Below are 57,671 nucleotides of genomic sequence, written 5' to 3' on the forward strand. Positions count from 1 at the left end.
CCACTTGCTGATCCTACGAAGTCACCTTTTGTTACTTGTAATACTTGCTCTTTCATATCATTTATCCTCCCTTTTCATAAGTTATCTATATGTAATTTCTAAGAAATGTTTATTTCATAGTTTTTATGTTAACGTTACATTAAATTCGATAACGTAACGTTTGTAACATTAATGTAACATAACTATTGTTACGTTGCAATATAATAACGTGAAATTTATTACACTTTTTTTACGTTTTTTTATAACACTCCCCAAAAACCCTTATTTAATGCACTTTTCACTAAGCTCACACTTGTAACATTTTTGTAATATTAAAGTCATAAAGTGAAATGTAGTCATCCTTCTCTCTATTTTTGTTACAAACAGTTTATTTAGTGACACTAAATCTATCTAATCTTTACTTACTTTTAATATGAGATAAAATACCGTCTTTCCAAGATAAGTTTATATGTTTCCTCTATATAACTATGTATAATAAAAACAAAGAGGTGGTCATTTTGAAATTAATCGCATTAGATATGGATGGTACACTACTATCATCTAATCTTGAAATCTCCAAAGAAAACCTACAAGCAATCCAAACTGCACAAGAAGCTGGTCATATTGTAATGATTTGTTCTGGTCGTGCGAAAGAGGATGCTTTAAAGCTATTGGAAGAATATAAATTATCTCTTCCAGTCGGAGCAAGCAATGGGGCTATTGTTTATGTGGATGGAAAAGTAATTAACTCTCGTTGTATACAAAACGACAAAGTGTACAAACTTGCAAAATTACTAGAATCTGAAGGTTTCCCATATAAGCTATATACGAATAAAGGAGTTTATTCTCCATATACATGGCAAGATCAAGTGATGCAAGCGTTCGAAGAAAATAAGCATGCGCTCGATGTTACATTAGAGGAGCTTGAACGAATTACAGAAAAGCAAAAGAAATCAAACCTAATTACTGATTTCAAAAAAATAGAAGATGTTGTAAATAACCAAGAACTAGAAATATCTAAATTCTTCATTTCAACATTTAATGCAGCGCATCGCGCACAGCTATTAAGCGTGTTACAAGAAGACGCTGATATTATGGTTACAGCATCAGCTCCTACTAACTTAGAAATTATGGATAAGAATGGACATAAAGGAAACGGGCTACAGCAGATGGCAGCTCATTTTAATATCCCTATTGAAGATACAGTTGCTATTGGTGATAATTTTAATGATGTACCAATGCTAGAAGTAGCAGGCTTATCTGTTGCAATGGGCAACGCTGAAGAAGATGTAAAAAAACTATGTGATGTTGTAACACTAACAAACAATGAACATGGTGTTGCTCACGCAATCGAGCAATTTGTATTGAAACAAACTTCATCTAGTAAATAAAAAAGGACTCTTTCAATTTGAAAGAGTCCTTTTTTTATACATGATGACAAGAAACAAAATGATTATCACCAACATTACGAAATTCTGGTATTGTTTTTTTACAAACATCTGTTGCAAACGGGCAACGTGTATGAAAACGACAACCCGAAGGTGGACTTGCTGGACTTGGAATATCCCCTTCTAGTATAATTCGCTCTCGCTTCACTGTTGGATCTGGTATTGGAACAGCTGATAACAATGCTTTTGTATACGGATGTAGCGGATTGGTAAATAACTCATCACGCGGCGCCGTCTCCACAATTGTACCTAAATACATAATTCCGATTTTCGTACATAAATGTTCTACTACACTCAAATCATGTGAAATGAATAAATAAGATAATCCCTTTTTCTCCTGTAACTCACTAAATAAATTAATAATTTGTGCTTGGATAGATACATCTAGTGCCGCCACAGGTTCATCAGCTACAATGAATTCTGGATTTAATACCATAGCCCTTGCTATTACGATACGCTGACGTTGTCCACCAGAAAACTCATGGGGATACCGGTCAATATGATAAGGAGCTAAGCCACATAACTCCAATACTTCAATTACCTTTTCACGAACATTTTCTTTCGTCGCTAATCCGTGGGCCAACATCGGCTCTCCAAGCGCTTCACCAATTCTCATTCTCGGATTTAATGAGCTAAATGGATCTTGGAAAACGAGCTGCATATTAGGGCGATGTTTTCTCAATTCATCCTTGGATAAAGAATGAACATCTTTCCCTTTAAACTTCACTTCCCCCTCCGTTTTTTGAACGAGACGTAAAATTGTTTTTCCTATCGTTGTTTTTCCGCTCCCTGATTCGCCAACGAGACCAAACACTTCACCTTTATTAATAGTAAAACTTACTCCATCAACTGCTTTTACATGCCCGATCGTTCTACTAAATATGCCACCTTTAATTGGAAAATATGTCTTTAGGTTTTTCACCTCTAATAATGGTTCACTCATTGTTCCGCACGCTCCTCATATAACCAGCAAGCTACTTTATGATTTTCATCATTTACATTTAGATTTGGGGCTTCTTTTTCACATATTTCCATACAATGCTCACAACGCCCACTAAAGTAGCAAAACTCACCTAAACCAACTAAATTCGGAACTTGCCCTGGAATAGAATATAGTTTATCTATTCGTTTTCCCATTACTGGTTTTGATTTCAACAATCCTTTCGTATAAGGGTGTTTTGGATTTTGGAATATCTCTAGTACTGGAGCTTCTTCAATAACTTTCCCGCCATACATAACGACAACGTAATCAGCCATTTCTGCTACGACACCTAAATCATGTGTAATTAATAAGATTGACGTTTTAAATTCTTCTTTCACTTGTCTTAGTAAATCCAATATTTGAGCTTGAATCGTAACATCAAGAGCTGTTGTTGGTTCATCTGCAATTAATAACTTAGGATTACAACTAAGCGCAACAGCAATCATAATACGTTGTAACATCCCGCCGCTCAGTTCATGCGGATAAGAATGAACAATTTCATTAGCACGGGCTATGCCAACTTTACGAATTAACTCAATTGCTTTCTTATACGCTTCATTTTTACTAAGTAATTCATGCTCCCTTAGCGTTTCTACAATTTGCTCACCTACAGTGAAGACCGGATTTAGCGATGTCATCGGTTCTTGGAAAATCATCGCAATATCATTGCCTCGTAAACTACGAAGTTCTTTCTCTTTCATTCCTAAAAGACTTTTTCCTTCATATAAAATGTCTCCACCTACTACACTGCCAGATTCAGCAATAAGCCCCATAATAGATAAAGCCGTTACACTCTTCCCGCAACCTGATTCTCCTACTACACAAACCGTTTCACCTTCTCGAACAGCAAAGCTAACATGGTTTACAGCCTTCACTGTCCCTTCCTCCGTTTGAAAGTGTGTTTGTAAGTCTTTTAGCTCTACTACCGCTCTACTCATACCTTCTCACCTACCGTCTCATCTTTGGATCTAACGCATCACGAAGTGCATCACCAAGTAAATTAATTGATACAACTGTTATAAAGATTGCAAAACCAGGCGGAATCCATAACCACGGACGCTTTTGGAAATCAATTAATGAGTTAGCTGCGCTAATCATGTTCCCCCATGATGGCGTAGGTGGGACGACGCCGAGACCTAAGTAACTTAGTGCGGATTCACTTAAAATAGATCCAGCCACACCTAGAGTTGCTACAACAATAAGTAACGGAAAGACGTTAGGAATTAGATGATGAATGATTTTCCGAGAATCTTTTAATCCTAATACATCTGCCGCTTGCATAAAGGCTTGCTCCCGCAATGTTAAAATTTGTCCCCTCACAAGACGGGCAAGTCCTGGCCATCCTACTAAACTTAAAATAATCATTACAACATATAAACGGTACTCCGATGGTAATTTCCATTCTGATAAAATTGCTCCCATTATAATAAGTAGTGGTAATCCTGGAATGGACATTAACACATCTGCAACACGCATAATTAAATGATCTACAACTCCTCGATAAAAACCAGCAATTGCTCCTAATAGAGCTCCTAGTATAACGGATAGTAGCATCGACGCTAAACCGATTGTTAATGAAATACGCCCTGCTTGCATAAGTCTAGTTAAAATATCCCGTCCCAACTGGTCTGTCCCAAGCCAATGTGACAGGCTGGGTGGTTTATTAATTTGTGTTACTTGTACTTTCCCATCAGCATACGGTGAAAAGATTGGACCGATAAAACTAAATAAAAACATAAATATTAAAACGTATAAGCCACACAGTGCCATCTTATTTTTCTTGATTTTTTTATACGCTTGGCGCCATGGTGATGATTCATTTCTCTTTTTCCGTTCTTTCTTTTTCTCTATTATAGGTGTAATAGTCTCCATATCTTTCCCCCCTTACTTCAATCGAATTCTTGGATCAACAAACGCATAGACAATATCAGCTAAGAAATTAGCCATAATTGTTAAACAAGAAAGAAACATTGTAAAGGCCATTAATACCGTATAATCACGAAAGTTTAATGCTTCTAATTGAATACTCCCAATCCCTGGCCAATTAAAAATCTGTTCAATAATAATGGCTCCTGAAAATAAACCCGGTAATTCAAAAGCGAGTAATGTAATTGCTGGCAAAATTGCATTTTTCAATGCATGTTTATAAATAACGGTTCTTTCTTTTAAACCTTTTGCACGAGCAGTACGAATATAATCTTGCCTAATAACATCCAACATGCCCGTTCTAAAATAGCGTGTTAACGATCCTACACCAAGAAGCGTTAAAATAAATACAGGTAGAATCATATGACGTAATACTTCTAATATGTATGCTATCCCTGTTGAGTTACTCCCAATATCAATCATGCCACCAATAGGTAATAACTTTAAATCAACTGCTAATAATTTAATTAAAAATAGTCCGATAAAGAATGATGGAAATGACATTGCTGCAAAGACACCGATTGTTACCAATCTATCAAACCAAGAATGCTGCTTTGTTGCAGAAATAACCCCAATAATAAGAGCAATAATCCAAGTGAAAAATAAAGCTGCAGCAGCAACAATAAATGTATTCCAAATGAATTTATTAAGTAATGAAGTTACCGGTTCTTGGTACTGTAAAGAAAATCCAAAATCACCATGCAAAGCATTCACTAGCCAATGAAAATACCTTTCAATAATCGGTTTATTTAAACCGTACAACTCTCTTAATTCTTGAGCTCTCTCTGGTGTTAATTTTGGATTTGAATCGATATAATCACCCGGTAAGAGTGCAAATAAGAAAAAGATAATAATAGACGTACCAAACAATGTAGGAATCATTTGTAGAAACCTACGAATGATATATGTTTTCACCTTTTGTCTCCCCAATCCTATTTACTTAAAAATAGAAGAACATTTTTTCAAAACAGCTACCATTCCATTGCTGTGTGAAAAAACGTCTTCTATTATTTAGGTCAACCCTTATTGTTCAATAGATAACACTGGTAAGTTGGAACTGATGCTATCGTACTTTTCTGGATCAATTCCTTTTATACGTGCATTATGAGCATAAAGTAGTTTACGATAGTTTAATAAAATAACTGGTGGATCATCACTTAACTCTTTATACAGCTCTTTATAAATCGCTTTACGTTTTTCAATATCTGTCGTTCCTATACCTTTTACAATCAAATCATCTACTTTCGGATTATTATAACCCGTATCACTTTTTGGATTAGTTGATAAGTACTCACTTACAACTTCACTTGGATCACTAATTCCTGGTGTTGAAACTGCCGCTAAATCGTAGTCACCTTTTCCTACTTTTGAAAGCATCGTATTAAAGTCCATCAACTCTGGATTTAATTCAACACCAATTTCTTTGTAACTTTCTTTTGCAATTGGAATAAAGATATCATTTGTTTTACCTGTATTTGATGCGTAGTATGTTAATTTTAATTTTTGACCATCTTTTTCACGAACCCCGTCAGAACCTACTTTCCAACCAGCCTCATCCAATAATTTTTTAGCCTTTTCTACGTCGTGCGGATATTTATTAATACCTTCTTCTGTATATGCCCATGAAACTGGAGCAATTGGTACGTTAGCGACAGAGCCATAGCCTTGTAAAGCTGTATCCACATACTTCTTACGGTCTAATCCATAAGTAAGTGCTTGGCGTACCTTTTTATCTTTCAAATACGACTTCTTATTATTTACATAGATATAAGCAATATCACTTGATGATTCAAGATTAATATTTGCAAACTCCAATCCTTTTAATTGGTCTATATTTTCAGGGTTCGCTCTAAATCCACTATAGTCCAGTTCACCTGTTTGGAATAATTGGAATCCAGTATCACCTGATGTGATTTTGTAAATAAAGTTTTTAATTTTTGGTTTACCTGCATAATAATTTTCGTTAGCAACAAAGCGGACTTCTTGACCTGGAACATATTTTTCAAATTTATATGGACCCGCTGCAATTGGTTGCCCATATAATGCTTTTAAATAGTCTAAACTTGTATTTTGTTTATAATCTTTTCCATAATAAGCTTTTGATAGCACTGGGCCACCTAAATTCGTTAGCGCCTGTGAATTAACTTTTTCAGTTGTAATTTTAATTGTCTGTGGATCAACAACTTGGATTCCTTCAATAGAAGTTGCTTTTCCTTCTTTATATTCTTTCCCACCTTTAACAGCATACTGAGCAATATCCAATCCACCTTCATACGCTTTATCATGAAGTAGTGTTAATGTAAATGCTACATCATCCGCTGTTAGAGGCGACCCATCACTAAATTTTAAATTTTTACGTAAATGGAATGTATATGTTAACTGGTCAGCAGAAATATCCCATTTTTCTGCAAGATCCGGAACAGGTTTACTTTGTTTGTCTGTTGTTACTAATGAAGCAAAAATAACCGACGTTACATTTCCATCCCAACCATTATCTTGGAAATACGGAAGGAAAACTCCCCCTGGCTTAGAAATGGCTGTAATGAAAGTATCTTTTCGTTGATTTGCTTTCTCTGGACTTTTCTTTTTATCTGTAGCTGGAATTGATTCAATCTTAGAATCTTTTAAATCCTGCTTTTTTACTGGTTCTGTAGAAGCCGTATCCTCCTGTCCCCCACAAGCAGATAACACAAGCGAACTACTAAGTAATACTGAAAATACACCAGCCCATTTTTTTGTCTTTTTCTTCATTGTCCCCACCCTAACTGTTTAATAGTTATACCCTTTGAACTTATTAGCTTATGTATGCCTCCCACAGCACATTTATAGCCAATCGGAAAAGTCGGTTTTAATCAGAAAAAAATAGATGTTTTTGAGGGGTAACAATCTTATTCCGACCTTTCCGGTAGACTTTATGGTTATTAGCTTATATCGTTCATTATATTTTGTCAATTCTTTCTAAATAAATATTTTGAGAATTTTCCCAAAATTATCACTCTATCCTTATACTTTAAGAAAACTCAGCTATAATTCGTATTAAAAACTTAAAAATCTACTTCTATTTCTTCAGCATGCAACATAGAATACTAATAACCAATTACCAAAAAGGGGGCGAAAATATGGACAACCTATTCCAATACGTCCTGCACTACGTATTATTAACAATTATGATAGTCGGGGCGCTATTACTATTCCCGTTCTTCCCAAAGTTCGTCCTCTTTTTAGCTTTTTTTATCATGCTCGGGATCGCTATTATAATTTCAACAAGAGAAGATGCCACGCAGAAAGAGAGCAGAGTTCAGCGCGTAAAGCTGTAACTTTGCTCTCTTTTCGTTTTCAATCACTAGTCTCTGTTACACATATTTATCCCGCTATTTGCCGGGCAGTACCCCCCCACTGATTAAAGTTTCACTTTATCTCTCGGGAAATAATTAGCCTTTGTTTTTGTGATTACTCCTATTGAAAAGCCACTAATGGCATTTATTTTTCACCTTATCATTTCATACGCTTCACAAGCTATGCAAATTGAGAAACACGGATTTATCTAAGTTACTGTTTCACGTGAAACACATCGCTTCATTTAATCTTTAAAGCAAAATATCATTATGAAAAAGCCACTTCCTCCAGCAAAACTGAAAGGAAGTGGCTTTCTACTCTTTACTCCACAATATTCTCTAACTCACTATATAACTTCGCTCGTAACAACTCTTTCATCGTTTTTTCCTCATATAATTTTTCAAGTCTTTCAACATCAGCTACATGTTCCATTTCACATTCTATTGCATATATATCTTCTTCTACATGCATTAACTCATTTTCAATCTCTTCAAGATTCCTAGCTTTTTTCTCTTTTACTGGAACCATTTCAACACTCTTTCTCCCTTGGCGTTTTTGCTTTATTACTTGCTTCTCAAGCTTTTCTTCCCATTTTTGACGAGACCATGCATAGTTTCCTGCAAACTCAAATAATTTACATTCATCAATCCAGTACGTCTTTTCAAATAACTTATTTAAAAAATAACGATCATGTGAAACAGCTAGGATTGTTCCATTATATTGCTCAAGGGCTTCCTCTAAAACTTCCCTTGATTCAATATCAAGATGGTTTGTCGGCTCATCTAAAATTAGAAAATTGATGTCTTGATACATAAGTTGCGCAAGTCTTAACCTCATTTTTTCTCCACCGCTCAGTTGCGTTACTTTCTTAAATACTGCTGGACCATAAAATAAAAACTTAGCCAATATATGCCTTGCTTCTCCTTCAGTTACAGCTACATACTCTCTAAACGCTTCTAATACATTACTCTTCACATTTCCATACGTATGCTGTGATAAATAACCAATTTTGACACTACTACCAATTCGAATTTCACCAACGTCTGGATTTATTTCTTCTAATAGTAGTTTTAATAATGTAGTCTTTCCTGTACCATTACGACCAACGATAGCCGCACGCTCTTGAAAACGAACATGTAAATTCGCTTGTTCAAATAAAGGTCGGCCAGCAAAACCTTTACTCACTTCTTTCATTACAACAACATCTTTCCCGCTTCTCTCTTGCCCTTCAAACTGAAGACCCATCTGTTTTCGTTCTAAAATTGGCCTCTTTAATTTCTCTATACGTTCTAACGCACGTTCCATATTTCTCGCTCTTTTATGCAATCCTTCATTCGGAGGGTTCGCTTGATTTGCCCATTCACGTAGACGCTTAATTGCTTCTTTCATTTTCTTTATTTTCTTTTGTTGCTCCTGATAAGCTTGAAACTCTTGAAGTAATCTTTCTTCCTTCTCCTCAACGAACTGAGAATAATTCGTATGGTACACGTGAATCTCTCCATCTTCCAAATCAAAAATTTTCGTTACAACTTCATCAAGGAAATAGCGATCATGTGAAATAACCATAACTGTTCCAGTGTATTCTTTTAAAAATTGCTCTAACCATTCAACTGCAAATAAATCTAAATGATTTGTTGGTTCATCTAATAGAAGTAAATCTGGTTTCTGCAATAGCATATATGCAAGGCTTACTTTCGTCTGTTCTCCTCCACTTAATTCCGTAAATACTCTTGAAAATAAGTCTGTCACTTGTAAGCCATTTGCTACCTTCATTATATTTGCCTCGATTTCATAACCACCGAGAAACGTAAATTTTTCTTGAATGACTCCGTACCTCTCCATTAGCTTTTCCAAAGCAGATTGTTCCTGTTCCACCGCCATATTTTTTTCTAAAGCATGCATTTCTTTTTCTAATTCCTTTTCTACTTTAAAAGCAGAACTCAATACATCATATACAGTCATAGCCTCATCAAACTTCGGAATTTGTGCGACATGACCAATACGTGTACCTTTCTTCATATGAATGGCTCCTGCATCCAAACTCTCCATTCCCGTTAGAAGCCCAAAGATTGTTGTCTTCCCACTACCGTTACGACCAACTAATCCAACACGTTCACCATTCTTTATTTCAAGCGATATATTTTCAAATATAGTGTTTCCACCAAAAGATTTCGTTACATTATTTACACTACAAATAGTCATTTTCCGTACTCCTTTCAATATAAAAAACCATGAGAAAGAAACATTCCCCATGGTTTTCGGCATAGAAAAAGGAAGCCAAATAGCTCCCTTTTCACACGTTTATTAAAAATGGGTGAAGAGATTTCTATCGTTCAATAGTCACTATGCAATTGTTAAAAAAGGGCATACGTATCCCGTTAACAACTACATCATGAAAAATCGCACGACAAAAATAGATAAAATCTAAAAATTTGGCACGTGCAGCTAAAGAACGTTTCATCTCATTCACCCCTTTCGTACGGAATTTAATACTTACTTCTTTATTATACTTTCCAATTTCATGTTTGAATAGTCATTTTTCTGAAAATAATGAAGATAGACTAAACATTTCAATAAGTGACATCAAATCTTACAAAACTGTTATGTTCACGTAATGGAAAGCGATAGTACGAAAAGATGCCTCCCTATACAATAAAGATGTAAACAAGAGAGACAAACAAAAGGAGGAAACAAACATGATGAAAGAAATCGTAAAAGCAATCTTTGAGGTATTAGTGAACGGACAAGCAGTTGTAAAAGAACTAAATGAACTATAAAAAGGAGTGAAGAAATATGATAAACATGGTGAAAATGATTTTACACGCTTTAGTCGATGCAAAAGCAGTTAGCCAAGAATTAAACCAACAATAAAAAGGGGTATATGAATATGAAGAAAGCCATTATTATAATTGCAAGCACAGCAATTACTTTATACACAATAAAAAATAGAAAAAAGAGAAATAATGAAAATGTTCTATATTATCCATACACACTATTAGAGAAAAAATAAAAGACAAGGTACCCTATCGTAATGAGGATATCTTGTCTTTTATTTTTTCTATATTGCCTTTAGAGGATTTCCTTCTCCTTTTCCCGAATGTATTAAGCGGGATTTTTACACATATTTTAAAGGGGCATATATATAAATGGATACACAACAACTATATTTTTTAAACGATATCGGTAAACAAAAACCAGAAAGTATTCGGAATAGAAGCGCTACATGTCCATTTTGCGATAAAGAACATTTAACGGATATTTTAACAACTGATGGTTCTATTATTTGGTTAAAAAATAAATTTCCTACATTACAAGATACATTTCAAACAGTGTTAATTGAAACCGAGAATTGCGAAGATCATATCGCAACATATACAGAAGAACATATGCGGAAATTAATGCAATTTTCTATTCAACATTGGTTACACTTACAGAAGAAAGAAGAGTTCGCGTCTGTGATTTTATACAAAAATCACGGTCCATTTTCAGGTGGAAGTTTGCATCATGCACACATGCAAATTATCGGAATGAAACATGTAGATTATCTTGAAAATATTGAAGAAGAAAATTTCCAAGGGGTAATTGTTCAAAAAAACGAACGCATTGAGCTTAACATTTCAGAGCGTCCCATTATTGGCTTCACTGAATTCAATATAATCATTGATAATATTTCATATATAGATGATATGGCAAATTACATTCAGCAAACTGTACGTTACATACTGACAGATTTCCATAAAGGATGCAGTAGTTATAACTTATTCTTCTATTACTTAAATGGAAAAATTATTTGTAAAGTTGTTCCTAGGTTTGTCGTTTCACCGCTGTATGTAGGATATAAAATACCTCAAGTTTCTACAAAACTAGAAGACGTAAAAATACAACTAGCGGAGTATTTTACAAAATGACACGATTATCAAAAAAATAGAGTAGGTTAAAACCTACTCTTTTATTACACCTTTATTTCGATAGTACACATCTTCTAATCCGATGTTATACTTCATGTTATTATCCGTCCACTCTGGCCCTAAATTCCCTGGCCATCCAGATGTATTCGCTATATATTTCAGTAATGCAAAATCAGTCAAACCTTTTTGCACCCCGCGCTTATATCCTTTCAGTAAATGCGGCATTGCAATTTGTGCATTTGTACGTGGATCTTTTAGCTCATCATCAGTTAAATGTTCTGGTGCAAGCCCGCCGCCGCGGTGCAGTTGAAACAATCCGAATGAAGTTCCATTATCTCCAACACTCCTTGGATTTAATCGACTTTCATGCTCAGCAATTGCAAGAGGTATCCATTCCGGAAGATTTACTTTCTTCGCTTCCTCTATAATGATTTGTTTCACCTGTTTTGCTTCTTCTGAATCAACATAGCTTGTTCCATTCACTAGCTTATCCATTCCTTCAGACTTTCCTTGGAAATATAAATATACTCCAAGAACAACTAAAAATCCTACAAAGAATTTCTTCACTACCTCTACCTCTTTCTCCGCTGAAATTTTTCCCCTTTCAGCCTTCCCTTTACAATTACCTACATTCTATTACTCTTTTATCATAGCAAATAACTATACATATTATCATCATGCTTTAGACCGATTTTGTGAAAAAACAGCTGGTAAATACGTGCAAAAATGTAACTTTCATAGACTATAACGCATTTATTGTATATAATTGTAAATTGAATTCTAAATATAAACTAGGAGAATAATAATATGAAAAAATGGCTGTTACTCTTATTTAGTTTACTACTATTAATTCCTGTCCCTATTTCCGCACAAAAAACTGAACAACCAAAAACCCTTATTTTATATAGTTCAAACGATGATCAAATTACAAGCGATATCCAAATACTTAATACACAAGTAGGGCATTTCACTAATAATATAACAATTAAAAACATAAAACAGTTAGCTGAAATAACTGATAAATCTTCGTATACACATGTTATTTACATGGGTGAAAAACAAGAAGAACTTTCTACTGAAGCAAAGGAATTTCTAGAAGGCTTCCCAGGACCATTACTAGTTTTAGGTCAAAATATAGAACAGTTATCTACTCGTTTTTCATTTATCACACTTAAAAATGAAGATATAAACTCTGATACAATTGAATATCCAACACGTAAACTAAAGAATATATTAGAAGAAGAAAGATCAATTAAACAACTTGATACAAACGGAACAATTCTCGCACATGCTTTAAGAGGAAATAATACTTATCCATTAATTGTACAGCAAAATAATTCTTATTATGTAGCTACTTCTAACCTCTTTGATTGGATATCTTATTATATTGGCGAAAGCCTATTTTCTTATTTTCAGCAAAAACCCGAAACCAATAAAAAATTAGCTTATTTACGTCTTGAGGATGTTCACCCAGCAGCAGATATAAATCAATTGAAAGAAATTGCTGAATTACTAAAAGAGAAGAAGATCCCTTACATGATCACTGTTATTCCTGTATATACAGATCCAGATACAGGTAAAACACTACATTTAAAAGATAAACCCGAACTAGTCGATCTTTTACGCTCTATGCAAGATGATGGCGCAGCGATTATTATGCATGGTTACACTCACCAATTTTATGATAGTGAAACTGGGGAAGGTTTTGAATTTTGGGACGTAAAGACGGATCAACCAATTCGCCAATCGAAACATGAAAAACCGAAGAGAAAAGATGAATTTCCAAATATAGAGTCATATAACCAATATGTAAAAAAAGGGGAAGAGTTTGAGGAAAAATATACGACAGATCATATCGAAAAGGGGATTCAAGAACTTGTAGATGCTAAACTATATCCTGTCGCCTTTGAAGCACCTCATTACACGATGTCTCAAAAAGGGTATGAAATATTATCAAGATACTTTTCAACTTATGTAGGACAACTACAGTTAAGTGATACAACTTGGAAATCCATGCACTCTCCAGCATATAGAAGTACACCATCATTTCTACATGGAATGAAATTAATGCCTGAAACAGTCGGTTTTATTGAAGAAGATAAGCCACAAGCTATTGCTAAAATGAAAGCAAATGCTTTATCTGTTGCTAAATTATCCGATGGGATTATTGGAGCATTCTATCATCCTTACTTAGGTGTGAAACCATTAAAAGAAGTGTTAAAGGATCTAGAGAGTATTCCAAATATAGAATGGATTGATTTACAAAAGGAAAAGAATGAAGTAAAAATGAAAGATATTCATATTACTACGAATAAAGACGGCATTCACGTTAAAAAACCAACAAGTGCAAATGACATAATTGATTATATAAAGCAATATGGCTTCTTCCTTATACTAGGATTCGTTATCATTGTCTTTCTTTTATTATTAAAACGTGCGAAAAAATTAGAATCCTAATACAAAACCACCGAGCGGAACGCTTGGTGGTTTTTTGTCATATATCAAACCGTGGCATTTTACTAAATAAATTCAACTTTTACTTTTTCCGTTACATGATTAAAACTATAATTCCCCTATCCTTTCAAATAAAATTGACTTGTATTTTCATATATTGTTTTTGCGACCTTATCAATGGATATGTTTTTTATAGAACTAATTTCCTTTAATACCTCTCGAATCATTCTTGGGTGCGTTATAACATCCTCTTGAAATTCCCACGGACCATCTGTTTCTACCATCATATATTCAAGCGGATAATACGAAACGATTTTTCTAATCTTCTCCTTATGTAAAACATCCGGTGTAATCGAAATATAATAACCATTTCTCATCATCCGTTTCATTGTTTCATCGCTTCCTTTAAACCAATGGAAGTGTGCACGTGAAACTTTATATTTCTCTAGCAAATCACATACAATGTCAGCATCTTCATAAACTGCGTGTAATACAATCGGCAAATTATACTTACTAGCTAGTTCTATAAATTTTTTCAATACAGCTATGTATGGATCTGCAGCAATTCTTTCATCTTCTTTTCTCAAATAATAGGGCAAACCTACTTCACCAATCGCAACAATTTCCTCTGCGTTCTGTTCAATAAGTTGATAAATCTGTTCACACTCTTCTTTATGAATCTGTTGCTCTGGATGAAACCCTATCGCTGGATATATAAAGGGATACTTCTTCGCTAAAGATAACGTTTCCTTACAAGATTGATAATTCATAGATACCGCAATAAGCCCCTTTATTTCTTTACTATTTTCCACCTCTTTTAGTAATCTGCTCTTCTCTTCATCCTTATATTGATCAACATGTATATGACTATCAATCCATTTCATCTTTATGCCCCCATAAAAAAAACAAGAAAGGACTTCCTTTCTTGTTTTAGCATCTATATTATTTAACAATTAAGTTTGTTATGATATCAAATAATCCAATACACACTACGGCAACAGTAAAGTAGCTACAGAAATCTTTAATTGGTAACTTCACTACTTCTTCTTTACGCATCCCATTTTTCTCCCTTCTTACTAGATCCCTAATTATTTTTCTATCTGTATCTATTATGCAAAAAATATGACAAATTTACTATCGAATTAACTTACGTAAACCTTACAATGTTGTAAGGTTTAAAAAAGATCCCCATCTTTATTCAGATGAGGATTATTAAAAATTAGTTGGTTTTTCATTCTTCATTACAAACAGAAAGTAATACATTGATACTTTCTAGTTACACTATATGAAAATTACTATCTTTTAACTATCGAATTACATTACAGAAGGCTTACATGTTTGTAAGTTATGTGTAATGTAATTCGATAGTTCTCCTTACTTATATTTCGTACAATAAAGTTAGAAAGTAAGCCAAATAAGAAGAACAATCACATAACCAAATTACATTGCTAGTAGCTACTCTTCTTATACCTTTCACCCATGCTACTACAATGTACCCCCTTCCCCTTTATATAACAAAAAAGCCTTAGTCTATATGGACTAAGGCTTTTTTGTTAACCTTAAAAATACCCTTACCCAGTATTTTTATTTTCGACAAAAAATAGCTGGGGGTATATTTCGCTATCTCACCGTTAAAAGTTTACTCTTCGCATTTATAGGAATATTTGCAACCTCAATCTCTTCAATGGACTCACCGTAACGCCCTTTTGCAAAAACCTTTAATGCTTCATCTCTCTTTAACATATGCTTAACCGTTTTCTTTATTTTCTGCTCTCTACCACGTTCATCGAATGCAATAAATTCATATTCATACCACTCATCACCGATATGCTGACCAATTGTATTCACAACCGTATAGTATTCTTTCGTCTTATAAAATGGATTATATTTATCGATAACCGGTCCAAGTTTCGTAGGCAGTAACATTACTACTATCACTATCATCGCTATTATAGTAGTGATCATTTTTTTCTTCATAATAAACATTCCTCCTCTGCAGGATATATATACATCCATTTTAAAAAGGGGGAATAAAATCTACTATTGAATCTCATTACATTACACTTACATTTTTGTAAGAATTAAAAAAGGTGAACGAATTTACTCGTTCACCTTTTAGCTTGCTTTAAAGCCACCGCCAAGTACATCACGTACATCATGTATAACAACGAAAGCATCTTCATCTACCCGGCTAATAACTTGTTTTAACTTAACAAGCTCTTGTTTATTAATAACAACATATAAAACTTCTTTATTTTTACCAGTATATCCGCCGCGCCCTTCTAATACAGTAACACCGCGTGTCATATTTTTCGTAATAGCTTCACGAATTAAATCTGGTTGATTCGAAATAATCGTAACAGCCGTTTTTGTGTCCATTCCTTCTACAATGAAATCAATCACCTTCGCTCCAATGAACACAGCCACAAGTGTATACATCGCCTTTTCTTGCCCTATTATAAATACAGAACCAGCAATTACAACAATATCAATAATTAGTACGCCTTTCCCTACACTCCAACCTAAATATTGATTTGCTAACTGAGCTAAGATTGCTGATCCTCCCGATGTACCTCCGGCTTTGAACATACAGCCTAATCCAATGCCCACAAATAAACCAGCAAATAAAGCTGCTAATAATGTATCACTATTTACATGATACTCAATATGTTCTGTAACGTATAAAAACAAAGATGTTTCTACAATCCCTAAAATTGTATAAATCATTGTTTTCTTATCAAAAAATTTATAACCAACAGCTAGTAAAATTGCATTTATAGCAAAGTTCACAATTCCTGGTGACCAATCAAATAAGTAGTACGTAACAACCGTTAAACCAATAATTCCACCTTCCGATAAACGGTTTGGAATTGCAAAGTAATTAATACCAATTGCGAATAATAATGAACCAATTGTAATTAGTGTTATTTCCTTTATACGTTGATTAACCATAGTTCATACCCTCCCCCCATTTGACATTGTATCACTATCTCCTAGAGGTTTAGAAGTGGTTTTTATTCCGCATTTTCCCTCTTAAAAATTGAAATATTATGTTTAAACAGAGGGTTGATTAATTATTCATATTTGCTCTAACTGCACGGACAAATCGCTCCACATTCCCTTTCTGAATATACTTAGCGCGAATGGTTTCATGACTACAAGTAAATTCAAAATACGGATAAAAATCTATGCTATCTATATGCAAATATGAATACTCTTTAAATGTTGAAGAATAGTACGGAAATTTCCCGTAAAAAAGGAGACGTCTAGTAGTGGCAACAAAAACCCCATGTTGATACGATAATATAAAATTATCCTTCTCAAATATCCCTACCACAAAAGCCAGAATCTTTTCATCATCATCTACATACTTTTTCATACTCGATAAAAGTTCATTCATGCATATTCCTCCAAATTCTATTCACTGCATTAACACTTGAAAAGAATCCATGGATTATTACAGACCGGTTTAACTCCTTTATAAAGTATGAAACGCGTTTCCTGTCAAAGATATTTCAAAAAAAATAATCCGTTATGCGATTATACACATAACGGATTACGATTAAACTGTAGAGCGTTCCACAAGTTCGTATGGAATTTCCAGCTTTTCTTGTTCAGAACTCTCGTCATTCACTTTTCTATGCAACATTTCAAAAGCAGTTTTCCCTATCTCCTTTAAATTTTGATCAATAGTTGTCAATTGTAACACTTGCGAGATAGGTTGATTATCAAAGCCAATAATCGCTAAATCCTCAGGAACTTGAATCCCTAATTTTTCAACCTCTGTCATAACCCCAATCGCAACTTCATCACCTGCTACTATTAATGCTTCAGGAAGATCCTGCATCTCTTTTAACTTATGAGCCACTTTTACACCATCTTCTAGTGTAAAACATTCTGTAAAAATCCATTCTTCATTAACCTCTTCGTCTATAGATTGCAATTGCTGTTTATAAACATCAAAACGTTTTTGGCTACTTGGCCCTAATTTCCTTCCCGTGCAATAACCAATTTTTTTATAACCTTTCTCAATCAAATAATCCATTCCTAATTGAAAGGCCGCTGAATGATTCGTATATACACTTGAGATGTTTGAAATATCATTGTCTTCACAAGCAATTATTGCGCCGTAAGAAGCATACGGTTCTATCGTTTCCCAATCATTTGCACGTGAACAAATAATAAGACCATCCAATTGTTTTGTTTTTAACATATGTAAACTTTTCATTTCTTCTTTTTTATTATAATTCGTTTGGCAAAGTAGCACCCTGTAATTATGCGCTAACGCAGTCTCCATCATTCCGCTCACCATCGCATCAAAACACGGATGATTAATATACGGTAAAATCACACCAACAATATTCGTTTTTCCTTTTGATAAATGAACAGCATTTGCGTTTTGCGAGTAATTCAATTTCTCAACTATCTCTATAACCGCTTTCCTTTTTTCTTCACTTACATATGGGTGATCATTCAACACTCTCGAAACAGTCGTAACTGAAACTCCCGCCATCTTTGCAATATCTTTAATATTAGCCATACACTCACCTCTACCTTTAACTTAATGAATCTCATGAACATATGTCAAATCTTCTTATCATTACACCTTCATTCGTTTCTCTTACAAAAGTGTAATTTTTCTGTAAGCTAATTCGATAGTTACTTTCCGCAACATTTCATACAATGGAGTCAGAAACAGGGTAACAACTATTCGAAAAGGAGCGGATTAATATGCTGAACAAAATGAAAACGAACAATTTCTTAAATACAATGGGCATGGTATTTTCCGCTCTTATCGACGCAAAAGCTGTTGCTTCTACATTAAACAAGTAAGGAGAATATATTATGAATAACATCACTTTTAACAAATTAGATTTTTTAGGACTAGCTAGTGGCTCGCTTCTTCTTACTGCTTTTATTTACGCCGCTACGCTTGTATAACTTTGTGTCCCCTTTCCCCTTTATTATAAATAGTAATAGAAAAGACGACCGTCTATGCCCGGTCGTCTTTTCTTATTTTTGATTTGATTGCAAAGCTTCTTTTAACTCCTCAAACTTCTCATTTAATTGATCTGTCATCATTTTCATAGCGGTTTTTCGATCTATTTGTTTCCCAGCCTCAATTTGAATTGGATCTCCAAAAATCAATTGTGCCTTTTTCCCCTTTATTAATTCTTTTACACTTGATGGACCAACATAAGCTGCTGGTACTAACGGAACATTAGAACGCATCGCAATTGTCACAGCACCCGCTTTTAATGAAACATCTTCCGCTGATCTTGTTCCACTCGGAAAAATCCCTACTACCTTTCCTTCTTTTAATAAACGTGATGGAATTTTAAGTGTACTTGGTCCTGGATTCGCACGATCTACAGGGAATGCATTTACATTTTTAAAGAACCAATTTTTGAATTTCCCTTCAAATAATTCTTTTTTGGCCATGTAATGAATTTGAGTTGGATACATCCCTGTAGCTAACATTAATACATCCATAAAACTTGTATGTGTACATGCAACAACATACGGTCCACCTTCTGGTAGCTTTTCTCTTCCTTGCACTTCTACTTTCCCAGCTGTTTTAAATATATATTTCAACAAAAATGTAATTGGTTTATACATTTATTTCGTTCCTTTCTAAACATCCGAAGTATAATCATATTCTTATAATAATTATAACACTAAGTTTTAGGAGTTGGTAATAAAATTAAGGATGAATTGTTAAATTTCAATTCTTACAAAAGTGTAATTTTCTTGTAAGCTAATTCGATAGTTACTTCTTACTATATTTCATACAATTAAGTCAGAAACAGGGCAACAATTATTCGAAAAGGAGTGGATCAATATGATGAACAAAATGAAAACGAACAATTTCTTAAATACAATGGGCATGGTATTATCGGCTCTTTTCGATGCAAAAGCTGTTGCTTCTACATTAAACAAGTAAGGAGAATGTATTATGAATAACATTGCTTTTAACAAATTAGATTTTTTAGGATTAGCTAGCGGCTCTCTTCTTCTTACTGCTTTCATTTACGCTGCTACGCTTGTATAACTTTGTGTCCCCTTTCCCCTTTATATAGAAAAAGACGACCGTCTATGCCCGGTCGTCTTTTTAATTTTTTCTTTCTTTCAATTCTTTTAAAAGCTGTATCAGCTCAGCTTGTTGTTTTATCTTTTTACGACCATTTCGATTAATTGCTGCAAGCTCACAGGCAACTCCGACGGCGAAGAAAAACAATAAACTTTCTAACATGTGAAATCCTCCATTTGCCTATTAAACAGCTTGACGTAATTGCTCTTCTTGTAAAACTCTCTTATTTATATTTTCTTCTTTTCTCTGACAAACGTTATTGCGAATAAGCGCTGCAATAACAAGTACAGTCCCTATAATATCAAACATTGTGATCTGATACCCTTGCATCATCATAATAACTAAAGTCGTAATTGGTACAAAATTAATAAATAAAATCCCATTAATGGATGATAAAATTTTCACACCATAGTTCCAAGCAAGTAGCGCTACAATACCTGGCAATGTCATCATAAATAACAAATCGTACTTCACAATAGAAATCGTTCCCATACTAGGAACTGAAACATATCCAAGCGACGTAATAATTACCGTTATAATTCCTGTAACAGTCGTACCGAATACACACGTCAACGTAGAATAACGTAATGTTGACCAATCACTACACGTTTGACCACCCATCGTATAAATAACCCAGCCTACAACACCAATAAATATAAATGCTAATGAGAACATATTATCTTTCAATGTTACAAAGAAACTCATGTCACCTTTTGTAATAACAAACACAGCTCCTACAAAAGCAATAACCATACTCGTTATCATATACTTCTTCGGTTTTATATGCTTATATCCCCATAAAATACAAATAGAAATCATCGGCATAAGTGATTCCATAATGGAAGCTACCATTACACCCGACTTACCCATTAACATTTGCCCTAAAAATATGAGGACATTATATACTGTAAATGCCATCGTTCCAAAAAAGACGAGTAACTTTCCTCTTCCCTCTAAACGAAATGCCTGTTTTCCTTCTTTCATTAACAACAATACAATTAGCATTATCGCCACTGCTCCATAACGAATAAGCGAAAAATAAAATGGATCTATGTATTCTAGCGCATGATCAGCAACTGGAAACATCGCTCCCCATGACATACTCGCAATTAAACACGCTAAAGCCCCTATTATCATTTGACCTCTTCTCACCGCAATCCCCCGTTTCTTTCTATTTGCACAAAGAGAATTGTAAAAGAAAAAATATATCACGTAAAATGATTCAAAATGATGTTAACTATCATTTATAATGATAGTTAGCATCAAGGGGGATTACAAAATGGAATTACGAGACTTACAAATCTTTAAAAGCGTTGCCGACCAGGGTAGTGTAAGTAGCGCAGCAAAGGAATTAAATTATGTACAATCAAATGTAACTGCACGTATTAAACAACTAGAAAACGAATTAAAAACCCCACTCTTCTACCGCCATAAACGAGGAATGACTTTAACAGCTGAAGGAAGAAAAATGCTCGTTTATGTTAGTAAAATTTTGCAAGATGTCGACGAACTAAAACAAGTATTTTTAGATAGCGAAACACCCTCCGGTATATTAAAAATCGGTACAGTCGAAACAGTAAGTACACTGCCTACCATTTTATCTTCTTACTATAAAAGCTATCCGAATGTCGATTTATCATTACAAGCGGGTCTAACAGAAGAATTAATTAGAGAAGTACTTGATCATCAATTAGATGGTGCCTTTATATCAGGTCCTATTAAACATCCACTAATCGAACAATACGATGTTAGTACAGAAAAATTAATGCTTGTAACACAAAATAAAGCTTTTCATATAGAAGAATTTACAACAACGCCTCTACTCGTTTTTAACCAAGGATGCGGATACCGTTCCAAACTAGAACGATGGCTGAAAGACGAAGGTTTGCTACCAAAAAGAATTATGGAATTCAATATATTAGAGACAATATTAAACAGCGTTGCACTCGGCCTCGGAATTACACTCGTACCACAGTCTGCTGTCCATCATCTTTCTAAAGCAGGTAAGGTGCATTGTCATGCAATTCCTGAAAAATACGGCAGTATTTCAACGGTTTTCATACGCCGCAAAGATAGCTATATGACGAATTCAATGCGTAGTTTTTTAAAAACAATTGAAGAACATCATCATATCAATATGCTGTGAAAGACATTCTTACATGAATGTCTTTTTTTCTTACAAAAGTGTAAGTCTTTCGTAAGCTAATTCGATAGTTGCAAGTGGACATATTTCCTATAATTAAGACATAAGCAGGGCAACTACAATTCGAAAAGGAGCGGATACGCATGATGAACAATATGAAATCAAATAAATTTTTAAATACAATGGGCATGGTGCTATCCGCACTTGTCGATGCAAAAGCTGTTGCAACTACATTAAACAAATAAGGAGAGATTATAATGAACAACATTACTTTCAACAAATCAGACTTTATCGGACTTGCAAGTGGAGCTACTCTTCTTACGGCTTTCATTTATACACTTGCTCAAGGTCTTGTTTAACACTTTGTTTCCCCGAACCCCTTTATATATAGAAAAAGCTGCTCGTCTTATAGACAAGCAGCTTTTTAGTTTGTTTCATATATTATTTGACCTGTTTTCGTAATATCATATCCGCCAATTGCATTTAATTCATTATGAAATTCTTCCGATTGCAGAATGTCTTTCACGACTTCAATCAGCTCTTCATTTTCTTTATTCTTCAAAATTACTAAATCATACTGTTCTTTCATGATTGGAATAAAGTCCACATTTACAATTTGCGAAAACTTTTCTGAACCTACTCCTACATCAGCTTTTCCATTTGCAACTCGCGTGGCAACACCCAGATGATTCGATTCTTCCCATTCATATCCACTAATATCAGCTTTATTTAATTTTTGGATTCGTAATTGTTCATCCACTAACACTCTAATACCAGAACCCTTTTCTCGATTTACAAACTTTATAGTGGATCCAGATATGTCGGCCCATGTCTTTATTTTCTTCGGATTTCCTTTTTGGACATAAAATCCTACATTTCTGGACAATAAATTAATCATAATACATGGCTGGCCTACTAAAATGCGTTTTACATAAGGAACATTATATGTACCCGTTTCACCATCAAACAAATGCAAACTAACGATACTTCCTTCTCCTTGATACATTTTCACTAAACTTGTTAAGCTACCTTGATACGCCCTTAAAACATTAGAACTTGGCAAACGATTTTCTATACGTTTAGCTAACATATCTAACGTTAGTTCTTGACCACTAATAATACACGTGTTCAAGATACTACTACCATCGTTTTTTACAGGAGTAACTTGTACCTTTCCTGTTTTCATTTGTTTTATATATTGATCTAAATCTGCTGCATCAATGCGCATCTGTCTACCAACTCTATAAGAAGGAAGTTCTCCTTTTTTAATTAAGTCGTATACAGTTAATTTTGATACTTTTAATCGCTTTGCTACTTCTTCCGTTGTGTAGGAATGATGATCCATAGACGATTCCTCACTTTCTTCTTTCATTGTAACAAAGAAAAGAATATTTCTCCTATTTTTTAAAAATAGATATATGTTCAAATTATATTCAATTATAACTAGTTATATTTAGTTATATTTAGTTATAATTAGATGTGTCAAAACGAAAGGGGATTTTTTTATGAATAAATTTACATTACGTTCGATTGGGGCACTTATACTTTCTTTCCTTCTTATATTTAGCGCTGCTTGTACAAGTGGAGAAAAGCATACAAAGTCAGCTGCTAAAGAGGATAAAACAGTTGAACTGACTATCTCAGCTGCTGCAAGCTTACAAGATGCATTAAAAGAAATTGAAAAACAATATAAAGAAAAAGAACCAAATATTAAACTTTCTTTTAACTTCGGTGCTTCTGGAGCACTTCAACAACAAATTGAACAAGGTGCACCTGCTGATTTATTCTTCTCTGCTGCAGAAGATAAATTCCAAATCCTTGTAAAAAAAGGATTCATTAATGAAAAAGAAGGGAAAAATCTTCTTGGAAATGAACTAGTTCTAGTCATCCCTAAAGATAGTTCTCTTACAAAATTTCAAGATTTAAAAGATGAGAAAATCAAAAAAATCGCACTTGGTACACCTGAATCTGTACCTGCTGGCAAATATGCAAAGGCCTCTCTAACACACGAAAACCTTTGGAATGATGTTCAAAATAAAGTCGTATTTACAAAAGATGTTCGCCAAGTGTTAACATATGTAGAAACAGGGAATGTCGATGCTGGTATCGTATACAAAACAGATGCTCTCATTTCAGATAAAGTAAAGATTGGTGAGACAGCAGCAGCTACTTCTCATGAGCCAATCCACTATCCTTTAGGTGTTATAAAAGAATCTAAACATAAGAAAGAGGCGAATTCATTTTATGAGTATTTGCAGTCAAAAGATGCACAATCTATCTTTAAGAAATATGGATTTACAGTCCTGTCGTAATTACTATGAGCATTGATGCTATTATATCGCCTGTCTTTCTATCTTTAAGAGTAGCTGCGTGTGCCACTATTCTCGTTACAATTTTAGGGACGATTGTCGGACGAGCACTAGCTCGCTCCTCATGGCGATATAAAGTACTATTAGAAACCATATTTTTATTACCAATGGTACTTCCACCAACTGTTATCGGCTTCTTTCTCATTATCATCTTTGGAAACAACAGCCCGATTGGAAGGTGGGTTGAATCATTATTTCAGCAGTCTATTATGTTCACATCTACCGCTGCGATCATCGCTTCTACAGTTGTTGCATTTCCACTTATGTACCAATCAGCGAAAACGGGATTTTCTATCGCAAATGTACAAATTGAAGAAAGTGCTCGTGACCTTGGCGCAAGTGAATATCAAGTTTTTCTGCACGTTACACTTCCGCTCGCATTTCCTGCATTACTAAGCGGGATGATTTTGAGCTTTGTCCGCGCGCTCGGTGAGTTTGGTGCTACACTCATGTTTGCCGGGAATATCCCTGGTAAAACACAGACAATCCCGACTGCAATTTACATGGCCATTGACGCAAGTAATATGCAACTCGCCTGGACACTTGTGGTTATCACTATTAGTATGTCACTCCTATTTCTGCTATGTATTCAGCTTATTAACAAAAGAATTACTAACCCTTAAAGCAGCTTTTTTGGAAGCTGCTTCTTTATTTCTTAGGAAATAAAATATACCACCGGGAAATAACTGAATTTTACCTCTTATTTAAATATACATTTTATTTGAATTCACTTTCTAAAATAGGCAATTTCCTGTTATTATATGGAGGTGTTTCAAAAAATGAAGAAATGAAAACGCATTTATATCGTGAATTCTTCATCCTGTTTTAGCGATCGGTAATCTTCTACTCTATTAGTGGGGCATTACCGATCGTTAGAACGATATGTAACTATATTGGTATAGCAAACCGAAGGGAGTCTTGTAATGGACATTTTATTAGCGCTTCTTCCTGCAATTGCATGGGGAAACATCTTATTAGTAAGCGTAAAAATGGGCGGTGGTGCATATAGCCAAACGGTAGGTATGACAATCGGTGCTCTATTCTTCGCAACAATTATGTATGTATTTACTCAACCAGCTTTAACAATGACAGTCTTAATTGTTGGATTTATTTCAGGTTTATTCTGGGCTTTAGGACAAGTAAACCAATTAAAAACAGTTGAAAAACTAGGTGTTTCAACTACCGTAACAATTTCTACTGGTATGCAACTTGTTGCAACTTCTATCTTTGGGGTTATCGCTTTCCGTGAGTGGACTACTACTACAACGATTATTCTGGGAACGATTGCAATCCTATTAATCGTAGTTGGTGTTGTATTCACATCACTAGATGATAAAGAAAATGCTCAGCCACCAGGACAATTGAAAAAAGGACTTCTTACTTTAATTGTTTCTACTTTCGGCTATCTTGTATATGTAATTATTATTCGTTGGTATAATATCGATGGTTGGTCTGCTATTTTACCACAAGCAGTTGGTATGTTTGTTGGTGCGGTTGTACTGACATCTAAACATAAACCATTTAACAAATATGCAATCCGTAATGCTTTATCTGGTTTACTATGGGGAACTGGAAACTTATTCTTACTTCTTTCATTACCACGTGTTGGAGTAGCAACAAGCTTCCCATTATCTCAAACTGGAATCGTTATCTCAACATTCGGTGCGATTGTATTCTTAGGTGAAAAGAAAACAAAACGTCAATTGATCTTTATTGCACTAGGTAGTGTTTTAATTATCGGCGGCGCTGTATTACTTGGTATGACAAAAGCTTAATCTTATATTCTATTAGTAAACCCCTGAAGCATATATGCTTCAGGGGTTTTTTAATTCTAATTATTTTCTAGATATAATTATTTGTATGTTCTTGCCCCTTATAATTGCTCTTCCACTCTAGCAAACCAGCTACACATATAAAGAGATTAATAATAGCTAATATTAGCATGACGTATAAACCAGTAGAAATATAAATTACAATGCTAACTACGTTATATAAAATCCATAAATGCCAGTTTTCTAATATTTTTCGACTTAACATAAATTGAGCCACTAGTCCCAATACGGCATTTAAAGCGTCTAAATATGGACTTGTTGAATCTAAATAACGGACTTGATAATAACCCCAACCAATCCAAGCAACTAAAATAAAACTTATATAAAAAGTCCACCCTTTCAAATCTAAACGAACTGTTGCTTTTACTTCTCCCTCCCCACTTTGTGCAATCCAATAATACCAACCATATACATTAAATATAAATTGAAAAGCGGCTAATACTGCCATTGCATATAAACCTTGTGTAATAAAAATGTATAGAAATACCGCAACAGTAATCATGCCAAATAAAAAGTTGGATACTTTTTCTCTCGCTAATAACCAAACATTAATGATTCCCATAATTGATGCGAAAATTTCAATATAACTCGATTGAATATACAATCCAACTAATACACAAATAATACTAGAAACAAGTAAAAAAAGTGGACTTCTAACCATATTTATCTCTCCCTAGATGTGTAATAAATTCCCTATCACCAGTATAAGGAATAGCCCTTTCCTTTACCATGAATTTCCTCCTTCTCATTATCCATTCCATCTACGGTAAGTCTTTTCTTTTTACAAAATTCTCTTAAAGATGATATCGTTTTTATAACATATCTCTACTAGAAAGGAATAAAGGATATGCCTAACAAACATCGAATTTTATTTATTGGTGCTGGTCGTATGGCAGAAGCTATATTTTCCGGATTACTTAAAACAAGCAAAGAATACATCGAAGAAATTATCATCTCTAACCGAAGCAACGTAGAAAAGTTAGAACAATTACAAAGGCGATATAATGTGTCTATTACAACGGATTGGAAGCAGCATATTACATCTGTCGATACGGTTGTTTTAGCAATGCCACCTTCTGCTCATGAAGAATTATTAGCTGAGCTATCTCCGTTAATATCAAATCAACTTGTCGTAACAGTAGCAGCTGGCATTGGATCATCTTATTTAGAAGCTAGACTCCCAAAAGGCACACCTGTTGCTTGGATTATGCCTAATACAGCTGCTGAAATTGGAAAGTCTATCTCCTTATATACAATAGGACAATCAGTAACCGAGATGCATCAAGAAACCCTGCAACTGCTTTTAAGAGGTATTGGTACTTCGCAACTTTGTACTGAGGAAGAAGTTCATCAGCTTACTGCAGTTACTGGAAGTGCACCAGCCTTCCTTTATTACTTTGCTGAAAGCTTAATTGAAGCAACAAAAAGTTATGGAGTCGATGAAGAAACCGCAAAACATCTTGTCATTCAAATGATTTCTGGCTCTGCTTCTATGCTCGAGCAAACGCAAAATCCAGCTAACCTCCGCGAACAAGTAACAACGCCAGGTGGTTCTACAGCTGAGGGTCTCAAAACTTTATACGAATATAATTTTTCAGAGGCAATTCAAAAAGCAGTAGAAGCAACAAACAAAAAAGCTAGGGGGAAATAATATGATTTTAACAAGTTTAAAAGATTATACAACATTACATAACGGTGTAAAAATGCCTTGGTTTGGTTTAGGTGTTTTTAAAGTAGAAGATGGTTCAGAAGTAATTGATTCTGTAAAAGCAGCAATTAAAAATGGCTACCGCAGCATCGATACTGCAGCAATCTATCAAAATGAAGAAGGCGTTGGACAAGCGATTCGTGAATCCGGTGTTTCACGTGAAGAATTATTTATTACCTCAAAAGTATGGAATAGTGATCAAGGATATGAAACAACACTTCAAGCATTTGAAACTACATTAGAGAAATTAGGTCTAGAATATTTAGATTTATATTTAGTACATTGGCCTGTAAAAGGGAAATATACTGAATCATGGAAAGCATTAGATAAACTTTATAAAGATGGCCGTGTTCGCGCTATCGGTGTGAGTAATTTCCACATTCACCACTTACAAGACGTATTTGAAATTGCTGAAATTAAGCCAATGGTCAACCAAGTGGAATATCACCCACGTTTAGCACAAGAAGAGCTACATGCATTCTGTAAAGAACATAATATCCAGCTTGAAGCTTGGTCACCATTAATGCAAGGACAACTACTAGATAATCCAACGTTACAAGAAATTGCGACAAAATATAATAAATCAACTGCGCAAATTATTTTACGCTGGGATTTGCAAAACGAAGTTGTAACAATCCCTAAATCAATTAAAGAACATCGCATTATTGAAAATACAAACATCTTCGACTTTGAATTAAGTGCTGATGATATGAAAGCAATTCAAGCTTTAAATGAAGATCGTCGCGTTGGTCCAGATCCAGATAACTTTAACTTCTAGTAGAAAAACCACTGCCATATGCAGTGGTTTTTCTGTTTAAGAAAACTGAAAATTTAAACTATATTCCATTTGGTTGACACTTCATTATTCAAGGTGTAAGATTTTGAATTATCAAAGAAACACAAAAATTAATAAAATTTATTCGTTTACTCATTGTATCAAGAGAGGTGGAGGGACTGGCCCTTTGAAACCTCGGCAGCAGGTTCATTTTGAATACTGTGCCACTTCCTGCAAGCTTTATGCTTGAAAGATAGAATGAGGGACTTCGTTTATATACGGGTGCATAACTTGTACGTAAAAATCCCTCTTTCTCAATATGAAAAGAGGGATTTTTTATTTTTCATTTCCCTCATCATCATCCAAACTTAATTATTTAGGAGGAAAATCAAATGAAAAAGAAGTTTGTACCCGGTATTGCATCAGTTGTAGGAGTAAGTATTTTATTAACTGGTTGCGGTAGTTATAAAAACGAAGCAAGCGGAGCAAATGCAAAAGACGAGGCACCTAGTAAACAGGTTTTAAACTTATCTTCACCTACTGAAATACGAACAATGGATACGGCTCGTGCTACAGATACTGATTCTGGTCAAGTAATGAGAAACGTATTTGAAGGTTTGTATAATCTTGGTGAAGGTAACAAACCTGTTCCTGGTGTTGCAAAATCTCATGAAGTAAGTGGCGATAAAACGAAATACACATTCCATTTGCGAGATTCAAAATGGTCAAACGGCACTCCTGTTACAGCGAAAGATTTTGTGTTCGCTTGGCAACGTGCCGTAGATCCAGCAACAGCCTCTGAATATGCATTTCTATTCTTTGATATTAAAAATGCAACAAAAATTAACAACAAAGAACTTCCAGCCGACCAACTTGGTGTAAAAGCAGTTGATGACCATACGTTTGAGGTAGAATTGGAGCGTCCTGTTCCGTATTTTATTAGCTTAACAGCGTTCCCAACATTTCTACCAATTAACGAGGAATTCTTTAAAGCACAAGGTGATAAGTACGCTTTAGAAGATAATACAATCTTGTACAATGGAGCTTTTACACTAAGCGATTGGAAGCACGAACAAAGCTTTAAATTTAAGAAGAACCCTACTTATTGGGATAAAGATACTGTCAAACTAGAAGAAATCAATTTTAACGTCGTAAAAGAAAAATCAACAGAAGTAAATTTATTCGAGTCAAAACAATTAGATCGTATAAAACTAACATCTGACTTCGTTGATAAATATAAAAAAGATGCTAACTTTAAAGAACGTCCAAATGTAGGCGTACAATTTTTACGCATGAATCAACAAAACAAAGTACTTCAAAACGTTTCTGCACGCCAAGCAATCGATCAAACAATTGATAGAAAATCCTTTGTAAATACGTTATTAAATGATGGCTCTACACCAACATTTGGTCTCGTTCCAAAAAACTTTGCAAAAGGACCTGAAGGAAAAGACTTCCGTACTGCAAACGGCGATTTAACAAAAGTTGATACAAAATCTGCACAAGAATTATGGAAAAATGCTAAACAAGAGCTTGGTTCTGAAAAGATAACATTAGAATTATTAACGAGTGATGCTGACCTTGATAAGAAAACTGGTGAATTCTTAAAAGGGCAACTAGAAAAGAATCTAGATGGATTAACAGTAAATATAAAACCGCAACCGCGTAAGCAACAAGTTTCGCTTTTATTAAAAGGTGACTACGAAATCGGAATTGACGGCTGGAGCCCTGACTTTGCGGATCCAATTACATTCCTTGAGCTATTTACAACGAATAACCCTTATAACTTAGATCATTACTCTAATAAGGAATTCGATGAAACAATAGCAAAAGTGAAAACAACTTTAGCTGGTGATGAAAAAGCTCGCTGGGAAGCATTACTAGAATCCGAGAAAATATTATTTAAAGACTCTGTTATCGCTCCTCTTTACCAAAAAGGCGAATCTTATTTAGAACGTTCTTATGTGAAAGGAATTGTGCAAGTAGACTTTGCGGGTCAATTAAACTTCAAGTGGGCAAAAATTGAAAAATAAAGTAAAACCGTAATAAGTGGGGGTTCTTCATCCCCACTTATTATTAGCCCACACCAATTGTTTTTTTAGCAAAATATATTAAAAGTAGGTTCTCTCACACAAAAGAATCTACTTTTTTAATATATTATTCTAAGAAATTAACATTCTATTTTTATTATTGACATATAGTTCTTTCCAGTGTTAATATTCTAAATAATCAAAGAAACAAAATATTTCACCATCAAAATATAATGTCTACTAAGTTGAAACATATAACGATAGATTATAGCTCAACATGTATATACATATAGAACACCTGATTACCTATAAACAAATATTTATAATAGGTTCTATCTCCTTCTATAGCTACTTCAAGACATGGACATTATGACGTTACGAACAACACATTTAGGGAGGAATGAACAATGAAGAAAAAAGTTGTACCTGTTGTTGCATCTGTTTTAGGGGCAAGTCTATTACTAACTGCTTGCGGGGGAAATAAAGATAATGCCGGCGGAGCGAAAGCAAACGATAAAGTACCTGATAAACAAGCGATTAACTTATCATTCGCTTCAGAAATTCCAACAATGGATGTTGCAAAAGCAACGGATGGGGAATCCATGAATGTAATGCGCAATGTTTTTGAAGGCTTATATGCAATGGGAGAAGATAATAAACCGATTCCTGGTGTTGCTGAGTCGGTTGACATTAGTCCCGATAAAACAAAATATACATTCCATCTGCGTGATTCAAAATGGTCAAACGGTACTCCTGTTACAGCAAAGGACTTCGTCTTTGCTTGGCAACGTGCCGTAAATCCTGATACAGCAGCTGAATACGCATTCTTATTCTTCGATGTACAGAATGCGAAACAAATAAACCAAAAACAATTACCAATTGATCAACTAGGGGTCAAAGCTGTTGATGACAAAACGTTAGAAGTACAACTAGACCGTCCTGTTCCTTACTTCTTAAGCTTAACGACATTCTCAACATTCTTGCCAATTAATGAAGAGTACTTAAAGTCTCAGGGCGATAAATACGGTTTAGAAACAAATCATTTAATTTACAACGGTGCTTTCACATTAGATAACTGGAAACACGAACAAAGTTTCCAATTGAAGAAAAACCCTAACTATTGGGATGCTAAAACGGTAAAATTAGAAGAAATCAACTTCAATGTCGTTAAAGATAAGTCTACAGAAGTGAACTTATATGATTCAGGACAAATTGATCGCGTTGCTTTAACTGCAGAGTTTGTTGATAAATATAAGAGCGATCCAAACTTCAAGGAACGCGCTGAAGTCGGCATTCAATTCTTACGACTAAATCAGAAAAATGAAACATTAAAAAATCAACATGCACGCCTTGCTATTAACGGCGCAATGAATAAAAAGGCTTACGTAGAAACAATTTTAAATAACGGTGCTATTCCAGCTGAAGGAATGGTTCCTGCGAAATTTGCAAAGAGTCCAGAAGGCAATGACTTCCGTAAAGAAAATGGAAATCTAGTCAAGGATGATGTGAAAACAGCGAAAGAAAACTGGAAAAAAGCAAAACAAGAACTTGGTACTGACAAAGTAACAATCGAACTATTAACAAGTGACAATGCTTTAGCTAAAAAGACTGGTGAATATTTAAAAGGTGAATTAGAAAAAAACCTAGATGGATTAACAGTGAATTTAAAACCACAACCACGTAAACAACAGTTGAAACTACTATTAAGTGGTGACTATGAAATTGGTATTGACGGCTGGGGCCCTGACTTCGCTGATCCAATTACATTCTTAGATTTATTTACAACAGATAGTGCTTATAACTTCGATAAATACTCTAACAAAGAGTACGATGAGCTAATTCATAAAGTGAAAACAGATTTAGCTGGCGATGAAAAAGCACGCTTTGAAGCAATGAAGCAAGCTGAAAAAATTCTATTACAAGACGGCGCTGTCGCTCCTTTATACCAACAAGGTCGTTCTTACTTACAACGCTCTTTCATTAAAGGACTTGTAACGACTGACTTCGGCGGTGAATTTAACTACAAGTGGACAGAAGTTGCAAAATAACAAAAGTAAAAAGGTATCCTACGAAGGATACCTTTTTACTTTTATACAACTTTAACTACAGAGCTTCTTCTTCCCTTTATCATTCCTTTTATAGCTAAAGTCTTCACTGCTACTAATTGTGTAACCAATACAATAACTAATAATGAAATAATATTTCTCTCTAAACTAACTCCTCCGAATATTATTGTATAATAGCCATTTGCTGCATATGTTACTTGAAATGGTTTGATACGTTTTAGAAAGCATTTCAGTACCTCCCTCACAACTTCAATTTACCATATACATACAAATCATTTTTGATTTAAATTGCGGATGAGCCCTTGTGACTGCAGGATAATAATTTATTTTCAACACATACATAATTACATGTTTTTGGGAAAAACTTGTATAGAACGAATTTACATAAGGAGGAATTTATAATGAGAATTCTACTATCAGTTTTATTAGCTCTTATGCTAGTACCTGCATTAACAGGATGTAAAGCGCCTGCAAAAGAAGACACAACTTCTAATAAAAAGACGACTGAAGAAGCAAAAAATGAGGCTCCTGCAGATTTAAAACTAAACTTTAATGAATTTAGTTTAGATGCAGACTATCAAGATACGAAGAAAGACTACGAAGCTGATTATAAAAATGTAGCCGCTGATAAGAAAATGGAAGCAAAGCTTGAAGACCATAAAACAAATGCAAAGTTTACAGGTGACGAGGCTATTACAAAATTAAGCCCACTTCTACAAGAATTAAAATTTGATAAAGATACTGCTGACCAAGAAGTAATCGATCAAGTAGTGAACGTGTTCAAACTTGATAAAGACTACCAAAAATTCGATTTAGAAGTTGTCTTCTCTGATGGAACGAAAAAAGAATATAAAAGAGAAATAAAATAAAGAAGTAGGCAATTGCCTACTTCTTTATTTTTTAATTTTTGCGTATCTTAGTTCTGGACTAGAACCGATAATGAACTGAACACCAGATACTGATGGTTTTTGTAAATATGAAGCACTTGGGAAAATAATTGGGATTAATGGTGAATCTGTAAACATAATATCTTCCGCTTTATGCAATAAGTCAAAACGCTTATCTTCGTTTTGTTCAACTTTTGCTTCTTTTACTAAAGCGTCAAATTCTTTATTATGCCATTTTGCATAGTTATTCGGACCATCACCTGCATATAAATCTAGTTTAGTAATTGGATCTAATAAAGAGCCGCCCCATCCCATATAAGCTAATTGGAAATCACTTTGCTTGTATGTGTCGATGTAACTCTTCCACTCTTTATTTTCTAATTTAATATCTACGCCAAGATTTTTCTTAAACATTTCTTGCATTGCTTCTGCTACTTTTTTATGTTGTGTATCTGTAGTGAATTTTAATGTTACTTCAGGTAATGTAGACCACCCTTGTTCTTTCATACCTTCTTCTAATAATTTTTTCGCTTCTGATGGATCAAATTTAACGTAATCACCTTTTTCTTTACGGAAATCACGACCACTTTGTGTTTTTGCTCCTTCTGGAACGAATGCATATGCTTCTTGCGCATTATTTTTATACAGTTTTTCAACGATAAATTTACGATCAACCGCTAATGAAAATGCTTTACGTACTTTCGCATTTGTAAACGGCTCTTTTTCTACGTTAAACGAATAAATATAAGATGAGAATCCTGCAACACGCTTATATTCTTTATTTCCTTTTTCTTTTTCAATCATCTCTTGTGGTAAACCACTTAGTAAATCTAATTCTTTTGATTTAAATAATTGATACGCTGTTTTAGAGTCTGGAATAATACGAAACTCAATTTCTTTTAATGTTACCTTTTTATCGTAGTATTCTTTATTTTTTTGTACTGTAATAGCCTGGTTATGCTTCCATTCTTTTAATGTGAATGGTCCGTTCGTAATTAACTCTTTTGGATCTGTTTTTAATTTATTATTATCATCAATTGATTTTTTAGATAATGGAATGAATAATGAACTTGCCAATTTTTGTTTAATAGAAGACACTGGGTGCTCAAGTGTTACCTTTAATGTTTGAGGATCAATGACTTGAATGCCAACTTGTCCTTCTTCACCTTTTCCAGTATTGTATGCCTCTGCCCCTTTAATAAAATACATTTCTGTTGCATTCATAGAACCCGTTTTCGGATTTAATAATCGCTTCCATGCAAATTCAAAATCATTTGCTGTAATAGCAGAACCATCTGACCATTTAATATCTTTCTTTAAATGAATTGTATACTCAGTTCCATCAGCATTTACTTCTTCTTTCTCTGCTAATTCATTTTGATATTTCCCATCACTATCTTGCGTATATAAGCTTGAGAATAAATGTCCAATTACATAACCTGAAGTACTATCTGTCGCAATAGCGGAATCAAGTGTATATGGATCGCTACCAATATTCGTTACTAATCGATCTCCTTCTCCCTTACCAGCACTCGCCTTTTGCGTCTCTTTCTTACCGCAAGCGACAGAAGTAATTGCTAAAACAGTCATAATGACAAACAGTAAAAACTTCTTCATCCTACATTCTCCTTTAACCCGAAATTTTTGGTGTTGATGCTAACAATGTTTTTGTATAAGAATGTTGTGGATTACGGAAGACTTCGTCCGTATTTCCAAATTCAACAAGTTCTCCTTTGTATAAGACAGCTACTTTTTCACATAAATAGTGAACCATCGGTAAATCGTGCGCGATGAATAAATATGTATAACCTTGTTCTTTTTGGATTTTTTGCAGCAGATGTACAATTTGAATTTGCAATGAAACATCTAATGCTGAAATTGGTTCATCAAGAATTAATACTTCTGGCTCACACAATAACGCTCTTGCAATAGCAATTCGTTGACGTTGTCCTCCGCTAAATTCGTGCGGATAGCGATCAATATATCGTCTATCTAATCCCACACGTTCTAGCGCATCACCTGCTACTTTATCCTTTAATCCTTTATCACCTAAACCGAATGAAATATAACCTTCCGTTACGCTATCGTGTACTTTCCAGCGCGGATTTAACGCTGCTGTGGAATCTTGAAAAATAAACTGTACTTTCTGTAAGAAATCACGTTTATGAGCTGCCTTCAACTTGTGAACAACTTGACCGTTATAATCAATTTCACCAGACGTTGGGCTCTCGATCCCAGCTATGAGCTTACCAAGTGTTGTTTTTCCTGAACCACTTTCACCAATAATGCCAAGTGTTGTTCCTTTCGGAATAGAAAGTGATATGTCTTTTAACGCTGTGATTTCTTTACTTTTACTTCCATACGTTTTCGTTACTTGCTTTATAGTAATTAAATCTGTCGTCATGAGGCATTCACCTTCTCTTTTGATTTTGCTTTATTATGCTCTAGAACATGTTGCCAACAATGTGAACTATGCTCCTTAGAATATGTGGTTCTCTCTGGAAAACGATGAATACATTCTTTTATCGCTACTGGACAACGATTTACAAAAGGACAACCAAAGCTATTTAATGTTTCAATGGAAGGTGTCGTTCCTTCTATAGCACGTAATACCTTTTCAGAATCATCCATATTCGGAATTGCTTGTAGTAAGCTTTTTGTGTATGGATGTTTAGGGGAACCTATCACTTCCTCTATCGTTCCTTTTTCAACGACACGTCCCCCGTACATAACAACTACTCGATCAGCTACTTCACGTACAAGTGCCAAATCATGTGTAATTAATAAAATACTCGTATTTTGTTTTTCTTTTCTTTCTTTTAATAGCCCCATAATTTGTTTCTGAATCGTTACATCTAACGCTGTTGTCGGCTCGTCTGCAATTACAAGCTTTGGATGACAAGCAAACGCAATTGCTAAACAAATACGCTGCCTCATACCTCCGCTTAATTGATGTGGGTACTGTTCAAAGCGTTTCTCTGCTTCATGTATCCCTAAACCTGTTAACAAGTTAATCGCAATTTCCTTCGCTTCTCTTTTCGATTTTTTCCCATGTTGCAAAACTACTTCTGTAATTTGTTTGCCTACCTTCATCGTTGGGTTTAAAGATGAAAGCGGATCTTGAAATATAAAGGAAATATCTTTTCCGCGAATTTGATTCCATTCTGACTCTTGTAAATTCGTTAATTCCTTTGCTTGGAAAGCTATATTCCCATCATCGATATGAATTGATTCTTGATTCAAGCCGATAATGGATTGTGCTGTGACACTTTTTCCCGAACCACTTTCTCCTACAAGCGCAACTATTTCACCTTCGCTAATAGAAAAGGAAACATGCTTCACAATTGCTTGTTTACTATTCTCTTTTTCAACGGCTAACGTTACGTTTTCTAAAGATAAGATTTGTGCCATGTTTTTTCTCCTTTCGATTCCGTTTGACGATTTTTGGATCAATCGCATCTTGCAAACCATCACCAATTGCATTAAATGCGAACATAATGAGAGCAATCATGATTGCTGGGAAGAATAGCTGCCACCATTCTCCGCTCAATAATGTCCCAAGTGCATCATTCGTCATCGTCCCCCAGCTTGCTGCCGGTGATTGCACTCCTAGTCCGATAAAGCTTAAAAATGATTCTGAGAAAATAGCTGCTGGAATTGTAAATGATAAATTTACGATAATAATGCCTGTTAAGTTCGGAATTAAATGCCCGTATATAATTTTCATATGTGATGTACCTAATCGCTCCGCTGCAATAACAAACTCTCTTTGTTTTAAAGATAAAACTTGCGCCCTAACGAGACGTGCCATACCAATCCATCCTGTTAATGCAAGGGCGATGATAATGGTAAAAAGACCTGGTTTCATAACAATTAATAATAAAATAACAATCAATAAATACGGGATACCGTATAACACTTCGATTCCTCGTATAATCCACTCATCAATTAATGTCCCAAAGCGATTGCGCCCTCTCACATATCCACTAAATCCTCCAATTAGCACACCAAGTCCTATATCAAGAGCAGCTGCCACTAATCCAACTGTTAATGAAATTTTCCCGCCAGCCCAAGTACGTGCCCATATATCTCTTCCCAAATCATCTGTTCCGAACCAATGCTCACTACTAGGTGGTAAGTTTGTGGCCTCTTTTACTTGTTCACTCGCAGTAAATGGCGTTAAACTTTCACCAACAAGCGAGAAAACAATAATGAGTAATAACGTCACTGATCCTAAAACTGCGATTGGATTCGATATAAACTTACGAAACACTTCTTTCTTTCTGCTAATTTTTTGCTGATCTTTATTTATCGTTAATTCTTTTTTCTCTTCTTTCGTTAATAACTGTTCATTAATCTCATAAGCACCCATTTAAATATCCCCCCTCCTTATGTAATAGAACGAATACGCGGATCAACAATGCGATGAATAATATCTGTAATGAAAATACAAGCAATTAATAATGCACTATAGAAAATCGTTGTTCCCATAATCACCGGATAGTCTCGGTTAAAAATACTATCTACAAAATATTTTCCTAGGCCAGGAATTGAAAAGATTTTTTCAATAACGAAAGTCCCTGTTAAGAGTCCAGCCATTAACGGTCCAACAAATGTAAGTACTGGAACAATCGCATTTCGAAGAGCGTGTCTTATAATAATCTTCTTAATTGGTATACCTTTTGCTCTTGCTAGCTTAATATAATCACTCTGCAGTACTTCGATCATATTAGAACGAACAAACCTTGTAATAACTGCGATTGGCCCTAACGCTAATGCAAAGGATGGCAATACCGTATGTTCGAATGTTCCCCAAGAGGCTACTGGTAAAAACTCAAATTGGATAGCGAATACTTGTATAAATAGTGGCGCTAAAATAAAACTTGGAATAGAAATACCTAAAATTGCGAGCAAACTCACACTATAGTCAATTACTCTCCCATGATAGAGAGCAGCAAATGTCCCTGCCGCAATTCCTACTAACAATGAAATAACAAGTGCTTGTAGACCAATAATTGCTGATGGACCAAAGCCAGTTGTTATAATTTCTGATACACCTTGCCCGGTTGATTGAACAGATTCACCAAAATCAAAATGAACTACACCGTCTAAATAAGCAACATATTGATTCCATAACGGTTCATCAAGGTGATACTTCGCTCTCATGTTTTGGATCACTTCTTCAGGAAAGATTTTTGCATCTGATGAAAATGGATCTCCCGGAATAATATGCATAATTAGAAATGTCACTGTCGTAATAACCCATAGTGTAAACACCATAACCGATAATTTTTTAATTACATACACTTCAATAACCCCCTAAACACATGAATTTACTTTGTTTTATGGATGTACTTTTTCCATTACTTCCTTTTCTCTTTTTAGAATACAAAAAGCCTTGATCTTTAAAAATAAGATCAAGGCTTAACAAACAAAGGCCCATCACTTATCTTTCAAGACTTGCTTGCTGGAATTAGCACGGTGTTCCTATTACAGAACCCGCTGCTGAGGTGTCATAGGGCCAGTCCCTCTACCTCTCTGGATAAGTAAATTGCTATATTATTATTTGGTTCAAATTGTATATTTCGAATTATAATTCTGAAAAATTGAAAAGTCAATCAAATTGGATAAATTTAGAAAAATCAGTTTTTAATTCATTTATCGAAATTACAGTTTTCGGCTTATAATAAAAAGAAATAATGTTAAAGGAGTTATAAGATGGACCCCTTACTTCTTGCTACTATAGGATTACCCTTAACAATCGTTATACTTGTCATCATCGGCTCCTATAAACTCTTTATTAAAAAGAAACGTATTACTTCTTTTTATACTCCTTTCGATAATATTACCGGGCAAACTATTTCCGAATTTCACGAAGAACAGAAAATATTAGTATCTGAGGATGAAGACGGAGATGGCAAGAAGAAAAAATAACCCTGCACAGGCAAGGTTATTTTTTCGTTTCTGCTTGAAAACGTTTATAGTATGTCGATGCTGTTGCAAAATTAATTTCTATATCACGAATCAACGATGAATCTTCTTCTTTAGCTAACTTCTGTAATTTTTTCATCGCTTGTTCTGATTCATTCAAGAAACCAACATATACCTCATGTTCTTGCTCTTTCGACTTCGGAACACGAATTTCTTTACGTATATGATCAATATCTTCTAACATGCTCGTTGTTACCTTTTGCACGTCTTCTTTATATGTAGCATTCGTTATTTCCTTACCGCCCTTTTCTTTTGCCACTTCAAATAACTGGAGTGCTTTATTAATTTCTTTATTCATTTTTATATCGTATTTTTCATGTACTGCAAGGTATTCTTTCATCTCTTCTGTTTGTTCAGTAGATTGCTCTACCTTTTCTTTCGGTTCTTTCGTATCTTTATTTCCATTACATCCTGCTAGAAGGATCATACTTCCCATTACAGCAATACCCAAAACCTTCTTCATCTCTTCTTCTCCTTTTATCTACAGCTATTACTCGTTATAGTTTCTTTTATCTCCACTTGTTATTATACCGAGAACTCCCTACTTTTTACACTTAAGACGACATCGTAATATATATACCAACATGTTTGTCACAGTATCGTCACTTTATACAAATAACTTTTGCAATGCTTTACTACATCACCTTACAAAACTGTAAGCACACATAAAGAACAAACCATGCTAGACTTACATATGCATAACGCAAACATATGTAAGGTTTTAAGGAGAATCATCTATGTACAACACAATGCCTTTTATGGGAGAAGATATTCGTGTCCTTATTCGCGAAAAATCACTTCATATCGAAAATACAGAGAGCCTTCGCCGCGTATTAAAGAAGAAGCATGCTCCATTTAAGTTAGCTCAATATTTAAAACAACAACATACAAATCAATTTCATACCGTGCTAAATATATCGGATAAATCATTAACAATCGAAATCATCGGTCATGTCTACATTGGAAACTTTGCAGATACCTTAAAGGAAATCCCACGTATACCGAAGATTGCTCCTATTATCGTTAAAAAAGCGTATAAAATTACTGACCATACCGATATTATCGACTGTGGGGAAAAAGAAGTCGATAGTAATCGCTGGGTGTGGGATAAACTTGCTGTTTTATATGATACGATCATGAATAATATGTATGAGGTATTTCAAAGAAATGAAAAAAAGAACTAATTCAAACATTCCCTTTGAATCAGTTCTTTTTTGTTAAGCCTCTAAATTTTGTCTTTGTTGCAGTTCAAACTGCTTCTCACTTCTTCTGGCCATAAATAGATAACATAATACTGCTCCTACTTCACAAAGCGCAATAACAACACCCATCGGTAACGCTGTATTACTCCCACCAATACCTACTAGCGGAGCGACAAGCGCTCCTGAAATGAACTGTAATAAGCCTAATAAAGCTGACGCTGTTCCTGCAGCTTGCTTCTGATTTCTCATCGCTAATGAGAACCCAGTTGTTGATACAACCCCGACACTTGATACAACAAGGAATAACGAACATAAAACACCGATTAAACCTATTCCTAGTACGATTGTCAGTAGTAAAGATAGGCCACCAACAGCTGCGATAATAATACCAGCAACAAATAATGTCTTCTCATTCACTTTCCCCGCTAAACGACCCGTTACCTGACTAGCAATAATAATACCGATGCCGTTAATCGCAAAGAATAAACTAAATTGCTGTGGTGATGCTCCGTATATGTTCTGCAACACAAATGGTGAGCCCGAAATGTATGCAAACATTGCCGCTGTTACTAATCCTTGTGACAATGCATATCCCATAAACAGACGGTCCTTTAACAATTTTCCGTACGTCGCCAAAGTCCCTGACAAACCACCCGTTTCTCTTTCTTCAGGAGGTAATGTTTCACGCAATACAAAAGTAGCTGAGATTAACATGAATACGCTAATTGCTCCAAGAACGATGAAAACACCGCGCCACGTTGTAAACTGTAATAATTGCCCCCCAATAATCGGTGCCAAAATAGGTGCTGCTCCGTTTACTAACATAAGCAGTGAGAAAAACTTCGTCATTTCAGAACCTGAGTACATATCACGTACCATTGCACGTGATATAACAATCCCGGCTGATCCTGAAGCTCCTTGTAGGAAGCGCAATAATACTAATGTCCAAATAGATGGCGCAACAGCACAAAGTAAAGAAGAAGCAACATAAATAATAAGAGCAATAATAAGTGGTTTGCGTCTTCCGTAAATATCGCTAATTGAGCCAACAAATAATTGTCCTACTGACAGCCCAAGCAAACAAGCTGTTAATGTAAGCTGCGCTAGGGATGCACCTGTTTGCAAATCATCCGTTAACTTCGGTAATGAAGGCAAATACATATCAATAGATAATGGCCCAATCGCCGTAAGTGTTCCTAATACAAGAATCATCCATAACCTGTTTGCCTTTACAGGTTTGTATATTTCGTGATTAACTTCATTCACTTTTTCAATTCACCCTTTCCTATACACACTGAATCGTAACAATTATAGTTACATCATAAACATACGTCAAGTACAGCGCATTTTCCTCTTTCATAATGTAAAAAAAAGCGATAGAAATTCTATCGCTTTACTTTTTCACATTGCTATTCGTAAATTTAGATACCGAGGCCATCGTCTCTCCTGTATCTAAATATGTAATTTGAATTGGGTCTCCTACTTCTGTAAACATAGCATACGGGAATTTCTTCACTGGTATCATAAATACCTTTTGTTCATTCTCTAAAAGTACGTACACGATTGTATTTTCACCTGATTTCTCTTTATATACACGTTGTACAATACCTTCTTTTTGCGCTTCTTTTCCTGTTGAGGTTGGTCTAAAGGTATCACCATTACCGCTCATTACGTTTTTATAATTCTCAAGCGCTTCTTTCTGCGTCGAACCTGTCGCAAATATTTTTGCATTAGCAGCATATACAACTGTATGTGCACGTACTAGGCCTCCGTCATCAACAACCGGAATAATCCAAGCTGGTTTTCCGTATACGTTATAAATGACAGGCATTGTCCCATGCCATTTCTCTCTCTTAAAGGAATTATCCACTACTTCTGTAGCTGCTGAACCATCCATAATCCCCTTCACTTCTTTTCCATTATAGTAATATAGCTTGCCTGTGCGTGCATCTACTAATGAATAGCCTAGGGCTGAATCTACTCCTTCTTTTGGAGAAGTAAAGTCTGTAAAATAATACAGTGTTCCATCTTTACCAAAGATCGGGGTCACGCCTTCTTTCGTTCCCCACTCAGTCGGAATTTTCATATCTGTTTGTGAGAATTTCGTATTCCAAAATCCGTGAATATATTTACCAAAGTACGTATTTAACGTAGATGCAGTCTCATGATTTAATACACCATCAACAAATTTAGGTGCCTTTCCTTTATCATATCTTTTCACTTCACCTGTTTGTGCATCTACTACGACAACACCTTCTACCTCAAATCCAGATCTTCCTGAAATAAATTCACCATACGTCATTGTATAATATGGTTTTCCTTTATCATCAACCTCAAATTTAGGTTTTCCTTTAAAGATTAAATTTGGTTCTGCTTGCCTTACCACACGCTCTAAATTATTACCAAAAAACATGCTTGGCACATATTTCATTTTATAACCGAGGTGCAGTTTCGCTTCCGCATCAGGATTCGTACCTGACATCGTTACATACCCTGGAATTGTCTCAGCTTTACGCGCTTTAAAAAATCCTGAAACTTCAATCGGCGCTACATATAAAGCTTCGCCGTTTACCATTTGTGGCGTTAATTCTCCTAGCTCAAAATAAGCTACTTTCGGAATATCACCAAATACTTTTTTCATCTTATTCTCCGCTGTCTTTGGCGGCACTGTAAACGGCTGATCATTTTCAGTAAATGGCTCTGAAATATCTTTCTCTATCTTAACAACAGAATCATATTTCTTTTGCGAGATTACTATATCGTGCAAATAACCAAAGTAGCCGTAACTTGCGAGTAAAATAAACATTAGAAGTCCTTTTAATGTACCTTCTAATTTCCCTATTTGATCTTGTGAAAATAAAACAAGCCCAATTAAAATTGCTACTGCAACAGAATAATGAGTAAGAATCGAGTCTACTCGATCATCAATTAGCCAAAAGTATTCATAGATTGCAATACCTATCCAAAATAAAACAGGAATAACTAAAATAGATGATTTCTTACCCTTTACAACCTTCTTATCTCCCTTCTTATCCACTGCTCGAAGCTTACTACTACTTCTTGTCCATGGAATCAAAAACAAAGTAAGAATAGCTAAAACTACAAATTTCATCAAAGGCACTGTCCCCTTTTCTTTTGTATTCCCTTTTAGTATAACAAATAAAGGGTATTAAGGTGAAAATAGGAATAGTTATATTTTTTTACTACTTAATACAATCCCGCTCACTACATATAGAATAGATGCAATATAAAAAATTGTACCAATCGTAAAGAAATCTACTAAATATCCCGTGGCAATAACCGCTACTGCTCCGCCAATGGATGTCCACACATGGTATTTTCCAATCTCATAACCAGCCTTTTCCTGCGCAACCTTTCGTGCTAATGAAGTCTTCTCAGTATTACGCTGCACAGCACCTAAAACTCCCATTACAATTTGAAGAATATACACATGCCATACTTCCGTGGCAATCGGAAAGCAAAGCATTAAGATTGCCATGGACCAAGCGTATATGATTAATAATTTTTTATCACCTACTTGATCAGATACCTTTCCCACTAGTGGATATACAAGTGCTGATGTTAAAGCAAATAAGCCATACGCCCAGCCAAATTGCGAGAAGCTATTTCCAACGTTTCGAAGTAATAATATATAAAAAGGAAATACCATACTTCCTGCCATCATGATAATACTTTGCGAAGCCACAAATCTTCTATATGTCATTTCGTATACTCCCTATAAAATAAATTAACAAATCTCTCTTCTGAATCTACTTCCTTCTTTTTCTTGAGAAATTCTTCAATACGAGGATATGCCCTTTTTAACTGCTCTTTCGTTGGATAAGAATAGTACGGCAAATAGTAACTACCGTTATGCTTTAAAGTAACATCAATCATCTTCCGAATGACATCCTCTGTTTTCTTTATCTCACTCTCTGAGCGTCCCTGGTTAATCAAAAGAACCAGCGCAAACATATCATCTTTCGCATAGGACAAAACTGCATTTTCATTCTTTTCCACGTAACGAATCGTAATGTTGAGTAAATTAAACTCTTCTTCATTTAATGCGTTACGTAAATCATCTATATACTCCGTGAAAGCATCTATAGGCACAAAGTATTCTTGTAACACTTCGGTCCTATTTGGATTTTCATATTCCATAAAAGCACTATCTGATCTCATAACATTATTACGCGTCTCATACTTTCCATCTGTACGTTCAAAATAACCTCTTTGTATATCCCAAAATGTATTCTTTCCCCAATCACTATAACGTGATAACCCAAGTAAAAATTTAGGTGCAGCTATAATATTTTCTTCCTTTAATTCACTGTACTCTTCTCTCATATTTTGATTTTGTGCCAAAGTATAATCCGTCACATACATCTCTTTTAAAAATGAATTTGGAGCAACAGAAATACGCGCTAAGTGCATACGAACATTCTCATCTCTTTTCACTTTCTCTTTGAAATAAGATGCGTATTCTTTATAATCTATCATTCTCGTGTGCATTTCATATAATTCATCATCTGTTAACTTCAGCGTCACATCTAAAATAACTCCAAATAAACCGTAACCCCCAATGACATATGGAAATAACTCTGCATTTTCTTCTCTACTTACATTACGTATCGTACCATCTGCCATTAACAATCTAAATGAATCTACTGTATCAATTAGTGCCTCATGACGAATATCACGCCCATGTACATTTACACTTAATGAACCACCAACAGTAAAAATATTTTGAGACTGCATGACCTGTACCGCAAGGCCATATGGATTTATTTTCTTCTGAATATTATTCCACGTGACACCACTTTGAACTGTAATTCGCTTCTTCTCTGGATCAAATTCTAATATTTTATTATATCCTTTCATATCGAGCATCGTGCCATTCGGATAATATGTCTGTCCTCCTTGGCTATGTTGCATGCCTGCAATGGAAATTTTCTCTCCTGAAACTTTTGCATCTCGCACTAATTTTATTAACGAGTGCTCTTCCGTAGCACTTTCAACACGTTTTATTTTTGTCGGAAGCAATTTACCTACATCACTCATAATAGGATGATCAATTTGTTTTTTATACGTATGTACAGACGTTGCAAGCAAAACCGTATATGCGACAATGACCACTGCTATCTTTCTTTTTTTCAAAGGACACTCTCCTTATTAGCAACAAAAAGAGATACCCGTTCTTTCAGGTACCTCTCTTGACAGTGATTACTTTGCTGCTGGCAATTGTATTGGATCAAATTTATCATACGATGTAAACTTCGCATCCGTAATAATGTGCGCTTTATCCTCACCATTGCTACTCATAACCATATCTATCTTTGCTGATTCATATTTAAAATCTTTTGTAATAATATATTCTCCATCTATTTCTTCTATCTTTGCATTTTGGCCTTGTAGCATTTGTTTCTGCTTTTCATCCATACTAGCTAACATACTCTCTGTCTCTTGCCCTTTTAATGCAAACTTCAGCTTATAATTATCTCCACTTTTCTCCATCTTCACTTTATTTAAAATTTCCGATGGAATCTCTAAATTATCTACCATTCCTTGAGTCGCATTCATTCCGTTAGCATTTAATTGTTCCTCTGGTACAGACATCACTTCACCCGTATTAGGATTTTTCAACTGACCAGCAATTTTGCCACCCACATCATAAACAACAACCTCTGTACCAGAAACATTCATTTCAGAACGAGAATTTTTTTGCTTCGGCTCTAATTGCATTTTGGCCTTTATTACATTCATCTCTGTTCCTTCAGCCTTTATTCCCACATCATATGTCATCGTTACATTTTCTTCGTTTTTAAAAGCTTCATTCGCTTTATTGAAAACATCCTTCGCTGTTAATTCCTTTTCTTTCTGCACAGCTTCTTTTTTCGGCTCATCAGTCTTTTTTGTTTTCTCATTACTACACCCTACTCCTAGACCGACTGCAAGTACTAAACTTGAAATTAAAATAATTTTTTTCATAACGTCCCCTCCTTCCCAAAAATAATATCATCTCTTTTCCTATGAAATCTATATAATTCGTAATATTCTTCTTTAAATTTATTTCCTATATAGCAACATGTTTGAGAAAAAGTTTAAATATGATGTAAATAATAACAACTCATTTCAGGAGGTCATTATGAAAGCTATTATTTGCACAAAGTATGGACCACCTAATGTTCTCCAGCTTCACAATATAGAAAAGCCTAAACCTAAGAAAAATGAAGTATTAGTTAAAATTCACGCAACAAGTGTATCGACTGGAGATTGTAGAATACGTGGCTTTAATAGCCCCCTCTTATTTTGGATTCCTATGCGGATCATATTAGGTTTCAGAAAACCGAGAAAACCTATACTTGGCGTAGAGTTATCTGGTGAAATCGAAGACATTGGATCAGATGTAACACAATTTAAAAAAGGAGATCCAGTTTTTGCATTAACAGAACTAAACCTTGGTGGTTATGCGGAATATACATGCGTGCATGAAAGTGGATTAATAGCATTAAAACCTACCAATGTGACATATGAAGAAGCTGCCGTTATTCCTTTTGGCGGAACTTCAGCATTGCACTTCCTTAGAAAAGGACAGATAAAAAAAGGGCAACAAGTACTTATATACGGCGCCTCTGGGTCAGTAGGGACAGCTGCCGTACAGCTTGCTAAATACTTCGGGGCGACTGTCACAGCCATTTGTAGTAGTTCGAATTTCGATTTAGTAACAGCTTTAGGGGCAGACAACGTAATTGATTATATGAAAGAAGATTTTACTAAGCGGGGCGATCACTACGATATTATATTTGACGCAGTTGGAAAATATAAAAAGTCTCTTTGTACAGATGCATTAATGCCTAATGGAAAATATGTATCTGTGAACGGAATGATGGCAAAGGTCAGTAAAGAAGATATGAACCTACTAAAACAACTAGCTGAAACAGAAAAGCTAAAACCTGTTATTGATAGAACTTACCGATTAGAAGAAGTTGTAGAAGCCCATACGTATGTAGAAATGGGCCATAAGAAAGGAAACGTTTCAATTACCTTAAAATAAAATATATTCTGAAAATACCATTGACAATTTTTTTTGTACGATTTACTATTAGTACCATATTCAAAACTACATACACATACTCTTATCAAGAGTGGCGGAGGGACTGGCCCGATGATGCCCGGCAACCGAGCTTATGACGTATAAGCTAAGGTGCTAATTCCTGCAAAACGAGTTTTCGTTTTGGAAGATAAGAGAGGAATCTATTTCGTCTATTCGGCACCTCTCTTATTTTTGGGAGGTGCTTTTTATTTTGGAACGTATATGAAGGGGGATTTATAGATGAAAAAGGTATTATTAAGCATTGTAAGCGGAGCAGTATTATTATTAGGCGCATGTAGCGTGAGTTCAGATAAAGAGGTAAAAGCATTAGACGAGAAAAAGATTACTGTCGGTGTAACAGGTGGGCCGCATGAACAAATTTTTGAAAAGGTAAAAGAAGTTGCCGCAAAAGATGGCCTCGAAATTGATATAAAAGTATTTAATGATTATGTAGCGCCAAACGTATCTTTAGATGAAAAAAGCCTTGATGTAAATAGCTACCAAACAAAATCGTATTTAGATGTATTTAAAGCTGAACGCAATATGAAATTAGCTGAAGTATTTTCAACAGTAACATTCCCTATGGGCGTATATTCTAAAGATATAAAAGATGTAAAAGACTTAAAAGACGGCGATGCAATTGCTGTACCAAATGACCCAACGAATGAACTGCGAGCTTTAAAATTATTTGAAAAAGCAGGGGTTTTAAAAGTTGATCCAAAGGCTACAGAAAAAGCGACTGCAAAAGATGTAATTGAAAATCCAAAAAAATTAAAGATTGTCGAATTAGAGGCATCTCAATTACCAACGCAACTAAGTGAAGTGAAAGCAGCTGCAATTAACACAAACTTTGCATTAGGTGCAAAATTAAGTCCAGCGAAAGATTCTATTTTCCGCGAAGGAAAAGATTCACCATATGTGAACTGGGTCGTTGTTCGTACTGAAAATAAAGATGATGCCGTTGTAAACAAATTAAAGAAAGCTTATCAATCTAAAGAAGTAAAAGAGTTTATCGAGAAAAAATTTGATGGTTCAGTTTTACCATCTTGGTAGGAGCTGACGATAATGATTGAATTAAAAAACATATCCAAAGTATTTTCAACAAAAAAAGGGACTGTTGAGGCTCTTAAGTCTACTTCCCTTAAAGTAGAAAAAGGCGAAGTATTTGGAATCATTGGGTATAGCGGCGCTGGTAAAAGCACATTGATTCGATGTGTAAATTTATTAGAAAAACCAACGACAGGAAATATCATTGTAAACGAACAAGACTTAACAACGTTATCGACAAAAGAACTAGCAAAAGCGAGACAAAAAATCGGAATGATCTTTCAAGGATTCAATTTACTTAAAACTGTTACCATCTATGAAAACATTGCATTACCTTTACGCCTTGCTGGCATTCCAAAAGCGGAAATTAAAAAAAGGGTAGAAAAATATTTACGCATTGTCGATCTTTTCAATCGAAAAGATGCTTATCCAAGTGAACTTTCTGGCGGTCAAAAACAGCGCGTTGCAATTGCACGTGCACTATCACATGAGCCTGAAGTGTTATTAAGTGATGAAGCAACGAGCGCTTTAGATCCAGAAACAACTGATTCTATTCTTGATTTGTTATTAAAGATTAACGAAGAAATTGGAATTACGATTTTACTCATTACACACGAAATGAACGTTATCCAACGTATATGCGACCGCGTTGCCGTTATGGAACATGGATCTGTAGTCGAAAGCGGGACTGTGAAAGATATTTTCACAAACCCACAACATGTAACAACGAAGAAATTTGTAAATAGCGCCTTTGCAGCTAAAATTCCAGAAGAGGTACAGAAAGAACTACAGAATACTGGAGAAATTGTAACACTTTCATTTATTGGCACTACTTCAGGTGAACCTGCCTTAGCTGTTGCCACAAAACGTTTCCAAGTGTATCCGAATATTTTATCCGGTAATATTACGCAGTTAAAACATGAAGCATATGGGAAACTAGTCGTTCATATGCAAGGAGAACAAAATGAAATCCACCGTGCTTTATCATTTTTACAAGAGCAAGGAATCATCGTAGAAGGAGGTAGAACAGATTATGGGAAACAAGTCCTTTTTGGATGAATGGGGTAAAGTCATATGGGAAGCCACAATTCAAACCTTTCAAATGACATCTATTTCATTACTCATCTCACTCCTTATTGCACTGCCACTTGGCGTCACACTTGTTTTAACGAGACCTGGTGGGCAGCGTGAAAATAAAATCATCTATCCTATTCTTAATACAGTTATTAATATCATTCGCTCTCTTCCATTTATCATTCTATTATTCTTCATCTTACCTTTTACAAAGTTTCTAATGGGAACATCCATTGGCGTGCAAGGTGTTATCGTACCACTTGTCGTCTTCACAGCTCCCTATATCGCACGTTTAATGGAGACAGCCTTACTAGAAGTAGATCGAGGGGTTATTGAGGCCTATCAAGCGATGGGAGTCTCTACTATAAAAATCATTTGGCACGTCATGGTTAAAGAAGCTCGTCCCTCCCTTGTACTTGGATTAACAATTGCAACGATTGGCTTAATCGGCGCAACAGCAATGGCTGGTCTTGTAGGTGCTGGCGGGCTAGGGGACTTAGCATATCGCTTCGGACATTTACGCTATGAACCTGAAGTAATGTATGCAACCGTCTTTATTCTAATTATCCTCGTTCAAGGATTACAGTCTTTAGGTAATGGGGTTGCACGAAGACTGAAGAAAGATTAAAAAAGAAGGTATCTCACCAGGGTGAGATACCTTCTTTTTATCTTTTAAATCCGCCTTCTGAATGAATAACTTGCCCCGTAATCCACTCAGCTTCTTCACTTACTAAAAATTTAATGAGTCTAGCTGCATCTTTTGGCTCACCAATTCTGCCAAAAGGAAACATCGGCTTTAACCCTTGTTTTATCTCTTCAGTCATCCATCCTGTATCGGTTGGTCCTGGATTAATTGCATTCACTGTTATTCCTAATTGAGCTACTTCTGCTGACAACGTACTAGTAAGAGCATCAATAGCTCCCTTCGTTGTCGCATAAGCTAGTTCTCCTGCCATAGGACCTTGAAATTGCCCCGAAGTCATATTAACAATTCTACCACCAGATTTCTTATCAAATCCTCGGGCAAATTGACTACTGAGCAATGTAGTCGCACGAATATTAACCATATAATGCTTATCTAATTCTTCAGCAGTCAACGTAGAGAAATCATTATTCGTAGAATATGCTGCATTATTAATTAATATATGAGGGTACCCTAATTGTTCAGTAACTTTATTTAAAAGCTCTTTCGGTGCATCATTCCGAGTTAAATCTAACTCCATGCTCAATACTCTAACACCTTTTTGTAATAGCTCTTCTTTTAATTGTATTTGTTCATTTTTATCAACGCCCCAAGGCATCTCTTTATCATAATCCGTCCAATACGTAAAAAATATATCGTATCCTGCCTCAGCTAATTCTTTACAAATCGCTGCTCCTATACCGTCTAGACGACTTACGCCTGTAACAACTGCTACTTTATTTTTTAATTGGTTCATCATATACTCCTCCAAGTTTAAAGGACGCATATTTTATATAAGAGATATAAATTTCCCCACCTAGACCTCTGTCCTTACAAAAGGGATGTACAAGCCAACTATGCAGTCCTTGCATGATTTACAAATAGCTAAATAAACCCTCACTTATGAGAGAAAAATTCATCTATCCAATTTCTAATCATTACAAGTTCATCCACATATCGAGTCCTTGTCTCCTTTCCATATATCTCTGTTTCTATCATACCAATATGATGTACTATTTCAAATGATAAAAAAATAAAAACCAATATTCCATTCCAAACTTCTATCGAATTTATTATATTATAATATAATAAATAATGAAAATAATCAGAAAAATACTGGCAAATATTGACTAACCTTCTTATAATAAAACGTGGGGCTAATGTGAGAATTTAGTTTTAAACAAATAGGGGGAAGAAATATGTCAAAAAAATTACTTTCTTTATTTTCTGCAGTAATCGTAGCAGCTTTTGTAATAACCGGCTGTGGTCAAAGCGATACGACAAATAAAGAACAAAAAGAGAATGCAACAAAAGAAAGCAAAACGGAAAAAACAGATACAACGAAAGAAAGTAAACCTACTGAAAAAAAATCCGAAGATAAAAAAACTGAAGATAAAAAGCCTGAAAATACAGCTACTGGATCAAGCGACTACTCTAAGCTGATTTCCTATATGGAAAAAGAAACAGGTGGTAAAACAAAAGTTCTTTTTGAAAATAAAGAACCACAAGTCTATAAAGCTGAAGATGTTTCAGTATCAATGAATAGTTACACATTAGTTGAATTAAATGGATTCCATACAAACTTCGATATTCCGTTTAATCGTCAAACAGAAGGCGGAGTTATTCTTGTGAACTACAGCGTAAAAAATAGTTCAGCTAAAGATATTTATTATATGCCAGCATTGGACATGTCATTTACTGGCGCGCAGAAAGCATATAGTAACTATAAAGATTTAATTCCAAAAGAAGATCAGCTCCCAACTAAACTTGCTCCAACGAATGATTACTTAGTAAAAGCAGGAGAAACTATTTCTGGTTATATCGCTTATCCATTCGGAAAAGATGATCTAGCGAAAATTTCAAGTCTCTCAACAGTCTCAGTCACAGTCCCAACTGCACAAGCTAATAAAGGAAAATTTGATGCTCCAATCGGAAATCCTGGAAGCTTTTCATTAAGTTTAAACAAACAGGGTGCTGAAAAAGTTGCAACAGATAATACTTTCTACCAAGATAAAGCTACAGCTAATAACATGGGCGATAAAAAAATGTTAAAAGAGAAATCAAGTATTAATAACAATCAAGAATTAGGCGCTGTTAATGTTACATTAGACGGATACCAATTCACTCAATTCACACCAAATTCCGTCGAAGCTCCACGCTTTGCAAATTTTAAAAACGGTCTTGTTCTGTTAACAGTAAAATTCAAGCTTGATAACAAAGATGCTCAAGACGTTTCACTGTCTCCTATAAGCTCTACATTGAGAGTGAATGATGGTACACAATATACGATTAATGAAGGTATGCTATTAAATTATGACTATAATGCTTCAGTCAAAACAGGAACATCTGGAGAGTTACTACAAGTATATATTTTAGATCAAGAGCAGTATGAAAAGATTTGGAAAGACAAAAGCTTTGAGATTGAGTTAGGACCTATGAGAAATAAAGAAGCTAAAGATATTTCACAAGGTAAAAAAGCTAAATTTACATTACCTAAATAAATTAATAAATATATAATAGAAAAGGCATATAACATATGATTGTTATATGCCTTTTTCATTTTATAAAAACACCATTTTTGTTCACACTTTATCCATTGTGAATTTTTTCACAATGGATATATAATAAACATGTAAATAGAATATTGGAGGGATTTCAATGGTTATCAATTTTTTAAGAACTGATAAACGTGCTGCTTTCATATTATTATTTTTACGATTTTACATAGGATATGCATGGCTCGCTGCTGGGATAGGTAAAGTTTTCGGACAATCTTTTGATGCAAGTGGTTTTCTAAAGGGCGCTATCGCTCAAGCATCAGGTGACCATCCTGCAGTACAAAGTTGGTGGGCAGATTTTCTTCAAAATTTTGTTCTTCCAAACGCAGACCTATTTAGCTTTTTAGTTCAATGGGGAGAAATTTTAGTAGGTCTAGGTTTAATTTTAGGCGGATTAACAAAAACAGCTGCATTTTTCGGAATCATAATGAATCTTTCATTTTTATTAAGCGGAACTGTTAGTGTAAACCCAAATCTGCTTATTTTAACTATGTTCATTTTAGTTGCAGGGCAAAACGCTGGACGTATTGGATTAGATGACTATGTTTTCCCTAAACTTTTCCGTAAAAATAACCACGGAACATATAAATTAAGTAAAACTGCGTAGTAACAGTTTACTTTTAAAATATAAATAAGAAAAAGAGCCTGAGTATAGGCTCTTTTTCTTATTTATCCTAATTTAAACTTTTAACGAGCCACGAAAACCTCTGGCAGCATAGTAAGAGTCTGCTCCATTGTGGTACACGAAAACATGTCCGAAGCGATAATCGCAAAATAGAGCACCACCGAGTTCTCGAATATCTGAAGGTGTTTGTACCCAACTTGATGATTTCATGTCAAAATCCCCAAGTTGTTGCAATTCCCGATATTGTTCTTCCGTTAATAGTTCAATGCCCATAGCATTTGCAACATCAATAACATTATTTTCTGGTTTATGTTTTTTTCTTGATTCTAACGCTTCAAGATCATAACAAAGACTTCTGCGGCCTTTAGGACTCTCCTTTGAACAATCATAGAAAGTATATTCGTCCTTTTCTTCATCATAACCGACAACATCCGGCTCACCGCCAGTTACTTCCATTTCGTTAAGTGACCATAATTTTTCAGCATTAGCTTCTATCTTAGCTTCAACCTTAGCCCATTCAAGACCTTCATGGCGGTTCATATTTTTCTCAAAACGAGCTTGCAATACTTTCAATAACTCTTGACGTTTTTCTACTAGTAAGTCATTTTTATTTCCTGTCATATTAGTCCTCCCTGATGTGTGTACAGATATTAGTTTAAGTATATATTTTATAATAAATCATCTCAAGATGAAGACCGTTTCAGCCTTATGTCTTGTACAAACATCCATTATAAAGTTCTAAAACCCTCCATACTTTCTCCAAGAATATAGTGTGAAAACCACATCAAATTCTGCTTCATAATAGCTACATTCATTCCCGGCTGATTAGGACTATATGCCATTCCTTTAAATATAATTAATTCTGTATCCACTTCCATATCCATTAATCCTTGATATAGATCATATGCATTTGTAATTGGAATTCTTGCATCCTTTTCTCCATGCTGAATTAAGGTAGGCGTACAAGCTGATTCAATATACGTCATAGGTGATGTCTTCGTATATATCTCTGGATCATCCCATGGAGTATTTCCTAAATACATTCTAATAAAGTAAGGTATATCTGTATTTACATAATGGGTACTCCAGTTAGTGATTCCACCGCCAACTGAAATAGCTTTAAATCGACTACTAAATGTAGAACAGAAAGCTGATACATATCCACCGTTGCTCCATCCCATAACTCCTACTCTATCCTTGTCTACCATCCCTTTTTCTACTAGTTCATCCACTCCAGATATAACATCATCGTAGTCAGCAATCCCCTGTTTTCTATAGTTAGCTTTTAAAAATTCATTACCATAACCTGAACTTCCTCTGTAATTTGGTTCTAAAACGATAAAGCCTTTTTCAACAAACTGTTCAATCGGATATTTCTCATTGAAGCAGTCTGAAAATATCGGAAAAGATGCCCAAGCCGGACCGCCGTGAATTACTACTAATAAAGGATATTTTTTATTTATATCAAACTCTACTGGGGTGGATATAACCCCTTCTATTTCAAGACCATCACTACTTTTCCATGAGATGATTTCCCTGTTACTTTTAAGTTTCCCTTTGAAAAAGCTATTTTCATCCGTTATTTTTTCATCGTCTAAATAGATTTCAAAGGTTTCATTTGTTATTGCCTTATTGTAGGATATATATTTGCCATCCTTTGTTATAGAAGCATCCATTATAAAGCCATCTACTTTTTCGCTTAGTATTTCCACAGTTCCATCTTCAGCTAGCAACCCAATAAGATAATTCGTTTTATTCTGCCATCTAATTAAAATCCCTTTAGCTGTCCACTGTAATGGCATAACCGTACTATCAAAATCTGTTAAAGGTTGAATTAGCTCTCCATTATGAATATCATATATCTCTAACGTACTATCTTGTATATAGTTTCTATAGTAATCCCTCTCTCTTATGCTTGCTGAGTAACAAATTTTGCTGCCCTCTGGAGAAAAGCAAACACTCCCTCCCAACAATTTATCCACATTCAGCTTTTGTAGCTCTCCAGCTTTAATATGGAGTATGTATAGATCTCCATTTATATAATCTGCCATATTTGAGCTTGGTGTCGCCATAAATACAACCTTTTTACCATCATTTGAAATATCAAATTCATGGATATGAAAATCCTTACCATCAGTTAATCGATAAACAACTCTGTTCTCGTGTTCATCTGTATCACTTTGTATCACCTTTTCTATTTCAATGTAATATAAACAATTATTCTGGTGTTCTTTACTTACATGATGGAAATCTCCATATAATTCCTTACGTTTCTTTATTTCCTCACATTCTTTTGACTGTGCAACATAATAAAAACCTTTACCAGCAGGATCCCATTTGAATGTACTAATTCCTTCCTTCTCATCAGTAATTTGAACCTCGCTATAACCATCTAGCGACTTAACAAATATCTGATTTTTCCCATCACCAACTGGACTAAGATATGCGATACACTTAGCATCCGGAGACCATAATGGGTGTGTACTATCTATATCCCCATTTGATAATGGGTAACTCTGCTTCTTATCTTTTTCATATATCCATACATGATTCCTATATGTATTGTCTTTCCAATCAGCCGTCTTCTTTACAAATGCTACGTTTTTACCATCATCACTTATGTTTGTACTTGATAAGGTTGGTAATGAAATAACCTCTTCTATACTTAGATATGTTTTTTTAATCGTTTTCATCAATATCCCCCCTGAAATGTCCATAAATCTCTCGTCTCTTTTTGTCGTAATCAAAGAAATTGTTCATGAATACTTAAAATAATAATGGAAAATTCAGATAAATAAAAGTGAATTCGATAAAGTAAAACTTTAATCTATAGGGTTCTATCCACTTACCAATTCTAGATGTTATTTTTCGACACAAAAATACCCCTTTAGATAAAATATCTAAAGGAGTATTTTTATAAATTTATTTTAAAGCTATAACTATATGTTGGTCTAGGATAAACTTCAATTAAAATTGTGCTATAAATGTTGATTTTACAATAGAAGAAATCCATCCATCTTGAAAAAAGACTAATCAAAATGGATGGATATAATTTTGTGAAGGAGTTATTTTTTATAAAAAAGTTTGATTAAAACTTACTTAGAATTCTTTGATAGAAACGTCGCATCTTTTTTTCAAAACATCGTGACTTTATTTCAAAACCACAGCATTAATTGTTGTATATGAAAAGGCAGCAAATCCCCTTCTCCCTCAGCTATTCTTCCTAAATTCATATACCTTCCTATGGTACCTATTTTATGAAGCCATTGGAAGCCAATGCCTAGGATTTCAAACAGTGTTCTTTTTATACCGCCGTGCTTTTCTCCCATTTTTACTGGTAACTTGAAAGGGACCCGCTAAACACTGAAACAGGATGTTGGAACATACAAAAAAGTGCGGTGTGTATTTTTTCAGATAAATCTGCACCCTAAATAGTTAATCTATATTTTCAATCCAAGTATAACT

General features: G+C 34.8%; 58 protein-coding genes, 1 pseudogene and 3 riboswitches. Of the genes and pseudogenes, 25 read left to right on the forward strand and 34 right to left on the reverse strand.

Annotation, left to right across the window (positions count from 1 at the left end; all coding sequences use genetic code 11):
- Window positions 1-65, reverse strand: a 65-nt coding sequence (locus tag BM089_RS26935; RefSeq protein WP_139124001.1) for a DUF3948 family protein, incomplete at its 3' end; no start/stop codon positions are given.
- Between the two features lie 432 nt (window positions 66-497).
- Between BM089_RS26935 and BM089_RS26940 the strand changes: the two genes are divergently transcribed.
- Window positions 498-1,370 carry a Cof-type HAD-IIB family hydrolase gene (locus BM089_RS26940; RefSeq protein ID WP_000766424.1) on the forward strand — a complete coding sequence of 291 codons (873 nt, stop codon included), beginning with the start codon at window positions 498-500 and terminating at the stop codon, window positions 1,368-1,370.
- Window positions 1,371-1,404: 34 nt separating this feature from the next.
- On the opposite strand, the gene BM089_RS26945 is transcribed toward BM089_RS26940, so the two are convergent.
- The 5 genes from BM089_RS26945 to BM089_RS26965 form a co-directional block, all read right to left on the reverse strand.
- Window positions 1,405-2,370, reverse strand: a complete 966-nt coding sequence (locus BM089_RS26945; protein ID WP_063546235.1) for an ABC transporter ATP-binding protein — start codon at window positions 2,368-2,370, stop codon at window positions 1,405-1,407.
- The gene (locus tag BM089_RS26950; RefSeq protein WP_065229648.1) at window positions 2,367-3,347 is read right to left on the reverse strand and encodes an ABC transporter ATP-binding protein; all 981 of its coding nucleotides are present in this window, start codon (window positions 3,345-3,347) and stop codon (window positions 2,367-2,369) included. Before BM089_RS26950 ends, BM089_RS26945 begins: the two co-directional genes overlap by 4 nt.
- Window positions 3,348-3,357: 10 nt before the next feature.
- On the reverse strand, window positions 3,358-4,281 hold the full coding sequence (gene opp4C, locus BM089_RS26955; RefSeq protein ID WP_000447957.1) for an oligopeptide ABC transporter permease: 924 nt from the start codon (window positions 4,279-4,281) through the stop codon (window positions 3,358-3,360).
- A gap of 12 nt (window positions 4,282-4,293) precedes the next feature.
- Window positions 4,294-5,250: an ABC transporter permease gene (locus tag BM089_RS26960; protein ID WP_000860687.1), complete on the reverse strand. Its 957-nt coding sequence runs from the start codon at window positions 5,248-5,250 to the stop codon at window positions 4,294-4,296.
- A 108-nt stretch (window positions 5,251-5,358) separates the two neighbouring features.
- On the reverse strand, window positions 5,359-7,086 hold the full coding sequence (locus BM089_RS26965) for an ABC transporter substrate-binding protein (RefSeq protein WP_000730676.1): 1,728 nt from the start codon (window positions 7,084-7,086) through the stop codon (window positions 5,359-5,361).
- A 368-nt stretch (window positions 7,087-7,454) separates the two neighbouring features.
- On the opposite strand from BM089_RS26965, the gene BM089_RS26970 reads away from it, so the two are divergent.
- Window positions 7,455-7,652, forward strand: a complete 198-nt coding sequence (locus BM089_RS26970) for a hypothetical protein (RefSeq protein ID WP_000369254.1) — start codon at window positions 7,455-7,457, stop codon at window positions 7,650-7,652.
- Between the two features lie 340 nt (window positions 7,653-7,992).
- On the opposite strand, the gene abc-f is transcribed toward BM089_RS26970, so the two are convergent.
- Both abc-f and BM089_RS31610 read right to left on the reverse strand, forming a co-directional pair.
- Window positions 7,993-9,924 carry a ribosomal protection-like ABC-F family protein gene (gene abc-f, locus BM089_RS26975; RefSeq protein WP_139213343.1) on the reverse strand — a complete coding sequence of 644 codons (1,932 nt, stop codon included), beginning with the start codon at window positions 9,922-9,924 and terminating at the stop codon, window positions 7,993-7,995.
- A 73-nt stretch (window positions 9,925-9,997) separates the two neighbouring features.
- Window positions 9,998-10,132: an RAxF-45 family protein gene (locus tag BM089_RS31610; RefSeq protein ID WP_000830643.1), complete on the reverse strand. Its 135-nt coding sequence runs from the start codon at window positions 10,130-10,132 to the stop codon at window positions 9,998-10,000.
- A 420-nt stretch (window positions 10,133-10,552) separates the two neighbouring features.
- On the opposite strand from BM089_RS31610, the gene BM089_RS26985 reads away from it, so the two are divergent.
- Window positions 10,553-10,681 carry a hypothetical protein gene (locus tag BM089_RS26985; protein WP_053565418.1) on the forward strand — a complete coding sequence of 43 codons (129 nt, stop codon included), beginning with the start codon at window positions 10,553-10,555 and terminating at the stop codon, window positions 10,679-10,681.
- A 136-nt stretch (window positions 10,682-10,817) separates the two neighbouring features.
- Complete coding sequence (locus BM089_RS26990) at window positions 10,818-11,579, forward strand: DUF4931 domain-containing protein (RefSeq protein ID WP_090978571.1); 762 nt, start codon at window positions 10,818-10,820, stop codon at window positions 11,577-11,579.
- Between the two features lie 33 nt (window positions 11,580-11,612).
- Here the strand turns inward: BM089_RS26990 and BM089_RS26995 are convergent, their stop codons facing one another.
- Window positions 11,613-12,146 carry a transglycosylase SLT domain-containing protein gene (locus BM089_RS26995; RefSeq protein ID WP_000713252.1) on the reverse strand — a complete coding sequence of 178 codons (534 nt, stop codon included), beginning with the start codon at window positions 12,144-12,146 and terminating at the stop codon, window positions 11,613-11,615.
- A gap of 240 nt (window positions 12,147-12,386) precedes the next feature.
- Between BM089_RS26995 and BM089_RS27000 the strand changes: the two genes are divergently transcribed.
- A complete protein-coding gene (locus BM089_RS27000; protein WP_053565420.1) occupies window positions 12,387-14,036 on the forward strand; it encodes a DUF2334 domain-containing protein in 1,650 nt (549 codons plus the stop codon).
- A gap of 116 nt (window positions 14,037-14,152) precedes the next feature.
- Here BM089_RS27000 and BM089_RS27005 read toward each other — a convergent pair whose 3' ends face one another.
- From BM089_RS27005 to BM089_RS27030, 5 genes are all read right to left on the reverse strand, one after another.
- Window positions 14,153-14,917, reverse strand: coding sequence for a TatD family hydrolase (locus BM089_RS27005; protein WP_053565421.1), 765 nt, complete (start codon window positions 14,915-14,917; stop codon window positions 14,153-14,155).
- 736 nt (window positions 14,918-15,653) lie between these two features.
- Window positions 15,654-16,010 (reverse strand): YxeA family protein, encoded by a 357-nt coding sequence (locus BM089_RS27015; RefSeq protein ID WP_000728423.1) that lies wholly within the window; start codon window positions 16,008-16,010, stop codon window positions 15,654-15,656.
- A gap of 138 nt (window positions 16,011-16,148) precedes the next feature.
- Window positions 16,149-16,985 carry a YitT family protein gene (locus tag BM089_RS27020; protein ID WP_000248045.1) on the reverse strand — a complete coding sequence of 279 codons (837 nt, stop codon included), beginning with the start codon at window positions 16,983-16,985 and terminating at the stop codon, window positions 16,149-16,151.
- 118 nt (window positions 16,986-17,103) lie between these two features.
- The gene (locus tag BM089_RS27025) at window positions 17,104-17,433 is read right to left on the reverse strand and encodes a PH domain-containing protein (protein ID WP_090978572.1); all 330 of its coding nucleotides are present in this window, start codon (window positions 17,431-17,433) and stop codon (window positions 17,104-17,106) included.
- Between the two features lie 162 nt (window positions 17,434-17,595).
- Window positions 17,596-18,573 (reverse strand): LacI family DNA-binding transcriptional regulator, encoded by a 978-nt coding sequence (locus BM089_RS27030; RefSeq protein WP_001273903.1) that lies wholly within the window; start codon window positions 18,571-18,573, stop codon window positions 17,596-17,598.
- 305 nt (window positions 18,574-18,878) lie between these two features.
- Between BM089_RS27030 and BM089_RS27040 the strand changes: the two genes are divergently transcribed.
- Window positions 18,879-18,974: a DUF3948 family protein gene (locus BM089_RS27040; RefSeq protein ID WP_001060007.1), complete on the forward strand. Its 96-nt coding sequence runs from the start codon at window positions 18,879-18,881 to the stop codon at window positions 18,972-18,974.
- A 72-nt stretch (window positions 18,975-19,046) separates the two neighbouring features.
- Here the strand turns inward: BM089_RS27040 and BM089_RS27045 are convergent, their stop codons facing one another.
- Window positions 19,047-19,652: a lysophospholipid acyltransferase family protein gene (locus BM089_RS27045; RefSeq protein WP_090978573.1), complete on the reverse strand. Its 606-nt coding sequence runs from the start codon at window positions 19,650-19,652 to the stop codon at window positions 19,047-19,049.
- Between the two features lie 337 nt (window positions 19,653-19,989).
- Between BM089_RS27045 and BM089_RS30805 the strand changes: the two genes are divergently transcribed.
- Window positions 19,990-20,085 (forward strand): DUF3948 family protein, encoded by a 96-nt coding sequence (locus tag BM089_RS30805; protein ID WP_001059387.1) that lies wholly within the window; start codon window positions 19,990-19,992, stop codon window positions 20,083-20,085.
- A gap of 60 nt (window positions 20,086-20,145) precedes the next feature.
- Here the strand turns inward: BM089_RS30805 and BM089_RS27055 are convergent, their stop codons facing one another.
- Both BM089_RS27055 and BM089_RS27060 read right to left on the reverse strand, forming a co-directional pair.
- A complete protein-coding gene (locus tag BM089_RS27055; RefSeq protein WP_000894065.1) occupies window positions 20,146-20,286 on the reverse strand; it encodes a YrzO family protein in 141 nt (46 codons plus the stop codon).
- 21 nt (window positions 20,287-20,307) lie between these two features.
- Window positions 20,308-21,276 (reverse strand): DMT family transporter, encoded by a 969-nt coding sequence (locus BM089_RS27060; protein WP_002004285.1) that lies wholly within the window; start codon window positions 21,274-21,276, stop codon window positions 20,308-20,310.
- Between the two features lie 127 nt (window positions 21,277-21,403).
- Between BM089_RS27060 and BM089_RS27065 the strand changes: the two genes are divergently transcribed.
- Window positions 21,404-22,270 carry a LysR family transcriptional regulator gene (locus tag BM089_RS27065; RefSeq protein WP_023520844.1) on the forward strand — a complete coding sequence of 289 codons (867 nt, stop codon included), beginning with the start codon at window positions 21,404-21,406 and terminating at the stop codon, window positions 22,268-22,270.
- A gap of 254 nt (window positions 22,271-22,524) precedes the next feature.
- Window positions 22,525-22,626: a DUF3948 family protein gene (locus BM089_RS27075; protein WP_001060018.1), complete on the forward strand. Its 102-nt coding sequence runs from the start codon at window positions 22,525-22,527 to the stop codon at window positions 22,624-22,626.
- Between the two features lie 65 nt (window positions 22,627-22,691).
- On the opposite strand, the gene BM089_RS27080 is transcribed toward BM089_RS27075, so the two are convergent.
- A complete protein-coding gene (locus BM089_RS27080) occupies window positions 22,692-23,612 on the reverse strand; it encodes a substrate-binding domain-containing protein (RefSeq protein ID WP_139213340.1) in 921 nt (306 codons plus the stop codon).
- A 160-nt stretch (window positions 23,613-23,772) separates the two neighbouring features.
- On the opposite strand from BM089_RS27080, the gene modA reads away from it, so the two are divergent.
- The 3 genes from modA (at window position 23,773) to BM089_RS27095 (ending at window position 26,411) form a co-directional block, all read left to right on the forward strand.
- Entirely contained in the window at window positions 23,773-24,579 is an 807-nt protein-coding gene (modA, locus tag BM089_RS27085; protein WP_016513343.1) for a molybdate ABC transporter substrate-binding protein, read from the forward strand.
- A gap of 5 nt (window positions 24,580-24,584) precedes the next feature.
- On the forward strand, window positions 24,585-25,259 hold the full coding sequence (modB, locus tag BM089_RS27090; protein WP_002152004.1) for a molybdate ABC transporter permease subunit: 675 nt from the start codon (window positions 24,585-24,587) through the stop codon (window positions 25,257-25,259).
- A 300-nt stretch (window positions 25,260-25,559) separates the two neighbouring features.
- Entirely contained in the window at window positions 25,560-26,411 is an 852-nt protein-coding gene (locus tag BM089_RS27095; protein WP_000353546.1) for a GRP family sugar transporter, read from the forward strand.
- A gap of 67 nt (window positions 26,412-26,478) precedes the next feature.
- On the opposite strand, the gene pnuC is transcribed toward BM089_RS27095, so the two are convergent.
- Complete coding sequence (pnuC, locus tag BM089_RS27100; protein WP_053565424.1) at window positions 26,479-27,129, reverse strand: nicotinamide riboside transporter PnuC; 651 nt, start codon at window positions 27,127-27,129, stop codon at window positions 26,479-26,481.
- A gap of 186 nt (window positions 27,130-27,315) precedes the next feature.
- On the opposite strand from pnuC, the gene proC reads away from it, so the two are divergent.
- The 4 genes from proC to BM089_RS27125 all read left to right on the forward strand — a co-directional run bounded on the left by proC (window position 27,316) and on the right by BM089_RS27125 (window position 33,029).
- Window positions 27,316-28,119, forward strand: coding sequence for a pyrroline-5-carboxylate reductase (gene proC / locus BM089_RS27110; protein WP_090978577.1), 804 nt, complete (start codon window positions 27,316-27,318; stop codon window positions 28,117-28,119).
- Between the two features lies 1 nt (window position 28,120).
- Window positions 28,121-28,954, forward strand: coding sequence for an aldo/keto reductase (locus BM089_RS27115; RefSeq protein WP_090978579.1), 834 nt, complete (start codon window positions 28,121-28,123; stop codon window positions 28,952-28,954).
- A 152-nt stretch (window positions 28,955-29,106) separates the two neighbouring features.
- Window positions 29,107-29,211, forward strand: a riboswitch (SAM riboswitch).
- 132 nt (window positions 29,212-29,343) lie between these two features.
- Window positions 29,344-30,984, forward strand: a complete 1,641-nt coding sequence (locus tag BM089_RS27120) for a peptide ABC transporter substrate-binding protein (protein WP_090978581.1) — start codon at window positions 29,344-29,346, stop codon at window positions 30,982-30,984.
- Window positions 30,985-31,388: 404 nt separating this feature from the next.
- A complete protein-coding gene (locus BM089_RS27125) occupies window positions 31,389-33,029 on the forward strand; it encodes a peptide ABC transporter substrate-binding protein (protein ID WP_000731063.1) in 1,641 nt (546 codons plus the stop codon).
- 41 nt (window positions 33,030-33,070) lie between these two features.
- On the opposite strand, the pseudogene BM089_RS27130 reads toward BM089_RS27125, so the two are convergent.
- A pseudogene (locus BM089_RS27130) lies at window positions 33,071-33,275 on the reverse strand (hypothetical protein).
- Window positions 33,276-33,448: 173 nt separating this feature from the next.
- Between BM089_RS27130 and BM089_RS27135 the strand changes: the two are divergent.
- A complete protein-coding gene (locus BM089_RS27135) occupies window positions 33,449-33,916 on the forward strand; it encodes a YusW family protein (RefSeq protein ID WP_053565429.1) in 468 nt (155 codons plus the stop codon).
- A gap of 24 nt (window positions 33,917-33,940) precedes the next feature.
- On the opposite strand, the gene BM089_RS27140 is transcribed toward BM089_RS27135, so the two are convergent.
- The 5 genes from BM089_RS27140 to BM089_RS27160 are packed head-to-tail and all read right to left on the reverse strand — an operon-like array spanning window position 33,941 to window position 39,241.
- A complete protein-coding gene (locus tag BM089_RS27140) occupies window positions 33,941-35,551 on the reverse strand; it encodes a peptide ABC transporter substrate-binding protein (RefSeq protein WP_090978583.1) in 1,611 nt (536 codons plus the stop codon).
- Between the two features lie 13 nt (window positions 35,552-35,564).
- Window positions 35,565-36,338, reverse strand: a complete 774-nt coding sequence (locus BM089_RS27145) for an ABC transporter ATP-binding protein (RefSeq protein ID WP_000205645.1) — start codon at window positions 36,336-36,338, stop codon at window positions 35,565-35,567.
- On the reverse strand, window positions 36,335-37,345 hold the full coding sequence (locus tag BM089_RS27150; RefSeq protein WP_090978586.1) for an ABC transporter ATP-binding protein: 1,011 nt from the start codon (window positions 37,343-37,345) through the stop codon (window positions 36,335-36,337). Before BM089_RS27150 ends, BM089_RS27145 begins: the two co-directional genes overlap by 4 nt.
- Window positions 37,302-38,306 (reverse strand): ABC transporter permease, encoded by a 1,005-nt coding sequence (locus tag BM089_RS27155; RefSeq protein WP_090978588.1) that lies wholly within the window; start codon window positions 38,304-38,306, stop codon window positions 37,302-37,304. The genes BM089_RS27150 and BM089_RS27155 overlap by 44 nt, the downstream gene beginning before the upstream one ends.
- A gap of 17 nt (window positions 38,307-38,323) precedes the next feature.
- The gene (locus tag BM089_RS27160; protein ID WP_000289326.1) at window positions 38,324-39,241 is read right to left on the reverse strand and encodes an ABC transporter permease; all 918 of its coding nucleotides are present in this window, start codon (window positions 39,239-39,241) and stop codon (window positions 38,324-38,326) included.
- Between the two features lie 136 nt (window positions 39,242-39,377).
- Window positions 39,378-39,483, reverse strand: a riboswitch (SAM riboswitch).
- 169 nt (window positions 39,484-39,652) lie between these two features.
- On the opposite strand from BM089_RS27160, the gene BM089_RS27165 reads away from it, so the two are divergent.
- Window positions 39,653-39,868: a DUF3951 domain-containing protein gene (locus tag BM089_RS27165; RefSeq protein WP_000371395.1), complete on the forward strand. Its 216-nt coding sequence runs from the start codon at window positions 39,653-39,655 to the stop codon at window positions 39,866-39,868.
- A gap of 16 nt (window positions 39,869-39,884) precedes the next feature.
- Here the strand turns inward: BM089_RS27165 and BM089_RS27170 are convergent, their stop codons facing one another.
- Entirely contained in the window at window positions 39,885-40,388 is a 504-nt protein-coding gene (locus BM089_RS27170; protein ID WP_000756523.1) for a hypothetical protein, read from the reverse strand.
- Between the two features lie 274 nt (window positions 40,389-40,662).
- Between BM089_RS27170 and BM089_RS27175 the strand changes: the two genes are divergently transcribed.
- Complete coding sequence (locus BM089_RS27175) at window positions 40,663-41,109, forward strand: hypothetical protein (protein WP_000282869.1); 447 nt, start codon at window positions 40,663-40,665, stop codon at window positions 41,107-41,109.
- 33 nt (window positions 41,110-41,142) lie between these two features.
- Here BM089_RS27175 and BM089_RS27180 read toward each other — a convergent pair whose 3' ends face one another.
- The 5 genes from BM089_RS27180 to BM089_RS27200 form a co-directional block, all read right to left on the reverse strand.
- Window positions 41,143-42,402, reverse strand: coding sequence for a multidrug effflux MFS transporter (locus tag BM089_RS27180; RefSeq protein ID WP_223266695.1), 1,260 nt, complete (start codon window positions 42,400-42,402; stop codon window positions 41,143-41,145).
- Window positions 42,403-42,520: 118 nt separating this feature from the next.
- Window positions 42,521-44,239 carry a DUF3981 domain-containing protein gene (locus BM089_RS27185; RefSeq protein WP_069354754.1) on the reverse strand — a complete coding sequence of 573 codons (1,719 nt, stop codon included), beginning with the start codon at window positions 44,237-44,239 and terminating at the stop codon, window positions 42,521-42,523.
- 78 nt (window positions 44,240-44,317) lie between these two features.
- Window positions 44,318-44,851, reverse strand: a complete 534-nt coding sequence (locus tag BM089_RS27190; protein WP_000222367.1) for an MFS transporter — start codon at window positions 44,849-44,851, stop codon at window positions 44,318-44,320.
- Window positions 44,848-46,284, reverse strand: a complete 1,437-nt coding sequence (locus BM089_RS27195; protein WP_139213341.1) for an FAD-binding oxidoreductase — start codon at window positions 46,282-46,284, stop codon at window positions 44,848-44,850. Before BM089_RS27195 ends, BM089_RS27190 begins: the two co-directional genes overlap by 4 nt.
- Window positions 46,285-46,350: 66 nt before the next feature.
- Window positions 46,351-47,115 (reverse strand): DUF6612 family protein, encoded by a 765-nt coding sequence (locus BM089_RS27200; RefSeq protein ID WP_090978590.1) that lies wholly within the window; start codon window positions 47,113-47,115, stop codon window positions 46,351-46,353.
- A 157-nt stretch (window positions 47,116-47,272) separates the two neighbouring features.
- Here BM089_RS27200 and BM089_RS27205 point away from each other — a divergent pair, with 157 nt between their 5' ends.
- The 4 genes from BM089_RS27205 (at window position 47,273) to BM089_RS27220 (ending at window position 50,969) form a co-directional block, all read left to right on the forward strand.
- Window positions 47,273-48,181: an NAD(P)-dependent alcohol dehydrogenase gene (locus tag BM089_RS27205; protein ID WP_090978592.1), complete on the forward strand. Its 909-nt coding sequence runs from the start codon at window positions 47,273-47,275 to the stop codon at window positions 48,179-48,181.
- A 79-nt stretch (window positions 48,182-48,260) separates the two neighbouring features.
- Window positions 48,261-48,375, forward strand: a riboswitch (SAM riboswitch).
- Window positions 48,376-48,460: 85 nt separating this feature from the next.
- Window positions 48,461-49,273: a MetQ/NlpA family ABC transporter substrate-binding protein gene (locus BM089_RS27210; RefSeq protein ID WP_071731286.1), complete on the forward strand. Its 813-nt coding sequence runs from the start codon at window positions 48,461-48,463 to the stop codon at window positions 49,271-49,273.
- Between the two features lie 12 nt (window positions 49,274-49,285).
- A complete protein-coding gene (locus BM089_RS27215; RefSeq protein ID WP_016084002.1) occupies window positions 49,286-50,326 on the forward strand; it encodes a methionine ABC transporter ATP-binding protein in 1,041 nt (346 codons plus the stop codon).
- A complete protein-coding gene (locus BM089_RS27220; protein ID WP_061660792.1) occupies window positions 50,301-50,969 on the forward strand; it encodes a methionine ABC transporter permease in 669 nt (222 codons plus the stop codon). The genes BM089_RS27215 and BM089_RS27220 overlap by 26 nt, the downstream gene beginning before the upstream one ends.
- 37 nt (window positions 50,970-51,006) lie before the next feature.
- On the opposite strand, the gene BM089_RS27225 is transcribed toward BM089_RS27220, so the two are convergent.
- Window positions 51,007-51,783 carry an SDR family oxidoreductase gene (locus BM089_RS27225; RefSeq protein ID WP_002094237.1) on the reverse strand — a complete coding sequence of 259 codons (777 nt, stop codon included), beginning with the start codon at window positions 51,781-51,783 and terminating at the stop codon, window positions 51,007-51,009.
- A 439-nt stretch (window positions 51,784-52,222) separates the two neighbouring features.
- Here BM089_RS27225 and BM089_RS27230 point away from each other — a divergent pair, with 439 nt between their 5' ends.
- Window positions 52,223-53,524, forward strand: coding sequence for a DUF5068 domain-containing protein (locus BM089_RS27230; protein WP_000038602.1), 1,302 nt, complete (start codon window positions 52,223-52,225; stop codon window positions 53,522-53,524).
- 157 nt (window positions 53,525-53,681) lie between these two features.
- Window positions 53,682-54,188, forward strand: a complete 507-nt coding sequence (locus tag BM089_RS27235; RefSeq protein WP_061660795.1) for a DoxX family membrane protein — start codon at window positions 53,682-53,684, stop codon at window positions 54,186-54,188.
- Window positions 54,189-54,260: 72 nt separating this feature from the next.
- On the opposite strand, the gene BM089_RS27240 is transcribed toward BM089_RS27235, so the two are convergent.
- Window positions 54,261-54,827, reverse strand: coding sequence for a DUF4256 domain-containing protein (locus BM089_RS27240; RefSeq protein WP_000147403.1), 567 nt, complete (start codon window positions 54,825-54,827; stop codon window positions 54,261-54,263).
- A 107-nt stretch (window positions 54,828-54,934) separates the two neighbouring features.
- Window positions 54,935-56,899, reverse strand: coding sequence for a S9 family peptidase (locus BM089_RS27245; RefSeq protein ID WP_139213342.1), 1,965 nt, complete (start codon window positions 56,897-56,899; stop codon window positions 54,935-54,937).
- Window positions 56,900-57,671: the final 772 nt, after the last annotated feature.

Origin of the sequence: Bacillus sp. 5mfcol3.1, from assembly GCF_900114335.1 — a bacterium.
In the GTDB taxonomy this organism is placed as follows: domain Bacteria; phylum Bacillota; class Bacilli; order Bacillales; family Bacillaceae_G; genus Bacillus_A; species Bacillus_A thuringiensis_S.

Coding starts and splice junctions, on each gene's coding strand:
- BM089_RS26945 (WP_063546235.1), bottom strand. CDS start 2,370: ATGAGTGAACCATTATTAGAGGTGAAAAACCTAAAGACATATTTTCCA.
- BM089_RS26950 (WP_065229648.1), bottom strand. CDS start 3,347: ATGAGTAGAGCGGTAGTAGAGCTAAAAGACTTACAAACACACTTTCAA.
- opp4C (WP_000447957.1), bottom strand. CDS start 4,281: ATGGAGACTATTACACCTATAATAGAGAAAAAGAAAGAACGGAAAAAG.
- BM089_RS26965 (WP_000730676.1), bottom strand. CDS start 7,086: ATGAAGAAAAAGACAAAAAAATGGGCTGGTGTATTTTCAGTATTACTT.
- BM089_RS26970 (WP_000369254.1), top strand. CDS start 7,455: ATGGACAACCTATTCCAATACGTCCTGCACTACGTATTATTAACAATT.
- abc-f (WP_139213343.1), bottom strand. CDS start 9,924: ATGGGGAATGTTTCTTTCTCATGGTTTTTTATATTGAAAGGAGTACGG.
- BM089_RS31610 (WP_000830643.1), bottom strand. CDS start 10,132: ATGAAACGTTCTTTAGCTGCACGTGCCAAATTTTTAGATTTTATCTAT.
- BM089_RS26985 (WP_053565418.1), top strand. CDS start 10,553: ATGAATATGAAGAAAGCCATTATTATAATTGCAAGCACAGCAATTACT.
- BM089_RS26990 (WP_090978571.1), top strand. CDS start 10,818: ATGGATACACAACAACTATATTTTTTAAACGATATCGGTAAACAAAAA.
- BM089_RS27000 (WP_053565420.1), top strand. CDS start 12,387: ATGAAAAAATGGCTGTTACTCTTATTTAGTTTACTACTATTAATTCCT.
- BM089_RS27005 (WP_053565421.1), bottom strand. CDS start 14,917: ATGAAATGGATTGATAGTCATATACATGTTGATCAATATAAGGATGAA.
- BM089_RS27015 (WP_000728423.1), bottom strand. CDS start 16,010: ATGAAGAAAAAAATGATCACTACTATAATAGCGATGATAGTGATAGTA.
- BM089_RS27020 (WP_000248045.1), bottom strand. CDS start 16,985: ATGGTTAATCAACGTATAAAGGAAATAACACTAATTACAATTGGTTCA.
- BM089_RS27025 (WP_090978572.1), bottom strand. CDS start 17,433: ATGAATGAACTTTTATCGAGTATGAAAAAGTATGTAGATGATGATGAA.
- BM089_RS27030 (WP_001273903.1), bottom strand. CDS start 18,573: ATGGCTAATATTAAAGATATTGCAAAGATGGCGGGAGTTTCAGTTACG.
- BM089_RS27040 (WP_001060007.1), top strand. CDS start 18,879: ATGAATAACATCACTTTTAACAAATTAGATTTTTTAGGACTAGCTAGT.
- BM089_RS27045 (WP_090978573.1), bottom strand. CDS start 19,652: ATGTATAAACCAATTACATTTTTGTTGAAATATATATTTAAAACAGCT.
- BM089_RS30805 (WP_001059387.1), top strand. CDS start 19,990: ATGAATAACATTGCTTTTAACAAATTAGATTTTTTAGGATTAGCTAGC.
- BM089_RS27055 (WP_000894065.1), bottom strand. CDS start 20,286: ATGTTAGAAAGTTTATTGTTTTTCTTCGCCGTCGGAGTTGCCTGTGAG.
- BM089_RS27065 (WP_023520844.1), top strand. CDS start 21,404: ATGGAATTACGAGACTTACAAATCTTTAAAAGCGTTGCCGACCAGGGT.
- BM089_RS27075 (WP_001060018.1), top strand. CDS start 22,525: ATGAACAACATTACTTTCAACAAATCAGACTTTATCGGACTTGCAAGT.
- BM089_RS27080 (WP_139213340.1), bottom strand. CDS start 23,612: ATGGATCATCATTCCTACACAACGGAAGAAGTAGCAAAGCGATTAAAA.
- modA (WP_016513343.1), top strand. CDS start 23,773: ATGAATAAATTTACATTACGTTCGATTGGGGCACTTATACTTTCTTTC.
- modB (WP_002152004.1), top strand. CDS start 24,585: ATGAGCATTGATGCTATTATATCGCCTGTCTTTCTATCTTTAAGAGTA.
- BM089_RS27095 (WP_000353546.1), top strand. CDS start 25,560: ATGGACATTTTATTAGCGCTTCTTCCTGCAATTGCATGGGGAAACATC.
- pnuC (WP_053565424.1), bottom strand. CDS start 27,129: ATGGTTAGAAGTCCACTTTTTTTACTTGTTTCTAGTATTATTTGTGTA.
- proC (WP_090978577.1), top strand. CDS start 27,316: ATGCCTAACAAACATCGAATTTTATTTATTGGTGCTGGTCGTATGGCA.
- BM089_RS27115 (WP_090978579.1), top strand. CDS start 28,121: ATGATTTTAACAAGTTTAAAAGATTATACAACATTACATAACGGTGTA.
- BM089_RS27120 (WP_090978581.1), top strand. CDS start 29,344: ATGAAAAAGAAGTTTGTACCCGGTATTGCATCAGTTGTAGGAGTAAGT.
- BM089_RS27125 (WP_000731063.1), top strand. CDS start 31,389: ATGAAGAAAAAAGTTGTACCTGTTGTTGCATCTGTTTTAGGGGCAAGT.
- BM089_RS27135 (WP_053565429.1), top strand. CDS start 33,449: ATGAGAATTCTACTATCAGTTTTATTAGCTCTTATGCTAGTACCTGCA.
- BM089_RS27140 (WP_090978583.1), bottom strand. CDS start 35,551: ATGAAGAAGTTTTTACTGTTTGTCATTATGACTGTTTTAGCAATTACT.
- BM089_RS27145 (WP_000205645.1), bottom strand. CDS start 36,338: ATGACGACAGATTTAATTACTATAAAGCAAGTAACGAAAACGTATGGA.
- BM089_RS27150 (WP_090978586.1), bottom strand. CDS start 37,345: ATGGCACAAATCTTATCTTTAGAAAACGTAACGTTAGCCGTTGAAAAA.
- BM089_RS27155 (WP_090978588.1), bottom strand. CDS start 38,306: ATGGGTGCTTATGAGATTAATGAACAGTTATTAACGAAAGAAGAGAAA.
- BM089_RS27165 (WP_000371395.1), top strand. CDS start 39,653: ATGGACCCCTTACTTCTTGCTACTATAGGATTACCCTTAACAATCGTT.
- BM089_RS27170 (WP_000756523.1), bottom strand. CDS start 40,388: ATGAAGAAGGTTTTGGGTATTGCTGTAATGGGAAGTATGATCCTTCTA.
- BM089_RS27175 (WP_000282869.1), top strand. CDS start 40,663: ATGTACAACACAATGCCTTTTATGGGAGAAGATATTCGTGTCCTTATT.
- BM089_RS27185 (WP_069354754.1), bottom strand. CDS start 44,239: ATGAAATTTGTAGTTTTAGCTATTCTTACTTTGTTTTTGATTCCATGG.
- BM089_RS27190 (WP_000222367.1), bottom strand. CDS start 44,851: ATGACATATAGAAGATTTGTGGCTTCGCAAAGTATTATCATGATGGCA.
- BM089_RS27200 (WP_090978590.1), bottom strand. CDS start 47,115: ATGAAAAAAATTATTTTAATTTCAAGTTTAGTACTTGCAGTCGGTCTA.
- BM089_RS27205 (WP_090978592.1), top strand. CDS start 47,273: ATGAAAGCTATTATTTGCACAAAGTATGGACCACCTAATGTTCTCCAG.
- BM089_RS27210 (WP_071731286.1), top strand. CDS start 48,461: ATGAAAAAGGTATTATTAAGCATTGTAAGCGGAGCAGTATTATTATTA.
- BM089_RS27215 (WP_016084002.1), top strand. CDS start 49,286: ATGATTGAATTAAAAAACATATCCAAAGTATTTTCAACAAAAAAAGGG.
- BM089_RS27220 (WP_061660792.1), top strand. CDS start 50,301: ATGGGAAACAAGTCCTTTTTGGATGAATGGGGTAAAGTCATATGGGAA.
- BM089_RS27225 (WP_002094237.1), bottom strand. CDS start 51,783: ATGATGAACCAATTAAAAAATAAAGTAGCAGTTGTTACAGGCGTAAGT.
- BM089_RS27230 (WP_000038602.1), top strand. CDS start 52,223: ATGTCAAAAAAATTACTTTCTTTATTTTCTGCAGTAATCGTAGCAGCT.
- BM089_RS27235 (WP_061660795.1), top strand. CDS start 53,682: ATGGTTATCAATTTTTTAAGAACTGATAAACGTGCTGCTTTCATATTA.
- BM089_RS27240 (WP_000147403.1), bottom strand. CDS start 54,827: ATGACAGGAAATAAAAATGACTTACTAGTAGAAAAACGTCAAGAGTTA.
- BM089_RS27245 (WP_139213342.1), bottom strand. CDS start 56,899: ATGAAAACGATTAAAAAAACATATCTAAGTATAGAAGAGGTTATTTCA.